Source organism: Streptomyces galbus (assembly GCF_005280195.1).
Lineage (GTDB): Bacteria > Actinomycetota > Actinomycetes > Streptomycetales > Streptomycetaceae > Streptomyces > Streptomyces galbus.
In genome coordinates, this window is sequence record NZ_SZPR01000007.1 from 141,755 (window position 1) to 197,643 (window position 55,889).

At 73.2% G+C, this 55,889-nt stretch carries 54 protein-coding genes (2 of these 54 running past the window's edge); 33 read left to right on the plus strand and 21 right to left on the minus strand.

Annotated features, from left to right (window positions below):
• From E4U92_RS04065 to E4U92_RS04085, 5 genes are all read right to left on the minus strand, one after another.
• Window positions 1-51, minus strand: partial view of a vWA domain-containing protein gene (locus E4U92_RS04065; RefSeq protein WP_137298846.1) — the start only. Its footprint begins 1,515 nt before the window's first position; 51 of the gene's 1,566 nt are visible here — the first part of the coding sequence; the start codon lies at window positions 49-51; its stop codon lies beyond the left edge, outside the window.
• Window positions 48-1,256, minus strand: coding sequence for a toxic anion resistance protein (locus E4U92_RS04070; RefSeq protein ID WP_137298847.1), 1,209 nt, complete (start codon window positions 1,254-1,256; stop codon window positions 48-50). The genes E4U92_RS04065 and E4U92_RS04070 overlap by 4 nt, the downstream gene beginning before the upstream one ends.
• A 25-nt stretch (window positions 1,257-1,281) precedes the next feature.
• Window positions 1,282-2,346 (minus strand): hypothetical protein, encoded by a 1,065-nt coding sequence (locus E4U92_RS04075; RefSeq protein WP_137298848.1) that lies wholly within the window; start codon window positions 2,344-2,346, stop codon window positions 1,282-1,284.
• 358 nt (window positions 2,347-2,704) lie between these two features.
• Window positions 2,705-3,127, minus strand: a complete 423-nt coding sequence (locus tag E4U92_RS04080) for an SCO4983 family protein (RefSeq protein WP_137298849.1) — start codon at window positions 3,125-3,127, stop codon at window positions 2,705-2,707.
• A gap of 107 nt (window positions 3,128-3,234) precedes the next feature.
• A complete protein-coding gene (locus tag E4U92_RS04085; protein ID WP_137298850.1) occupies window positions 3,235-4,446 on the minus strand; it encodes a pyridoxal phosphate-dependent aminotransferase in 1,212 nt (403 codons plus the stop codon).
• A gap of 126 nt (window positions 4,447-4,572) precedes the next feature.
• Here E4U92_RS04085 and E4U92_RS04090 point away from each other — a divergent pair, with 126 nt between their 5' ends.
• Together E4U92_RS04090 and E4U92_RS04095 are read left to right on the plus strand one after the other, a co-directional pair.
• Window positions 4,573-5,199 (plus strand): hypothetical protein, encoded by a 627-nt coding sequence (locus tag E4U92_RS04090; protein ID WP_137298851.1) that lies wholly within the window; start codon window positions 4,573-4,575, stop codon window positions 5,197-5,199.
• A 126-nt stretch (window positions 5,200-5,325) separates the two neighbouring features.
• On the plus strand, window positions 5,326-6,198 hold the full coding sequence (locus E4U92_RS04095; protein WP_137298852.1) for a trypsin-like serine peptidase: 873 nt from the start codon (window positions 5,326-5,328) through the stop codon (window positions 6,196-6,198).
• Window positions 6,199-6,209: 11 nt separating this feature from the next.
• Here the strand turns inward: E4U92_RS04095 and E4U92_RS04100 are convergent, their stop codons facing one another.
• A complete protein-coding gene (locus E4U92_RS04100; RefSeq protein WP_137298853.1) occupies window positions 6,210-7,823 on the minus strand; it encodes an N-acyl-D-amino-acid deacylase family protein in 1,614 nt (537 codons plus the stop codon).
• 12 nt (window positions 7,824-7,835) lie between these two features.
• Window positions 7,836-9,101, minus strand: a complete 1,266-nt coding sequence (locus E4U92_RS04105) for an amino acid deaminase (protein ID WP_137298854.1) — start codon at window positions 9,099-9,101, stop codon at window positions 7,836-7,838.
• Window positions 9,102-9,316: 215 nt separating this feature from the next.
• Between E4U92_RS04105 and E4U92_RS04110 the strand changes: the two genes are divergently transcribed.
• The 5 genes from E4U92_RS04110 to E4U92_RS04130 all read left to right on the plus strand — a co-directional run bounded on the left by E4U92_RS04110 (window position 9,317) and on the right by E4U92_RS04130 (window position 13,823).
• Window positions 9,317-10,324: a sugar kinase gene (locus tag E4U92_RS04110; protein WP_137298930.1), complete on the plus strand. Its 1,008-nt coding sequence runs from the start codon at window positions 9,317-9,319 to the stop codon at window positions 10,322-10,324.
• Entirely contained in the window at window positions 10,321-11,082 is a 762-nt protein-coding gene (locus E4U92_RS04115; RefSeq protein ID WP_137298855.1) for an IclR family transcriptional regulator, read from the plus strand. Before E4U92_RS04110 ends, E4U92_RS04115 begins: the two co-directional genes overlap by 4 nt.
• Window positions 11,079-11,489: a RidA family protein gene (locus E4U92_RS04120; RefSeq protein ID WP_137298856.1), complete on the plus strand. Its 411-nt coding sequence runs from the start codon at window positions 11,079-11,081 to the stop codon at window positions 11,487-11,489. Before E4U92_RS04115 ends, E4U92_RS04120 begins: the two co-directional genes overlap by 4 nt.
• Window positions 11,490-11,615: 126 nt before the next feature.
• A complete protein-coding gene (locus tag E4U92_RS04125) occupies window positions 11,616-13,094 on the plus strand; it encodes a GntP family permease (RefSeq protein WP_137298857.1) in 1,479 nt (492 codons plus the stop codon).
• A gap of 60 nt (window positions 13,095-13,154) precedes the next feature.
• Window positions 13,155-13,823 carry a hypothetical protein gene (locus E4U92_RS04130; protein WP_137298858.1) on the plus strand — a complete coding sequence of 223 codons (669 nt, stop codon included), beginning with the start codon at window positions 13,155-13,157 and terminating at the stop codon, window positions 13,821-13,823.
• Between the two features lie 16 nt (window positions 13,824-13,839).
• Here E4U92_RS04130 and E4U92_RS04135 read toward each other — a convergent pair whose 3' ends face one another.
• Window positions 13,840-15,186, minus strand: coding sequence for a M14 family metallopeptidase (locus E4U92_RS04135; RefSeq protein WP_137298859.1), 1,347 nt, complete (start codon window positions 15,184-15,186; stop codon window positions 13,840-13,842).
• A 298-nt stretch (window positions 15,187-15,484) separates the two neighbouring features.
• On the opposite strand from E4U92_RS04135, the gene E4U92_RS04140 reads away from it, so the two are divergent.
• From E4U92_RS04140 to E4U92_RS04155, 4 genes are all read left to right on the plus strand, one after another.
• A complete protein-coding gene (locus E4U92_RS04140; protein ID WP_137298860.1) occupies window positions 15,485-17,920 on the plus strand; it encodes an ATP-binding protein in 2,436 nt (811 codons plus the stop codon).
• Window positions 17,921-17,944: 24 nt separating this feature from the next.
• Complete coding sequence (locus E4U92_RS04145) at window positions 17,945-18,853, plus strand: MEDS domain-containing protein (RefSeq protein ID WP_137298861.1); 909 nt, start codon at window positions 17,945-17,947, stop codon at window positions 18,851-18,853.
• A 93-nt stretch (window positions 18,854-18,946) separates the two neighbouring features.
• Window positions 18,947-19,438 carry an ATP-binding protein gene (locus E4U92_RS04150; protein ID WP_137298862.1) on the plus strand — a complete coding sequence of 164 codons (492 nt, stop codon included), beginning with the start codon at window positions 18,947-18,949 and terminating at the stop codon, window positions 19,436-19,438.
• 89 nt (window positions 19,439-19,527) lie between these two features.
• A complete protein-coding gene (locus E4U92_RS04155) occupies window positions 19,528-20,850 on the plus strand; it encodes an Nramp family divalent metal transporter (protein WP_137298863.1) in 1,323 nt (440 codons plus the stop codon).
• Window positions 20,851-20,864: 14 nt separating this feature from the next.
• On the opposite strand, the gene E4U92_RS04160 is transcribed toward E4U92_RS04155, so the two are convergent.
• Window positions 20,865-22,121, minus strand: a complete 1,257-nt coding sequence (locus E4U92_RS04160; RefSeq protein WP_137298864.1) for a hypothetical protein — start codon at window positions 22,119-22,121, stop codon at window positions 20,865-20,867.
• Between the two features lie 59 nt (window positions 22,122-22,180).
• A complete protein-coding gene (locus tag E4U92_RS04165) occupies window positions 22,181-22,687 on the minus strand; it encodes a SigE family RNA polymerase sigma factor (protein WP_137298865.1) in 507 nt (168 codons plus the stop codon).
• 136 nt (window positions 22,688-22,823) lie between these two features.
• Here E4U92_RS04165 and E4U92_RS04170 point away from each other — a divergent pair, with 136 nt between their 5' ends.
• Entirely contained in the window at window positions 22,824-23,279 is a 456-nt protein-coding gene (locus E4U92_RS04170; RefSeq protein WP_137298866.1) for a hypothetical protein, read from the plus strand.
• A gap of 97 nt (window positions 23,280-23,376) precedes the next feature.
• Here E4U92_RS04170 and E4U92_RS04175 read toward each other — a convergent pair whose 3' ends face one another.
• Window positions 23,377-25,077: a chitinase gene (locus E4U92_RS04175; RefSeq protein WP_137298867.1), complete on the minus strand. Its 1,701-nt coding sequence runs from the start codon at window positions 25,075-25,077 to the stop codon at window positions 23,377-23,379.
• Window positions 25,078-25,366: 289 nt separating this feature from the next.
• Here E4U92_RS04175 and E4U92_RS04180 point away from each other — a divergent pair, with 289 nt between their 5' ends.
• From E4U92_RS04180 to E4U92_RS04245, 14 genes are all read left to right on the plus strand, one after another.
• Entirely contained in the window at window positions 25,367-26,278 is a 912-nt protein-coding gene (locus tag E4U92_RS04180) for a hypothetical protein (protein WP_229863070.1), read from the plus strand.
• A 56-nt stretch (window positions 26,279-26,334) separates the two neighbouring features.
• Window positions 26,335-27,042: a Flp pilus assembly protein CpaB gene (cpaB, locus tag E4U92_RS04185; RefSeq protein ID WP_137298868.1), complete on the plus strand. Its 708-nt coding sequence runs from the start codon at window positions 26,335-26,337 to the stop codon at window positions 27,040-27,042.
• Between the two features lie 9 nt (window positions 27,043-27,051).
• Complete coding sequence (locus E4U92_RS04190; protein WP_137298869.1) at window positions 27,052-28,305, plus strand: CpaE/TadZ family protein; 1,254 nt, start codon at window positions 27,052-27,054, stop codon at window positions 28,303-28,305.
• A 3-nt stretch (window positions 28,306-28,308) separates the two neighbouring features.
• A complete protein-coding gene (locus E4U92_RS04195; protein WP_137298870.1) occupies window positions 28,309-28,701 on the plus strand; it encodes a TadE family protein in 393 nt (130 codons plus the stop codon).
• Between the two features lies 1 nt (window position 28,702).
• The gene (locus tag E4U92_RS04200; protein WP_137298871.1) at window positions 28,703-29,056 is read left to right on the plus strand and encodes a TadE/TadG family type IV pilus assembly protein; all 354 of its coding nucleotides are present in this window, start codon (window positions 28,703-28,705) and stop codon (window positions 29,054-29,056) included.
• Window positions 29,057-29,146: 90 nt separating this feature from the next.
• Complete coding sequence (locus E4U92_RS04205) at window positions 29,147-30,484, plus strand: TadA family conjugal transfer-associated ATPase (RefSeq protein WP_137298872.1); 1,338 nt, start codon at window positions 29,147-29,149, stop codon at window positions 30,482-30,484.
• 27 nt (window positions 30,485-30,511) lie between these two features.
• Window positions 30,512-31,456: a type II secretion system F family protein gene (locus E4U92_RS04210; RefSeq protein ID WP_137298873.1), complete on the plus strand. Its 945-nt coding sequence runs from the start codon at window positions 30,512-30,514 to the stop codon at window positions 31,454-31,456.
• A gap of 13 nt (window positions 31,457-31,469) precedes the next feature.
• On the plus strand, window positions 31,470-32,357 hold the full coding sequence (locus E4U92_RS04215) for a DUF5936 domain-containing protein (RefSeq protein WP_137298874.1): 888 nt from the start codon (window positions 31,470-31,472) through the stop codon (window positions 32,355-32,357).
• 191 nt (window positions 32,358-32,548) lie between these two features.
• Window positions 32,549-33,766 (plus strand): sensor histidine kinase, encoded by a 1,218-nt coding sequence (locus tag E4U92_RS04220; protein WP_373311647.1) that lies wholly within the window; start codon window positions 32,549-32,551, stop codon window positions 33,764-33,766.
• A complete protein-coding gene (locus tag E4U92_RS04225; protein WP_137298875.1) occupies window positions 33,763-34,530 on the plus strand; it encodes a response regulator in 768 nt (255 codons plus the stop codon). The genes E4U92_RS04220 and E4U92_RS04225 overlap by 4 nt, the downstream gene beginning before the upstream one ends.
• Before the next feature lie 120 nt (window positions 34,531-34,650).
• Window positions 34,651-34,881, plus strand: a complete 231-nt coding sequence (locus E4U92_RS04230) for a Flp family type IVb pilin (protein WP_137298876.1) — start codon at window positions 34,651-34,653, stop codon at window positions 34,879-34,881.
• A complete protein-coding gene (locus E4U92_RS04235) occupies window positions 34,878-35,561 on the plus strand; it encodes a pilus assembly protein TadG-related protein (protein ID WP_137298932.1) in 684 nt (227 codons plus the stop codon). Before E4U92_RS04230 ends, E4U92_RS04235 begins: the two co-directional genes overlap by 4 nt.
• A 34-nt stretch (window positions 35,562-35,595) precedes the next feature.
• Window positions 35,596-36,180: a hypothetical protein gene (locus E4U92_RS04240; protein WP_137298933.1), complete on the plus strand. Its 585-nt coding sequence runs from the start codon at window positions 35,596-35,598 to the stop codon at window positions 36,178-36,180.
• A 7-nt stretch (window positions 36,181-36,187) separates the two neighbouring features.
• A complete protein-coding gene (locus tag E4U92_RS04245) occupies window positions 36,188-36,832 on the plus strand; it encodes an OmpA family protein (protein ID WP_137298877.1) in 645 nt (214 codons plus the stop codon).
• Between the two features lie 129 nt (window positions 36,833-36,961).
• Here the strand turns inward: E4U92_RS04245 and mycP are convergent, their stop codons facing one another.
• The 3 genes from mycP to E4U92_RS04260 all read right to left on the minus strand — a co-directional run bounded on the left by mycP (window position 36,962) and on the right by E4U92_RS04260 (window position 41,247).
• Window positions 36,962-38,281 carry a type VII secretion-associated serine protease mycosin gene (mycP, locus tag E4U92_RS04250; RefSeq protein WP_137298878.1) on the minus strand — a complete coding sequence of 440 codons (1,320 nt, stop codon included), beginning with the start codon at window positions 38,279-38,281 and terminating at the stop codon, window positions 36,962-36,964.
• A 1,733-nt stretch (window positions 38,282-40,014) separates the two neighbouring features.
• Complete coding sequence (locus E4U92_RS04255) at window positions 40,015-40,578, minus strand: hypothetical protein (RefSeq protein ID WP_229863072.1); 564 nt, start codon at window positions 40,576-40,578, stop codon at window positions 40,015-40,017.
• Window positions 40,579-40,782: 204 nt separating this feature from the next.
• Entirely contained in the window at window positions 40,783-41,247 is a 465-nt protein-coding gene (locus E4U92_RS04260) for a DUF192 domain-containing protein (RefSeq protein WP_137298879.1), read from the minus strand.
• 62 nt (window positions 41,248-41,309) lie between these two features.
• On the opposite strand from E4U92_RS04260, the gene E4U92_RS04265 reads away from it, so the two are divergent.
• The 6 genes from E4U92_RS04265 (at window position 41,310) to E4U92_RS04295 (ending at window position 49,036) form a co-directional block, all read left to right on the plus strand.
• A complete protein-coding gene (locus E4U92_RS04265) occupies window positions 41,310-42,188 on the plus strand; it encodes an LLM class flavin-dependent oxidoreductase (protein WP_137298880.1) in 879 nt (292 codons plus the stop codon).
• Window positions 42,185-43,048 (plus strand): methyltransferase domain-containing protein, encoded by an 864-nt coding sequence (locus tag E4U92_RS04270; protein WP_137298881.1) that lies wholly within the window; start codon window positions 42,185-42,187, stop codon window positions 43,046-43,048. The genes E4U92_RS04265 and E4U92_RS04270 overlap by 4 nt, the downstream gene beginning before the upstream one ends.
• A 717-nt stretch (window positions 43,049-43,765) precedes the next feature.
• Complete coding sequence (locus tag E4U92_RS04275) at window positions 43,766-44,539, plus strand: isoprenyl transferase (protein ID WP_137298882.1); 774 nt, start codon at window positions 43,766-43,768, stop codon at window positions 44,537-44,539.
• Between the two features lie 463 nt (window positions 44,540-45,002).
• Window positions 45,003-46,328: a PhoH family protein gene (locus E4U92_RS04285; RefSeq protein WP_137298884.1), complete on the plus strand. Its 1,326-nt coding sequence runs from the start codon at window positions 45,003-45,005 to the stop codon at window positions 46,326-46,328.
• Window positions 46,329-46,749: 421 nt separating this feature from the next.
• A complete protein-coding gene (locus E4U92_RS04290; RefSeq protein WP_137298885.1) occupies window positions 46,750-47,424 on the plus strand; it encodes an aggregation-promoting factor C-terminal-like domain-containing protein in 675 nt (224 codons plus the stop codon).
• Between the two features lie 172 nt (window positions 47,425-47,596).
• Window positions 47,597-49,036, plus strand: a complete 1,440-nt coding sequence (locus E4U92_RS04295; RefSeq protein WP_137298886.1) for an AI-2E family transporter — start codon at window positions 47,597-47,599, stop codon at window positions 49,034-49,036.
• Between the two features lie 34 nt (window positions 49,037-49,070).
• On the opposite strand, the gene E4U92_RS04300 is transcribed toward E4U92_RS04295, so the two are convergent.
• Together E4U92_RS04300 and E4U92_RS04305 are read right to left on the minus strand one after the other, a co-directional pair.
• Window positions 49,071-49,610: an alkyl hydroperoxide reductase gene (locus tag E4U92_RS04300; RefSeq protein ID WP_137298887.1), complete on the minus strand. Its 540-nt coding sequence runs from the start codon at window positions 49,608-49,610 to the stop codon at window positions 49,071-49,073.
• Window positions 49,611-49,613: 3 nt separating this feature from the next.
• A complete protein-coding gene (locus tag E4U92_RS04305; protein ID WP_137298888.1) occupies window positions 49,614-50,168 on the minus strand; it encodes a peroxiredoxin in 555 nt (184 codons plus the stop codon).
• Window positions 50,169-50,301: 133 nt separating this feature from the next.
• Between E4U92_RS04305 and E4U92_RS04310 the strand changes: the two genes are divergently transcribed.
• Window positions 50,302-51,261 carry a LysR substrate-binding domain-containing protein gene (locus E4U92_RS04310; protein WP_137298889.1) on the plus strand — a complete coding sequence of 320 codons (960 nt, stop codon included), beginning with the start codon at window positions 50,302-50,304 and terminating at the stop codon, window positions 51,259-51,261.
• A gap of 105 nt (window positions 51,262-51,366) precedes the next feature.
• On the opposite strand, the gene E4U92_RS04315 is transcribed toward E4U92_RS04310, so the two are convergent.
• The 5 genes from E4U92_RS04315 to E4U92_RS04335 form a co-directional block, all read right to left on the minus strand.
• Window positions 51,367-53,703 carry an ABC transporter permease gene (locus tag E4U92_RS04315; protein ID WP_137298890.1) on the minus strand — a complete coding sequence of 779 codons (2,337 nt, stop codon included), beginning with the start codon at window positions 53,701-53,703 and terminating at the stop codon, window positions 51,367-51,369.
• Window positions 53,700-54,386, minus strand: coding sequence for an ABC transporter ATP-binding protein (locus tag E4U92_RS04320; protein ID WP_373311651.1), 687 nt, complete (start codon window positions 54,384-54,386; stop codon window positions 53,700-53,702). Before E4U92_RS04320 ends, E4U92_RS04315 begins: the two co-directional genes overlap by 4 nt.
• Window positions 54,386-54,913 (minus strand): PadR family transcriptional regulator, encoded by a 528-nt coding sequence (locus E4U92_RS04325; RefSeq protein ID WP_067239806.1) that lies wholly within the window; start codon window positions 54,911-54,913, stop codon window positions 54,386-54,388. The genes E4U92_RS04320 and E4U92_RS04325 overlap by 1 nt, the downstream gene beginning before the upstream one ends.
• Window positions 54,914-55,104: 191 nt before the next feature.
• A complete protein-coding gene (locus E4U92_RS04330) occupies window positions 55,105-55,353 on the minus strand; it encodes a type II toxin-antitoxin system antitoxin (RefSeq protein ID WP_137298892.1) in 249 nt (82 codons plus the stop codon).
• Window positions 55,350-55,889, minus strand: the 3' portion of a protein-coding gene (locus E4U92_RS04335; RefSeq protein ID WP_137298893.1) for an SPFH domain-containing protein. 426 nt of this gene lie beyond the right edge of the window; the window shows 540 of its 966 coding nt (coding positions 427-966); its start codon lies off the right edge, out of view; it ends in the stop codon at window positions 55,350-55,352. Before E4U92_RS04335 ends, E4U92_RS04330 begins: the two co-directional genes overlap by 4 nt.

A 55,889-nucleotide genomic window follows, 5' to 3' on the forward strand; every position in this document is an offset into this window, starting at 1 on the left:
CGCGGCGGCGAGGAGGCGTCCGGGCCGGTACGGCCGGAGTCGTGTCGTCACAGCCCGCCCTCCCCTGCGCCCTGGGAGCGGCTGCGCTCCAGGCGGCCGCTCGCCGCCTGGAGTTCGGCGGTGAGGTTCTCCACGGTCGTCGCCATCGCCTCGGTCGCCCGCGCCTTGTAGGTGTCGATCGTGTCGAGCGTGCGGTAGATCTGCTGGAACGCCGTGCGCAGGGTCTCCGCGCCGACCGCCGGGTCGGCGGCGATGCGCTGGATGTCCCCGCTCTGGCCCGCCAGCATCTCGGCGTTGCCCCGGACGAGGTCCTCGGTGGTGCCGCGCAACGCGTCGACCTGCTGGATCACCTTCTTCTGGTGGTCCAGGGCGGAGGCCAGCATCACCGAGATGCGCAGGGCGGAGACGGTGGTGGTGGCCGCCCGGTCGACGCCCTTGATCAGGTCCTCGTTGTTGCGGCGCACGACGTCCATGGCGAGGTAGCCCTGGGCGCACACGGCGAGCTGGGTGAGCAGGTCCTGGTGCTTCTGCCGGACCGGGAAGAGCACATCGGCCCGCAGGCCGTCGGCCTGCTCCGGGTCGGCCGCCGCGACGCCGGCGACGTGCCGCTCGACGGCCGCGTCGAGGGCCTCGGTGAGGACGACGTACTCCTGGAGCTTGCCCATCGTCTCCCACAGGCGGGTGCGCTCGGTCTGCAACGCGGCGTTGTCCCGGCGCAGTTCGTCCTGGCCGCCGCGCAGCGCGCCGACGATGCGGTTCAACGTGCCCTGCGCGGAGGCGTACTTGGCGACGTGGTCGCGCAGCCTGTTGCCGCCGGGCAGCCGGGACAGCAGCCGGCGGCCCCGGCCCGCGGGCACGTCCCGCGGGTCCAGGTCCTCCACGACCCGGCGCAGTGCGACGAGCGAGCCGGCCACCTTGGCCTGGGCGTCGCCGCCCTGGTCGGGCAGGGAGCGCACGGCGCGCTCCAGCATGCGGTTGGACTGGGCGGCGGCGGCCCGCATCTCGCCCGCGCCGAGCGCGGTGATCTCGCCGACCCGGCCGGCGAACTCGGGGGAGCGGGCGTCGAGGGCGGCGAGGCCGTCGACGTACTCGGCGGCCTTGCGGGCCATCTCGGCGCGCACCCCGTCGGCGACCGGGACCAGCCCGCCGGCCTTCTCCCGCGGCACGGACGCCACGGGCTCGGGCGGGGTGAGCGTGAACCCGCCGTCGAGTCCGGCGCCCCCCGCTCCGCCGGACGCGCCTGTCCTGTCTGTCATCTCTGTCATATGTGCTGGTCCCCCGTCATCCGCGCGCCCGGCGGGCCATCTCGTGCAGCACCGCGGAGGTGGGCACGGGGGCCTGCTTGACGCCGGTCAGTTCCTGCTGGAGATAGGTGCCGGCCGGGGCGAACCCGGTGGCGGTGCCCTGCGGGCGGAAGCCGTGCCGCACCGCGAGCCGGCGCAACGCGGGGTCGCTGCCGAGGAGTTCGGCGAGCGCCCGGCCGTCTTCGGTGAGCGGTACGGCGGTGTGGTCGCTGTTGACCGTGGTGTCCGGGTAGAGCACGACCAGGTCGTCGGGCCGCTGTCCGCCGGCCAGCAGGGAGGCGACCTGGGACTCGTAGACCAGGACGAGCGGGTTGCCCGCGCCGCTGACGAAGTCCCGGAAGACCGCGTCGGAGCTGGTCTGCTGGGCGCCCTGGACGGTGACGAGCTTCTTCAGCAGGGGCGCGGTGCGGTCGATCCCGGCGGCGTCGGCGACGACCCGGCCGCCGTTGTCGACGTAGGAGGCGGCGGCGAGGTAGAGGGCACCCGAGTTGGAGGACTCCGGGTCGGTGGAGGAGACGAACAGCGTCCCGCTCAACTCCCCGTACTTCGCCGCTCCCTTGAGCTGCTGCCAGGTGCGGTCGTGGCGGGCCGCGTCGAGGTAGGCGGTCATCCTCAGCGTGCCGCGGTGCCCGGTGGCGAGCGTGGCGAGGCCGTTGGCGGCCAGCACCCGGGCGGCGTCGCGGTGGGCCACGACGACGAGCGGCGAGTAGAACGGCCGCGGGAGCGTCCCGCGCACCTCGTGGCGGCCGGCCAGCTCGGCGGCGGGTGCCTGGCTGGAGGGGAACGCGAGGTCGTACCCCTTCAGGTCGAGCCCCTCCATGGCCCAGGACCCGGAGGTCTCGGCCTTGACGGTGTAGCCCTTGGCGGCGAGGGCCTTCACCACGTCGGGGTCCGCGAAGTACTCGGCCTTCTCGGACCCGATCACCATGCGCACGGTCTTCGTTGCCGTGCCCGTGTCCCCATCGCTGCGGCCCGCGACGACGGCGGCCACCACGCCACCGACCAGCAGAACCGCGAGGACGATCCCTGCGATACGTCTCACACCCCGCACACTCCACGCGGAATCCGACATTCCCCACGGCGAGGAGTGAACGGAGGATGACACCCGGGTCCCGTTACGACACGGCTGGCGACGGCGACGGCCGGCGCCTCGGAACAGGGCTCCACCGCAGCCCCCTCAGGGGCGCGGGGAACGGCGCGACGAGCCACGACGAACCCGCGGCCGCCATCCCCACCGAAGCCCCCACGGCGCAGCGCCCCCACCCGCCCACGGCAGGCCACAGCCACCGGCACCACGGAGGAACCGCCCGCTCAAGCCACGCAGTGCATGGCGCCCGGCCCGCGCGACGCTGCGGGTGCACGCGGACCGGGGCCGTCAGGGGGATCCCGGGTGACCGGGATCAGCCGGCGGGACTCAGCGACCGCGCCCCGGCCAGCGCAGCGCCGTGCGCGTCCATGCGCTCCGCCGCCAGGATCGCCGCCGCCGTGTCCGCGCGGGACGCCGCGACGACCAGGGCGCGCCCCGCCAGCGCGTGGGCCCGGCGGTGCAGGGACGGCGCGTCGGCCGCGCGGCCGGAGCCCGCCGCGCGCACCGGCGGACGGCCGCCCCGCAGCCGTGCCACCTGCCCGGCGAGCCGCTCACCGGCGGCGTCCAGGTCGGCCGACGGCGCCAGGGCCCGCAGCTCGTCGGTGACGGCGAGCAGCGCGGCGAGGTGGCCCGAGAGCTGGATGTCCAGCTCCTCCTCGCGGGAGCGGTGGGGGAAGTCGGAGGGCGTGCCGGCCACCGTGCTGTGCACCGACTTGGTGCGGATCGGTTCGTACATGGATGGCCTCCCAGTGCTTCAGGAAGACATCCTAGCTTAGATTCTGTCTAAAGTTGAGCTGTCCACAAAAGCGGAACCGTCCCGCCCGCTCGGCGGGGACGGGTGCCTCAGGTCTGGCCGTAGCCGTCCAGGAAGCGCCCGATGCGTCCCACCGCGTCCCGCAGGTCCGTCACCGTCGGCAGGGTCACCACCCGGAAGTGGTCCGGCTCGGGCCAGTTGAACCCGGTGCCCTGCACGACCATGATCTTCTCGCTGCGCAGCAGGTCGAGGACCATCTGCCGGTCGTCCTTGATCTTGAACACCGTGGGGTCGAGGCGCGGGAAGAGGTACAGCGCGCCCTTGGGCCGCACACAGGTCACCCCGGGGATCCGGGTCAGCAGCTCGTACGCCGTGTCCATCTGCTCCTTCAGGCGCCCGCCGGGCAGGACCAGGTCGTTGATCGTCTGCCGTCCGCTGAGCGCGGCGACCACCCCGTGCTGTCCCGGCATGTTCGCGCACAGGCGCATGTTCGCCAGGATGGTCAGGCCCTCGATGTAGGAGTCGGCGTGCGCCCGCGGGCCGGAGATCGACATCCAGCCGACCCGGTAGCCGGCCACCCGGTACGCCTTCGACATGCCGTTGAAGGTGAGGGTGAGCAGGTCGGGGGCGACCGCGGCGGTGGGCGTGTGCCGGGCGCCGTCGTAGAGGATCTTGTCGTAGATCTCGTCGGAGCAGACCAGCAGGTTGTGGCGGCGGGCGATGTCGGTCAGGCCCTTGAGCACCGCCTCGTCGTACACCGCGCCCGTGGGGTTGTTCGGGTTGATGATGACGATGGCCTTGGTGCGGTCGGTGACCTTGCGCTCGACGTCCGCGAGGTCCGGCATCCAGTCGGACTGCTCGTCGCAGCGGTAGTGCACCGCCGTGCCGCCGGACAGGGAGACGGCCGCCGTCCACAGGGGGTAGTCCGGGGCGGGGACCAGCACCTCGTCGCCGTCGTCCAGCAGGCCCTGCATCGCCATCACGATCAGCTCGGAGACGCCGTTGCCGATGAAGACGTGCTCGACGTCCGTCTCGATGCCGAGGGTCTGGTTGTGCATGACGACCGCGCGGCGGGCCGCGAGCAGGCCCTTGGCGTCGCCGTAGCCGTGGGCGGTGGAGACGTTGCGGAGGATGTCCTCGAGGATCTCCGGCGGACAGTCGAAGCCGAAGGCGGCCGGGTTGCCGGTGTTCAGCTTGAGGATGCGGTGACCCGCCGCTTCCAGCCGCATCGCCTCCTCGAGCACCGGACCCCGGATCTCGTAACAGACGTTGGCGAGCTTCGTGGACTGGATCACCTGCATGTCTGGGAGCTTACGGCCCGCTCCCGGGTCCCGCGGCGTGTTTTCCGCCACGTGAGACGCGGCGGTTCGGGGGGATATGTCCCACCGCTGTCCCACAGGCCCCTCCCGTCCCTACAATGCGCGTTCATGCCAAACCCGTCCGACGTTCCCCCCGGCCAGAACGGTGGGAACGTCTACCTGCCGCACACCGCCGAGGCCCCCTCGTACGAGGAGTACGCCGACCCGGCGGCGGCCCACGGCTGGGCGGGCTCGGCCTACGACGACACGCGTGAACTGCCCCGTCTCGCGCCGGAACCCGGCGCGGGCGGGCGGGCGGAGCGGCGGCGGGCCCGCCGGCGGGCCACCGGGTGGCGCTCGCGCCGGGGCGTCGTGACGGCGGGCGCCGTGGGCGCGGTGTCGGTGGCCGCGCTGGTGGCGGGCGTCTCCCTCTCGGGGTCCTCGTCCGGCGGCGGCAGCGAGAGCAGGCCGACCGGCGGGACGCTGTCGGCGTCCGAGAGCGCGGCGCCGTCCGGGCCGCCGTCCGCGACCGGCACCCCGACGACCACCCGATCGAGTGAGGCGGCCCCCTCCCGCCCGAGCGACCCGCCCCCCACCCCGTCCCCGAGCACCCCAGCCCGGCACCAGGCACAGCCCACCCCGTCCCCCTCTTCTCCACCCTCACCGTCGACGTCGGCCCCGGCCACCGACTCCCCGTCCTCGTCCTGGACACCGGGCCGGGGGAACGGCCGGGGCAAGGGGTGGAAGAGGCGGTAGCGGAAGAGACCCCCCGGCCGAAAACGGCTCCTTGTCGCGGACCCTCTGGGCGCTAACAATGCGCATGACAAATCTGTGGGCGGCTCGAAGATCTCCGGTCGCCCCCGTCGCTAGAGGGGACCCCACATGAGAAAGCCTCTCGTCGCCGCGTTCTTCGCCCTGGCCATCGCCGGGGCGGGTGCGGCACCCGCGGTCGCCGCTCCCTCCGGAGCGCCCGCGGACACGGCCGGTGCCCAGCGGGCCAAGGCCGCGTCACCCACCCTGCAGGCGGTGAACTTCGCCGGGACCGTCTCGCTCAGCAACTGTTCCGGCTCGGTGATCCGCTTCCCCGCCTCCGTGGACACCGACCCCGCGCTGGTGCTGACCAACGGCCACTGCCTGGAGACCGGCTTCCCGTCGCCCGGCCAGGTCATCACCGGCCAGTCCTCCACCCGCAGCTTCGGGCTGCTGAACTCCGCCGGCACCCGGGTCGGCACGCTGCGCGCCAACCAGGTCGTCTACTCGACCATGACCGACACGGACGTGACGATCTACCGCACCACCACCACGTACGCGTCGATCCGCGGCACCTACGGCATCAACGCCCTCACCGTGCAGGACACCCACCCCGTCGCCGGCACCGCGATCACCGTGGCCTCCGGGTACTGGAAGCGGCTGTACAACTGCAACATCGACGGCTTCGTGTACCGGCTCAAGGAGGGCGACTGGACCTGGAAGGACTCGGTCCGCTACACCTCCGCCTGCAACACCATCGGCGGCACCTCCGGCTCGCCGGTGATCGACCAGTCCACCGGCAAGGTCGTCGCCGTCAACAACACCGGCAACGAGGACGGCGAGCGCTGCACGGTGAACAACCCGTGCGAGGTCGACCAGAACGGCACGGTGACGGTCCGTCAGGGCATCAACTACGCCGAGGAGACCTACCAGATCCCGGCCTGCTTCACCACGGGCAACCGGCTCAACCTGAGCGCGAGCGGCTGCACCCTGCCCAAGCCGTAGGACGCCGACGGCTAGGGGTGGGCGGTCCGCCGCACCGCCCGCCCGGCCAGGACGTCCGTGCGCCGCCCGTCCTCGATCACGAAGCGCCCGTCCACCAGGACGTGCGGGATGCCCACGGGCAGCGCCCGGGGATCGTCGTAGGTGGCGCCCGCCGCCACCGTCGCCGGGTCGAACAGGACCAGGTCGGCCCGGTACCCCTCGCGCACCAGCCCGCGGTCCGGCAGCCGCAGCCGGGCCGCCGGACGCCCGGTCAGGTGCGCCACGCACTCCTCCAGCGACAGCACCCCCAGCTCCCTCACGTAGTGGCCCAGGTAGCGCGGGAACGTGCCGTACGCCCGCGGGTGCGGCTTGGCGCCCCGCAGGATGCCGTCCGAGCCGCCGGTGTGCACCCGGTGGCGCATGATCGCGCGGACGTTCTCCTCGTGGCCCACGTGCTGCAGGATCGTCGGCGCCAGCCGGTCCTCCCGCAGCAGCCGCCGCGCCGTCACCCACGGCTCCTCGCCGCGCTCGCGCGCCGCCCCCAGGACCGTGCGGCCCACGTACGGCGCCAGGGCCGGGTCGGTCACGCCCGAGATCTCCACGGTGTCCCAGTCGACCGGCACGCCGTGGCAGCCGTCCGAGCCGACGACCTCCAGGTCGTACCGGATGCGCTCCGCCGTCGCCTCGTCGGCCAGCCGCCGCAGCACCTCCTGCGGGCCGCCCTCGCTCGCCCAGCTCGGCAGCAGCGCGGCCAGCGTGGTGCAGCCCGGGGTGTACGGGTAGGTGTCGAGGCTGATGTCGGCGCCCTCGGCGAGCGCCCGGTCGAGCAGCGCGAGCAGCTCGGGCGCCCGGCCCTCGTTCACACCGAAGTTCATCGTGGCGTGGGCCAGGTGCAGCGCGCAGCCCGCCTCCCGGGTCAGGGCCACCATCTCCTCGTACGCCTCCAGGGCGCCCGCCCCGTAGGAGCGGTGGTGCGGGCAGTAGTAGCCGCCGTAGCGCGCCACCACCCGGCACAGCTCGGTGAGTTCGGCGTCGCGGGCGTACATGCCGGGCGTGTACGTCAGTCCCGACGACAGGCCCACGGCGCCCTCCTCCAGGCCCTGGGCGACCAGCGCGCGCATCCGGTCCAGCTCCGCGGGCGTCGCCGCGCGGTCCTCCCAGCCGACGACGAGCGCGCGCACGGTGCCCTGCGGGATCAGGTACGCGGCGTTCACCGCGATCCCGCGGTCGAGCCGGTCCAGGTACTCGCCGACCGAGCGCCAGTCGAAGTCGACGTCGTCGCCGGGCCCGTTCCAGCCGGCGATCGCCCGGCGCACCGCGGTGAGCGTGCGGTCGTCCACGGGCGCGTACGACAGCCCGTCCTGGCCGAGCACCTCCAGGGTGACGCCCTGCGCGGCCTTCGCGCTGTGGTCGGGGTCGCGCAGCAGGGCCAGGTCGCTGTGCGCGTGCATGTCGATGAAGCCGGGGGACAGGACCAGGCCCTCCGCGTCCAGCTCCCGCACCGCGTCCGGGCGCTGGCAGCCGGCGGCGGCCGCCTCCTTGACGATCGCGACGATCCGGCCGCCGTCGACCACCACGTCGGCGCGGTAGGAGTCCGCGCCGGTGCCGTCGACGACGTCGGCGTCCCGGATGACCAGGTCCTCCATGGCGGGCTCCTCTCAGAAGAAGGTACGGATGTAGTCGACCACGGTGCCGTCCGCCTCGGCGAGGGGGATCAGCGGCCACTTGTCGAACGACGTGCACGGGTGGGACAGGCCGAGCCCGACCCAGTCGCCGACCTCCAGGTCCGCCTCCGGGCCGGTGCGCAGCCAGGTGTGCTGGTCGGACAGGGCGGTGACCTCGACGCCGGCGGCCGGGCGCTCGGTGCCGTCCCGCCGCACCACCTGGGCGACGGGCAGGTCCAGGTCGTACGCGGCGTCGCGCTTGCCCGCGTTGAGGAACGCCTGCTCCGGGGACGGCCGGGAGACGACCTGCGCCCACAGCCGGAACGCGGGCTCCAGCGCGCCCTCCTCGGGCACCCGGTTGAACGGGGTCAGCCGCCGGTAGTGCCCGTCGTCGTGCGAGACGTACGCGCCCGAGCGCAGCAGCCTCAGCACCGGCGCGGACAGGGCGGGGACCGAGGCGAACACGTCGGCGACCGCGTCGAACCAGGCGCTGCCGCCCGCGCTCACGACGATCTCGTCCAGGCCCGCGAACCGTCCCGCCGCGTCGAAGCCGGCGGCCAGGCCGACCAGTTGCCGCAGCCAGGCGCGCACCCGCTCCGGCGTCGCCCGCGGCACCTCACCCTCGTAGCCCGCGACGCCCACGAGCCGCAGCGCCGGTGCGGCGGCCACCGCGTCGGCGACGGCCACGCACTCGGCCTCGGTGCGCACCCCCGTGCGGGCGCCCTCGCCGGCGGCCAGCTCCACCACGACGTCCACCGGGCGGGCCGTGCCGGTCAGCGCCGCGTCCATCAGCTCGACGCCGCGCACCGAGTCGACGTAGCAGACGAACCGGAAGTCCGGGTCGGCGGCGAGCTCGGCGGCGATCCAGCGCAGGGCCGGCGCGTCCACCAGCTCGTTGGCGAGGAACACCCGCCGGACGCCGAACGCCCGCGCCACCCGCACCTGGTGGGGCACGGCCAGCGTGATGCCCCAGGCGCCGCGCTCGAGCTGCCGCCGGAAGAGCTGGGGCGCCATGGTGGTCTTGCCGTGCGGGGCGAAGGCGAGGCCGTGCCGGGCCGCGTAGGTCTCCATCAGTGCGAGGTTGTGCTCCAGGCGCTCCGCGGACAGCGCGAGCACGGGCGTGGCGAAGCCGTCGGTGAAGAGGTTGCGGCGCCGGCGGGCCAGCTCGCCCACGGTGAGCCCGTCGGCGTCCGGGGGGAGGCCCTTGAAGCGGTGGTCGACCCGTTCGTCGGCCAGGCGGGCGACAGCGTCGCTGCTCATGGGAGCCTCCCTGATCAGGTGCGTTGCAATGTATGCAACGTTCATTGCGTATATCGCTCACCGCTGTCTAACATCTCGGCCAACGCCGGGTCAACGAACCGGCCCCGCCCACCGAAGGAGCCACGACCATCGTGACCACCCCGGCCCCCCGCCACGCACCCGGCGACGACGGCGCCCGCGCCCGCGCCCTCGACGTGGTGGCGCTCGGCGAGTCCATGGTCACGTTCCTGCCCACCCGGCCCGGCCGCCTCGCCGACGTCCCCTCCTTCGACCGGGCCATCGGCGGCGCCGAGTCCAACGTCGCCTGCATGCTGGCCGCGGCCGGGCACCGCGTGCGGTGGGTCAGCCGGGTCGGCACCGACGGCTTCGGCGACCACCTGGTGGAGACGGTCGGCTCCTACGGCGTCGACGTGACCCGCGTCCAGCGGGACCCGGACCGCCCGACCGGCGTGTACTTCCGCACCGCAGGGGACCGCGGCACCGACGCCCACGAGGTGGCGTACTACCGGGCCGGCTCGGCCGCCTCCGCGATGTCCCCGGCCACGGTCGACCTCGCGGCGGCCCGCGCCGGCCGGGTGCTGCACCTGTCGGGGATCACCGCGGCGCTGTCGGACGGCTGCCGGGAACTGCTGCACGAGCTGACGGCGCCCGGCCCCGGGCGGCCGCTGGTGTCGTTCGACGTGAACCACCGGCCGGGGCTGTGGCGGTCGCCCGCGGACGCACGGGAACTGCTGGAGCTGGCCCGCCGGGCGGACATCGTGTTCGTGGGTGCCGACGAGGCCCGGGACGCGTGGGGCCTGCACGGCGCACGCGCCATCGCGGAGGCCCTCCCGGAACCGGCCCTCCTGGTCGTCAAGCTGGGCAGGGGCGGCGCGGTCGTGCTCGACAAGGAACCCCCGAAGGACGCGGAGGACGCCACCGGCACCGCCACCCTCGTGCGTCCCCCGCGGGTCGACGTGGTCGCGGCGGTCGGCGCCGGTGACGCCTTCGCCGCCGGTTTCCTCTCCGCCACCCTGCGCGGGCTCCCCCTCACCGCCCGCCTGCGCCACGGCCACCTGTGGGCCGCCGCCGCCCTCACCACCCCCGGCGACCTCGCCGCGCCGCCCGGCCGCGCCCACGCCGACCGGCTCGCCGCCGTCGACGACACGGCATGGGGGACACTTCGACTCGGCCCCGGCTGGACGCACGCCGAGCAGGCCGAGGAGGAGGGAGCCACCCCATGAGCCAGACCGTCGACCGCGCGCTGAGCATCCTGCCGCTGCTCGCCGAGGGCCCCGCCGACCTCGGGCAGGTCGCCGAGCGCCTCGGCGTCCACAAGTCCACCGCCCTGCGCCTGCTGCGCACCCTGCACGAACACGGCTTCGTCTACCGCCAGTCCGACCAGCGCTACCGCCTCGGCGCCCGCCTCTTCGCCCTCGCCCAGGAGGCGATGGAGAACCTCGACATCCGCGAGATCGCCCATCCGCACCTGGTCCGCCTCAACGAGACCTGCGGGCACACCGTCCACCTCGCCGTGCACGAGGAGGGCGAGGTGCTCTACATCGACAAGGTCGACAGCCGCTACCCGGTGCGCATGTACTCCCGGATCGGCAAGCCCGTCGCCATCACGGTCGCCGCCGTCGCCAAGCTGCTCCTCGCCGACCTGCCCGAACCCGAGCGGCGCGCCGTCGCCGAGAAGCTCGACTACCCCCTCTACACGGCCCGTTCGACGCCGAACGCCGACGCGTTCCTCCGGGAGCTCGCCAAGGTGCGCGAACAGGGCTGGGCCACCGACCTCGGCGGCCACGAGGAGTCCATCAACTGCGTCGCCGCCCCCGTCCGCGGCGCGGACGGCCGGGTGGTCGCCGCGATGTCGGTGTCCGCGCCGAACGTCGTCGTCACCTCCGACGAACTCCTCGCCCTGCTGCCGCTGGTCCGCCGCACCGCGGACGCCATCAGCGGCGAGTACTCCGGAAGAACGCCAGTAAAGGACCCCGCATGACCGACAAGACCGCGCTGACCCCCGCCACCCACACCACCCCGCCGGCGAAGTTCTCGCACGGGGTGCGCAAGGGCAACATCCTCCAGGTCGCCGGCCAGGTCGGCTTCCTGCCCGCCGAGGAGGGCAAGGCCCCGACCCCGGCCGGCCCCACCCTGCGCGAGCAGACCCTCCAGACCCTCGCCAACGTCAAGGCGATCCTCGAGGAGGGCGGCGCGAGCTGGGACGACGTGATGATGATCCGCGTCTACCTCACCGACGTGGACCACTTCGCCGAGATGAACGAGATCTACAACGCCTACTTCGAGGAGCAGGGCCTCACCCAGCCGCCCGCCGCCCGCACGACCGTCTACGTCGGTCTGCCCGCCGGCCTCCTCATCGAGATCGACGCGCTCGCCGTCCTCGGCTGAGCCACCGCTCCCCCTCCCTCCCCCCCGCTGTACGACGGCGCGGCGCCCCCGCCCGGGGCGCCGCGCCGCGATGCCCCCTGCCCGAAAGCTCCATGCACTTACCCCAGTCACGCAGAGGACCCCCGTATGTCCCTCCCGCTCGCCGCGCCCGCCCCCGCCGCGACCCCACCGCACACCGGTGGCCTGCTCCTGCTCCTCGACGGCACCCCCGGACTGCTCACCGTCGCCGCCGTCGGCATCGCGCTGCTGCTGTTCCTGATCATCAAGGTCAGGCTCCAGCCGTTCGTCGCGCTGCTCGCCGTCTCCATAGCCGTCGGCCTGCTGGCCGGCCTGTCGGTGACCGAGCTCTTCGGCACCGTGCAGCGCTCCGACGCCGTCTCCACCATCGAGTCCGGCATGGGCGGCATCCTCGGCCACGTCGCCGTCATCATCGGCCTGGGCACGATGCTCGGCGCGGTCCTCGAAGTCAGCGGCGGCGCCGAGGTGCTGGCCTCCCGGCTGCTCGCCCTCTTCGGCGAACGGCGCGCCCCGCTCGCCATGGGCCTGACCGGCCTGATCTTCGGCATCCCGGTCTTCTTCGACGTCGGCATCTTCGTCCTCGCGCCGATCGTCTACGCGGCCGCCAAGCGGGGCGGCAAGTCGATCCTGCTGTACTGCCTGCCGCTGCTCGCGGGCCTGTCGATGACCCACGCCTTCCTGCCCCCGCACCCCGGCCCGGTGGCCGCCGCCGGACTGCTGCACGTCGACCTCGGCTGGGTCATCCTGATGGGCGTCGTCTGCGGCATCCCCGCCGTGCTGGCCGCCTGGGCCTGGTCCGCCTGGATCGGGCGCCGCATCTTCGTCGCCGTGCCGCAGGACATGGTGGAGGCCGCGGCCGACGCCAGGCAGGCCGTCCTGGACGAGCAGCGGGCCTCGGGTGTGGAGCCCCGTGAGGCGCCGGTGCCGCTCGGCACGGTCCTCGCCATCATCGGTACGCCGCTGGTGCTCATCCTCGCCGCGACGTTCTCCTCGATCGCCCTCGACCCCTCCACGGGCCGCTCGGTCATCGAGTTCTTCGGGCACCCCTTCGTCGCCCTGACCATCGCCCTGCTGCTGGCCTACTACCTGCTGGGCATCCGGCGCGGCTGGTCCCGCAAGTCCCTGGAGACGGTGTCCACGGCCTCGCTGAAGCCGATCGGCAACATCCTGCTGGTCGTCGGCGCGGGCGGCGTCTTCGGCGCCGTGCTGAAGGCGAGCGGGGTGGCGCAGGCCCTGTCCGACACCTTCCACGACGTCGGCCTGCCGGTGATCGTCCTGGCGTACCTGATCTCCCTGGTGCTGCGGGTCGCCCAGGGGTCGGCGACGGTCGCGATCGTCACCACGGCCGGCATCGTGGCGCCGCTGCTGGCGGAGAGCCACCACTCGCAGGCCTTCACGGCCCTGGTGATCATGGCCATCTCGGCGGGGTCCATCTTCGCCTCGCACGTCAACGACGGCGGCTTCTGGATGGTGGCCAAGTACTTCGGCATCAGCGAGCGGGACACCCTGAAGACCTGGACGGTGCTGGAGAGCGTGCTGTCGGTCGCCGGGTTCGTGGTGGCCGCGACCGTCAGCCTCGTGGTGTGACCGGGTGGTTCGTGTAGGAGTCTGATAACGAAGTCGGGGCTGGCTGTGTACGGCACAGGAATGTCGACCATACTGCCCGCTGTGGAGCAGCGCAGAGGTTCGAGCAGCCAGCCCCTGAAGGCCGTGCCCGTGAAGGGCGCCGGTTTCGACCCGGCCTTCATCCCCGGGCTCACCGCCCCGGCCGGTGAACTGCCGGAGGACGCACGGCCGCAGGAGGCCGGCCCCGACGGGAAGGCCGAGGCGGCAGCCGCGGCCCCGGCCCCGGCCGCCGCCGCCGAGGCGAGCGACAAGGCCCCGGGAGCCGCGGGGACGCCGGAGCCCGAGGACACCGACGCGGCGGTCGAGGCCGACGGTCCTGACGGGACGGACGAGCCCGCCGCGACCGCCGTGGCCGACGACGGCGGAAGAGCCGACGCCGAGGCCGACGCCGACGGTGAACCCGCCGGCGACGGCCCGGTGTTCGAGGCCGCCGACCGGCGTGCCCGGATCGTCGCCGACCGCCGGGGCGTCCGCCTGGCCCTCGACGACCAGGGCTGCGAGTTCCGCTGGGACGAGATCGGCGCGGTGGAGACGGAGACCGCCCGCTTCGGCAAGCGGTTCACCGTCACGGTCCACACGCCCGACAGCCGCTGGTACCCGATCGAGATCGAGGCGAAGGCCAGGTCCGACTTCAAGCAGTGGGAGGAGCAGTTGGACGCGGTCCTCGACGCCTACTTCGAGGCCGAGTGACCGACGGCCGGGAGCCTCACTGGCCGCAGTACTGCTGGGCCTTGCCGATGGACCGGTACATGCAGTCGGCGTTCTCCAGCAGTTGCAGCACCGCGTCCCGGTTGCGTGCCGTCTCCCGCTCGATCACCTCGTCGGGCGGGTAGAAGCCGCCGCCGGAACTGGACGTCGGGTACATCTCGAAGGTGTACGAGAAGATCTTCTGCGTGCCCCAGAGGTAGTCGTCGATGGACCCGTCGGTGATGTACAGGTCGCTGGACTGCTCCGGGGTGTAGCCGTTGCTCGCGGCCATCTTCTGCCCGACGGCCTTGAACGCCGCGTTGTCGTCGGCCGTCATGCCGGTCGTGGTGTCGGAGTACGTGTACCCGAAGGGCCACAGCACCAGTTCGCTGTAGGTGTGGAAGTCGATCCCGGCCGTGATCTGCTGCTTGCCCCCGACGACCCGGCTGCGCACGAAGTCGGCGACCACCTTCACCTCGGGCGCCGACTCGGCGGACGCCCCGCGGTAGGTCTCGGACGAGGTGGAGCCGGAGGAGCCGCCGCAGCAGCCCCAGCGGTAGTTCCAGTTGCGGTTGAGGTCCGTGCCGACGTACGAGGAGCCCGAGTTGGGCTGCCGGTTCTTGCGCCAGGAGCGGTAGGAGCCGGTCGCGATGTCGTACTCGCCGCCGTCCGGGTTGAGGTCGGGGACGATCCAGATCTCACGGCCGTCGACCATGGCGGTGATCCGCGGGTCCGTGCCGTACCCGTTGCCGAACTCGCGGATCAGGTACAGCGCCATCTCCACGGTCAGGTGCTCACGGGCGTGCTGGTGGTGGGTGAACAGCACCTCGGGCTCGGCCTCGTCGGTGGCCACGTTGTCGCTGATCTTGACGGCGACGATGTCACGGCCCTGGTAGGACCGGCCGATCACGCGCTTGCTCATGATGCCGGGGTGGGCGGCGACGGCCTGGTCGATCTGCGCGGTCGTCTCGGCGTAGTTGTGGTACCGGGAGTCGGCCGATGGGAAGTCGTACAGCCGCGTCTCACCGGCGGCCGACCGGTCGGGCGCGGAGGCCGCGGGTGTCACGGGGGTCACGTCGTAGCCGAGCCGGCGCAGCGCGCGGGCCTGGTCGGCGCGTCCGGAGACCACCACGGTCTCCTCGTCGGCCTCGTCGACGCTCACCCCGGCCGCGGCGATCGCGGTCCGGGTGACGGGGGTGTTGTGGCCGACGTGGATCTCGTACTGCCGTACGTCGTCGGCGGTGGGCGCGGGTGCGCGTCCCGAGGCCGCCGTCGCCGACACGGTCGCCGAGACCGGGGCCGCGAGGGCGAGGGACATGAGCGCCGCGAGGGCGGCAGTGCGTCTGCCGCGGAGCCGGAGTCGCATGAAGTCTCCTTGTGGGAGGTGGGGTTGCTCGTGCGACGTGCAGGGGTGTGCGGGGTCCTCGTGCGGGGTCCGCTCATCGTCCGGCCATGTCATGGTCAGGTCAAGCAGGGCGGATGGTATCGGCCGGAAGGGGCCGCACCGGGCGGGGCAGTGTACGGGGGCCCGGGTGCGCCGGACGGTTCCCGGGCGAAGAGCACCCGGGGGTGTGAGCCGGGCGTGCATCCGGGTGCCGCCCGGGAGAGGGTGAAGCCCCCCACACCGCACCCACCCCCACCCCACCCCCGAGGACGGGCTGATCATGGGCGGATCGGCGCCACGCCGCGACGCGCACCTGCCGGTGGAGACCACCAGCTTCGTCGACCGGCGGGCCGAACTCGCCGAGGCGCGCGAGCTGCTGGCCCGGGCCCGGCTGGTCACCCTCACCGGGCCCGGCGGGGTCGGCAAGACCCGCCTGGCCGGCCGGATCGCCGCCCGCGTCGCCCGCGCCTTCCCCGACGGCGTGCGCTTCGTGCACCTCTCCGGCCTGCACGACCCCGCCCTCGTCCCGCTCGCCGCCGCCGACGCCCTCGGCCTGCACGACCGCTCCGGACGGCCCGTGCTGGACGCCCTCGTGGAGCGCGTACGGGACCGGCGGCTGCTCCTCGTCGTCGACAACTGCGAGCACCTGCCGGCCGCCTGCGCCGACCTCGCCGGCGCCCTGCTGCGCGGCACCACCGGCGTCCGCGTCCTCGCCACCAGCCGGCACCGGCTCGGGCTGACCGAGGAACACCTGCTGGACGTACGCCCGTTGGCCGTGCCCGACCCCGACGGTGACCTCGGCGACGCAGCGGGACACCCGGCGCTCGCCCTGTTCGCCGACCGCGCGGCCGCCGTCGTCCCCGGCTTCCGGCTGACGCCCGCCAACCGGGCGTCCGTCGCCCGGCTGTGCCGGCGCCTGGACGGGCTGCCCCTCGCCATCGAACTGGCCGCCGTCCGCCTGCGCGTCCTCGGCGTCGACCAGCTCCTGGACCGCCTCGACGACCGCTACCGGCTGCTGTCCGCCGGCAGCCCCGCCGTCCTGCCCCGGCACCGGACCCTGCGGGCCGCCGTCGACTGGAGCCACGACCTGTGCACCGCCCAGGAGCAGACGGTGTGGGCCCGGCTGTCCGTGCTGGCCGGGTCCTTCGACCTGGAGACCGCCGAAGCGGTGGGCGGCGACGGCGAACGGCTGCCCCCCGGGGACGTCCTGGAGGCCGTCGCCGGGCTCGTCGACAAGTCCGTGCTGTGCCGCGAGAGCGGACCCGACGGGGTGCGCTACCGGCTCCTGGACACCCTGCGCGACTACGGCCTGGAACGGCTGCGCGCCCGCCCCGGCGAGGAGCGCGCCGCCCGCGACCGCCAGCGGGACTGGATGCAGCGGCGCGCCGACGCCTGCGAGCGCGCCTGGTTCGGACCCGGCCAGAGCGCGGTCGCCGCCCGGCTGCGCGCCGACCGCGACAACCTGCGCGCCGCCCTCGACCACAGCCTCACCACCCCCGGCGAGGAGCGGGCCGCGCTGCGCCTCGCGGGCACCCTGTGGTTCCACTGGCACGCCTGCGGCGCCCCCCGCGAGGGCCGCTACTGGCTCGACCGGGCGCTGGACGCCGACCCCGCTCCCAGCCCCGAGCGCGCCCGCGCCCTGTGGGCCGCCGGACTCCTCGCCGGCTGCCCCGAGGACGTCACCCGGGGCCGCCGCCGCGCCGAGGAGGCCCGCGACCTGGCCCGCGCCCTCGGCGACGAGGCCGAGGCCGCGCACGCCGAGTACGTCGTCGGCGTCACCCGGCTGTTCGCCGGGGACGTCCGGGGCGCCCTGGACCACTTCCGCACCGGTGTGGCCCGCGGCCGCGTCCCCGGCCAGCACCCGAGCATGGCCGGCCTCGACCGCGTCGAACTCGCCTGCGCGCACGCCTTCCTCGGCGAGGCCGACCAGGCCATCGCGGTCTGCGAGGAGACCCGCCGCACGTGCGCCGCGCACGGCGAGCAGTGGGTGCTGTCCTACGTCGAGCGGATGCTGGCCCTCGCCCACACCGTCCGCGAGGACTGGGCACGGGCCGAACGGCACGGGCGCGAGGCGCTGCGCCTGAAGCACGCCGTGCACGACGTGGTCGGCATCGGCCTCACCCTGGACCTCCTCGCCCGCGTCGCCGCCGGACGCGCCGAGCCCGAGCGCGCCGCCGTCCTGCTGGGCGTCGCCGACCGGGTGTGGGCGGACGTCGACCCCGACCGGTGGGGCTCGGCCGACCTGACCGGCCCGCGCCGGGACAGCGAGCGGTACGCGGCCGGCGCGCTGGGCCGGGCCGCATACCGGCGGGCGTACGCGCGCGGGGCCGCGCTGCCCCTCGCGGACGCGGTCGAGCAGACGCTGCGGGACGCCGGTCCCGCCGGGGCGGACCCACCCGGCCGGCCTCCGGCCGCCCTCACCGGGGCCCCCGTCCCCGCGCGGGCCGTCCCCGCGCACCCCGCCCCGGCGCCCCGCCCGTCCGGCGCGCGTCCGTCCGGTGGCCGTCCGGCCGCGCGCCCCGCCGAGGGCGTCCGGCTCACCCGCCGCGAGGCGCAGGTCGCCGAACTCGTCGCCCAGGGGCTCGCCAACCAGCAGATCGCCGACCGCCTGGTGATCGCCCGCCGTACCGCCGAGGGCCACGTGGAACGCATCCTCGGCAAGCTCGGCTTCAGCAACCGCAGCCAGATCGCGGCCTGGGTCGCCGGCCGAAGGTGACCCCACGGCCCGGAGAGGAAGCCCATGACCACCCGACCGGTGGGACGCCCGGACGTCTTCGACCACCGCATGGCCGAGTGCGCCACCGACCCGGCCTTCCTGGCCGCGGCCCTGCCCTTCCTGGAGGAGGGGCTCGCCGCCCCCGGCGAGCCCCCGCCCGTCGCCATCGCCGCCCCCGACAAGCTGGACCTGCTGCGCGACGCGCTCGGCGGCACGGCCGCCCGGGTCGGCCTGGTCCCGCACACCGACTGGTACACCGGCTCCGCGTCCAACGCCGTGGCCCGTGCCGCCGGTCACCTCGCCGCCCACGCCGGTCCCGGCGGCCGGCTCCACCTGCTGATGGAACCCGTCTGGCAGGGCCGGGCCGGCCGCTCACCGCGCGAGAGCGCCGAGTGGATCCGCTACGAGGCCCTGGCCAACCTGCTGTTCGCCCCCCTGTCCACGACCGCGCTGTGCGTCTACGACACCCGCACCGCCGGCCGCGCCGTCGTCGAGGCGGCCCGCCGCGCCCACCCCGGTTCCGGCGTCTACACCGAGCCGGCCCGCCTCGCCGCCGAGCTGGACGCCGTACCCCTGCCGCCGCCCCCGCCCGGGGCCGAGCGGCTCGCCCGGCCGGACGTGCCCGCCGTCCGCGCCTGGGCCGAGCGGCAGGGGATGCCGGAGGCCGACGCCGAGCTGTTCGGCACGGCCGTCGGGGAGGCGGCCGCGCTGGGCCGGGTCACCGGCGCCCTGCTGTGGGGCGAGGCACCGGGCTGCGTGTGCGAACTGGCCCTCGCCCGGCGCGTCGACGACCCGCTGGCCGGCTTCGTCCCGCCCGCGGGCACCGACCTGGCACCCGGTCAGGGGCTCTGGTACGCCCGCCAGGTGTGCGCCTACGTCGACCTGCGCCCCGCCGACGACGGGGGAACGGCCGTACGCCTCCAGTACGCGTAGCCGTACCCGCGTACCCCGTGCGGCGCGCCCCGGGCAGCGAATCGGGTAGTCCTCCCCGTGTGCGCGATCCCGCGGGGAGGCCATCCTGGGCGCATGCCGGAACTCTCCGGGGGACGCCGCCCGGACCCCGACCCCCGCTACGGCGCCTACCCCCAGCCGCCCCTGGGCGCGGGCCACGCGAGCGTCGCGTACGAGCCCCGGCCCACCGCCGTCCGCGAGGCCCGCCGCGAGGTCCGCCGGCACCTGGAGGAATGGGGCCTCGGGGTGGGCGGCGACCTGGTCGAGACGGCCGAACTCCTCGTGAGCGAGCTGGCCACCAACGCGCTGCTGCACTCCGCGACCCCGTTCCGGCTGACCGTGTCCGCGGCGCACGGCGTGCTGCGCTGCGAGGTCACCGACGGCGGGCCGCGCGCCCCCCGGGCCCTCGGTGCCGGGCGCCCGCCGACCGCGGAGAGCGGGCGGGGCGTGTTCCTGGTGGAGGCGCTCGCCCGGCGCTGGGGCTGCCACCGGGAGGGGCCGGGCAAGACCGTGTGGTTCGAGCTCGGCACCTGCGGGTGCGGCGGCTGCGGCCGGCCGCGGGCTTAGGGGATGTCTCGGGGGCGCGCGGGGCGCGTCCCGGCGGGTCGGTGTACGCCCTCTTGCCGGTCCCCCTGCTTTGCGATTTCTTGGTGCACATGGCGGACACCACGGGACACCCCACGGACACCCAGGCCTCCTCCGACCCCCACCCCCCACAGCGCAGGCCCAGTTGGCGGCACATCGGACCCGGCGTCGTCGTCGCGGCCACCGGTGTCGGCGCCGGCGACCTGGTCGCCACCCTCATCGCCGGCAGCAACTTCGGGTACACGCTGCTGTGGGCCGCGGTCGTCGGCTGCCTGGTGAAGATCTCCCTGGCGGAGGCCGCCGGGCGGTGGCACCTGGCCACCGGGCGCACCCTGTTCGACGGCTGGGCGAGCCTCGGCCGGTGGACGGGCTGGTTCTTCGGCGTCTACGCGGTCGTCTGGGGCTTCGTGTACGGCGCGGCGGCGATGTCGTCGAGCGCGCTGCCCCTGCAGGCGATGTTCCCGGACGTGATGGACCTCGAGTGGTGGGGCGTCGCCTGCGGTCTGGTCGGCCTGGTGTTCGTGTGGTTCAACCGGTACGCGGTCTTCGAGAAGGTCATGACCGTCCTGGTCGGCGTCATGTTCGCGGTCACCGTCTACCTGGCGGTCCGGGTGACGCCGAACCTGCCGGACGCCCTCGCCGGCCTGCTCCCGGTCCTGCCCGACGAGAAGGACTCCGTCCTGAACACCCTCGGCCTGATCGGCGGCGTCGGCGGCACGATCACGCTCGCCGCCTACGGCTACTGGGTCAACGCCAAGGGCTGGACCGACACCGGCTGGATGCGGGTCATGCGGCTGGACAACCGCGTCGCCTACGCCACGACCGGCGTGTTCGTCGTCGCGATGCTGTTCGTCGGCGCCGAGCTGCTGCACTCCGCGAACGTCGCGATCGCGAGCGGCGACCGGGGCCTCGTGCAGCTCGGCGACATCCTGGAGGCCGAGTACGGGAGCGCCACGTCGACGTTCTTCCTCATCGGCTTCTTCGCCACGTCCTTCACCTCGCTGATCGGCGTCTGGCACGGGGTGAGCCTGATGTTCGCCGACTTCGTCGCCCGGCGGCGCGCCGCGTCGGGCGCGACCGGCGAGGAGGTCGCCTCCGGCGAGCGGGAGCGGTCGTGGCCGTTCCGCGCCTACCTGCTGTGGCTGACCTTCCCGCCGATCGTGCTGCTCTTCCAGGGCCAGCCCTTCCGCCTGGTCATCCTCTACGGCGTGCTGGGCGCGGCCTTCCTGCCGTTCCTGGCGCTGACCCTGGTCTGGCTGCTCAACTCCTCCCGCACGCCCCGCCCGTGGCGCAACGGCCCGCTGAGCAACGGCATGCTCGCCCTCGCCGCCCTGCTGTTCCTGGCTTTGTGCGTCAAGCAGGTCTGGGACCAGCCGTGGTCGGAGTTCTTCTAGGCCGTGTCTTCGGATCAGCCGAGCGCGAGCCACCGGGACGACAGGGCGATCGCCCGCAGCTGCCCCATCGTGAGCGCGGGCGTCGCCCGGGTCGCGGCGGTGGTCTGCGAGGCCGCGTTGAAGGCGCTCACGACGATCCGGCGGCCGTCGGGGCGCAGGGTGTCGACCGTCCACATGACCAGGTCGCCGCGGTCGCCGGGCCCCTGGTGCTCGGCGACCAGCGTGCCGTCGGGGAGGGTCTCGGCGCCCGAGCCGAAGAGCTCGCCCGCCACGTCGGACATGCCGGGCTGCACGTTGACCTGGACGTAGCTCGCGCCCTTGCCGTCGTCGGCCACGACGTAGGCGAACTCGCTGTCCTGGCTGCCCCGGGCGGCCACCTTCACGCCGTCGGGCATCAGCGCGGCGAGCACGCCGGCGATGCGCCAGCCGCCGGGCGCGGCCGGCGCGGCCGTCACCTCCTCGGCGGCGGGCAGCGACCCGACGGCGTCCCGCCAGGCCGGAGCGGTCGCGAGGTCCCGCAGCTCGGCAGCCGTGAGCGGTGGTTCGGGGCGGGTGACGGGCGCGTCCTTCTCCGCGGCGGCGTTCCACTCGCTGACGCTCACGTGGGCGCCGTCCGCGCTCACCAGGTCGGCCGTCCACAGTCTGGTGTCCACGCGCCGGTCGGGGTACTCGTAGCCCTTCAGCACGCGCACCACGGACCCGTCGGGCTGCCTCTCGCTGGTGCACGCGTCGTAGGCGGCGAGCACCTTGTCGGGGCACTCGGTGAGCTGCCGGGCGTCGTCCCCGCCAGGGGCGACCCGGCCGAGGCCGACGGAGAGGGCCGCCGCTCCCTTGCCGTCGTCGAAGACGAGCTGCGCGAACGGCGCGGCCGTCCGCCCTCCGGAGCCGCCTCCCCGGGCGTCGCTCACCGTGCCCTCGGGGAGCAGGCCCTTGAGCGTGGCGATCATCCGGTCGGCGGTGACCGGTGCGGCCGTGGAGGAGGCGGTGGCGGTGCGGCTTCCCGCGACCGGCGCGGGGCGCGGGGTGTCGTCCCGGTCGCCCGGCGCCAGCAGGAGCGTCCCGCCCAGGCACACGGCGGCCACCGCGGCCGTCCCGCCCGCCAGGGCCGTCCGCCGCAGCAGCCGCTTGCGCCGCCCGCGGGCCGCGCCGCCGGCCGCGAGTGCGCGGCGGTCGGCGTCGAACGCGCCGCCGGTGCGGTGCAGGGCGCGCGAGAGCCGGTCCGCGAAGGGGTCGGGGGGCGTGTCCAGGTGCGGTCCGTGGTCGACGGGCATGGGGCATCACCGTTTCGGTGGAGGAGGGGTGAGGGGGAGGGCCGGGGGCGTGCGCCCGGTCAGGGGCGGGCGTACTCGCCGACGTCCTCCCCGAGGAGGTCGCGCAGGCGGGCGAGCGCCCGCACGCACCGCGTGCGCACCGCCGCCGGGCTGGTGTTCATCGCGTCGGCCGTCTCCTGGATCGAGCGGTCCTCCCAGTAGCGCAGGACGACCACGGCCCGGTCCTTGGCGGGCAGCCGCCCGAGCGCGTCCAGGAGGGTGACGCGCAGGGTGGCGTCGCCGCTCGCGGCGGCCACGTCGGGCAGCGTGGCGGTGACCCGCTCGGTGCTGCTGCGGCGCCGGTGGTGGGCGAGGAACGCCCGGGCGAGCACGGTCTGCGCGTACCCGGCGGGGTTCCCGACGCGGGCGACGCGCCGCCAGCTGACGTAGATGCGGCCCAGGGTCTCCTGCACGAGGTCCTCGGCGAGATGGGTGTCCCCGGCGGTGAGCAGGCAGGCCGAGCGGTACAGGTGTCCGGCCCTCGCGGCCGCGAACTCGGCGTACTCGTCCGCGCGGGCCTGTCTCATGTACGTCCCCCTGCTCACTGTGCGCCGGCTGTCGGTCGACGTCCTCACTCCACTGATGCGGTGGGCCGGGGAGAATGTTTCACGCCCCGGGGCATCACGTCCCGCGGCGACGACGGACGAGCCCCGAGGACGCCGGATGACGCAGCAGCCACCACCCCCACCGCCTGTCTCCGGCACCCCTCCGGCGGGCTTCGGCCCGCCCCCGCCGTCGTACGGGCCGCCCCCGCCCGGGCCGTTCCCCGCCGCGCCCCCGTACGGCGCCGCCCCGCCGCCCCCGGCGTACGCCCCCGGCCCGCCGCAACCGGCGTACGGACCGCCCGAGTTCGTCGCCGTGGACCGGAACAACGCGGTCGTGGTCGACGCCGACGGGGTGACCCTGGACCTGTCCGGCGTCCAGGCCGACTTCCCCTGGCCGGAGATCCGCAGCGTCCACTACCGGGCGAGCCCGAACGGCAAGGCGCTGATGTTCGGCGTGGTCCACCTGGACGGCCACTTCTACGAGAGCGTGGTGCAGGCCCGCCCCAGGGCCCGGCTGGGCGAGTGGTTCGCCCGGCTCGGCTGGGTGCTCTCCCACTACCGGCCGGCGGGCTGAGCCCGGCCCCCCTCCGCCGCGGACGACGCACGGCCGCGGTGCCACCCCCGGGACGGGGCGGCACCGCGGCCGGCTTCGGGAAGCGGGAGGTCCGCCGTTACGGCAGTGCGTGCACGTGCGGGCCCACCGCGTTGGACCAGGCGTTGCCCGCCGCCGCGTCCCAGTTGGTCGACCAGGTCATCGCGCCGCGCAGGTCGGGGTACGTCCGGGACGGCTTGAAGGAGCCGCAGTTGGTGAGCTTGGTCAGGCAGTCCAGGGCGTTGTTGACGACCGTGGGGGAGACGTAGCCGCTGCCCGCGCCGCGGGTCGAGGCGGGCAGGCCGAGGCCGACCTGCGACGGGGCGAGGCCGCCCTCGAGCTGGATGCAGGCGAGCGCGGTGAGGAAGTCCACCGTGCCCTGGCTGTAGACCTTCCCGTCACAGCCGAGCATCGAACCGCTGTTGTAGTACTGCATGTTGACGACCGTGAGGATGTCCTTGATGTTCAGGGCCGTCTGGAAGTAGCCGGCCGACGTCGACTGCATGTCGATCGTCTGCGGCGCCATGGTGATGATCAGCGAGGGGCCCGCCTTCGCCGCCAGGGAGCGCAGCGCCTGCGTCATGTAGGTCGGGTTGATGCCGTTCTCCAGGTCGATGTCGACGCCGTCGAAGCCGTACGTCTGCATCACGGAGTAGACCGAGTTGGCGAAGTTCGCCGCGGACGTCGGGTCGCTGACGGACACCGTGCCGTTCTGCCCGCCGACCGAGACGATCACCTTCTTGCCGGCCGCCTGCTTGGCCTTGATGTCCGCCTTGAACTGGTCGGCGGTATAGCCGCCCAGCCCGGCCGAGTCGAGCGTGAAGCTCACCGCGCCCGGCGTGGTCGTCGCGTCGGCGAAGGCCACCGCGATGATGTCGTACTGGGCGGGCACGTCCGAGATCTTCTGGACCGTGGCCCCGTTGTTGAAGTTCTGCCAGTAGCCGGTCACCGCGTGCTTGGGGAGCGTGCCGCCGCCCCCGGGGTTCCCGGACGACGTCGTCGTGCCGGTGACGGCCGCCGACTTGGCCGACTCACCGGCCGCGTTGGTCGCCGTGACCTGGAAGGAGTAGGCCGTGGACGCGGCGAGCCCGGTCACCGTGGCCGACGTGCCGCTCACCGCGGTCACCTTGGTGCCGTTGCGGTACACGTTGTAGCCGGTCGCGCCCGACACCGCGTTCCACGCCAGCGACACCGACGAGGACGTCGTCCCCGAGACCGCCAGCCCGCCCGGCGCGGCCGGCACCGTCGGGGCCGGGTCGCCGCCCCCGCCGCCGTCGGGGCCGTAGACCGAGACGTCGTCGGCCAGGTAGGCGGCCTGCCCGTACCAGCCGTGCAGGTAGACGCTGACCGAGCTGGTGCTCGCGCCCGTGGTGAAGGTGGTCGTGAGCTGCTTCCAGGACGAGGAGTCGGGGGTCCAGGTCGACACGTCCGTGGTGCCGGTGCCGGTCGCGCCCAGGTAGGCGTAGCCGCCCTGGACCCAGGCGCTCAGCGTGTACGTCGAGTTGGGCGTGACCGCGACCGTCTGGGAGCAGCGGGCGTTGTCCTGCCCGCCCGGGGTGGCCTTGAGCGCGGCGGTGCCGGCGTGCACCGGGGAGGAGACGGTCGTCCCGCTGTTCGCGGAACACGTCCAGCCGGACAGGCCGGACTCGAAGCCGGCGTTCTTGGCGTTGTTGACGTCGGCGGCGGAGGCCTGGCCGACGGCCGTGAGGGACAGGGCGAGCGCGGCCGTGACCGCTCCCGACCACAAGCGCGTGCGTCGGCGTCTGCGTACGGGGTCCACTGGGGCCTCCGGGAGGGGGAGTGGGGAGCGCGAGGGGCGGTGGCCACCGCTGGACGTACAAGTTGGTCCAGACCAATTCCCTTGTCAAGGGGTCGCGTTGCGGAACGCCGGTGCGCACCTTGCGCTGTTTTGCAGCGAGTTGTGCGCGAAGAGATGCTGTTCAGTCACCGAAAGTTGTTCTCCGGCCACAGGGGCGTGGTTACAGTGCTGAGGTAGTCACGCAATGAAGTCACCCCGGTGCACCGGAGTCCCCCCGGTGGACCGGACCGCGGGAATCGGGGAGCTGCGCGTGCCAACTGCCATTGCCGTGACCGGAGCCGACCTCGCGCTGCCGCCGCAGGACGAGCGCACCCTGCCCGCGACGGTCCTCGCCGACCTCGACCGCCGGCCGCTCGAGGAGTCCGTGGCCGCCTTCCAGGCCCTCCTCGACACCCACGGACACGTCGTCGTGGTCCACTCCTCCGCCGTGCCGCCCGCCGTCGAACAGCGCCTGCACACCGTGCGCTCCCTCCTGGAGAGCGACCGCATCGCCCTGTTCCGCCCCGACCTGCCGCCGCTCGCCGTGGCCGTCCTCGCCCGCCAGTTACGCCAGCTCGCCTCCTGCGACCTAGGCCCCGGCGTCCTCGCCTCCGCCGCCCGGCTGCTCACCCACTACCTGCACGCCGGCGCACTGCTCGGCTCCGTCGCCCGCCTCGACCGGGTCCCGGTCACCCTCACCTCGCACGCCCGCTCCTGGGTCCCCGGCAGCCAGTTCGCCGTCCTCGCCCACCCGCAGCCCCAGCTCGTCCGGGCCGCCCCCGGAGTCACCCTGCCCGGCCCGGAGTTCGGCACCTGGATGCTCGTCGGCCGCGGCCAGCTGCCCGCCGACTGGGTCACCGGCACCCTCGTCCCCTCTTGGCGCGCCCAGGGTCTGCGCGAGACCGAGGCGCCCGCCGAGTCCGCCCGCTGGTGGGGCACGCCCCGGCTCGTCGAGTTCTGCGCCTACCTGGCCGACCTGTCCGTGCTGTACCAACTGGTCACCTCGGTGCGGCAGATCACCTGCCACTGGTGCGGGATGGACGTCATCGGCGACCGCTGCGTCTTCTGCTCCGCCACCCCGCCGCCCCCCGACGGGACCGCCCCGCCCGCACACCCCGCGGGCCCCGCCCGAGCCGTCCCACCCGCACGACCCGTCCGCGAACTGACCGCGGGCGGCGGCTGAACCCCGCGAGACGTCCCCCGGCCACGCTCCCACCCCCCAACGAGGTTGCACGGTCCATGAACTCCCGTCAGCGCCGCGGCGTGATCCTCCTGCTCCTGTCGGTGTTGTGCGCCCTGGGCGCGTTCGCCGGCGTCCTGTCCGTCGTGGACGACGCGCAGTCCAAGGTCGGACCCGAGGTCACGGCGTACCGGGTCAAGTCCGACGTGGCGCCCTACACCGCGCTGCGCGCGGGCCAGTTCGAGAAGATAGCGATGCCCGAGCGCTGGCTCTCGCGCAACGCCGTCACCGACCTCGACCGCATCCGCGGCAAGATCGCCGTGACCACCCTGCGCAGGGGCTCCCTGCTGCAGAGCGACATGATCGTGGACCAGCCGGCCCTGCGGCCCGGGCAGCAGGAGGTCGCCATCATGATCGACGCCGCGACCGGGGTGGCCGGCAAGATCACCCCCGGCTCGACCGTCAACGTCTACGCCACCTTCGAGGGCGCCAAGGACACCGACCCCGACGTCTCCAAGATCATCGTCACCGGCGCCCGGGTCCTGGACGTCGGCGAGATCAAGGCGCTCGAACCCGACGCGGGCGACCGCGACCGCGAGCCCACCGACGCCGTGCCCATCACCTTCGCGCTGTCCACCCTCGACGCCCAGCGCATCACGTACGCCGAGTCCTTCGCCAAGCGGGTGCGCCTCGCGCTGGTCGCCCCGGGCACCGGCACCACGGTCCCCGAGCAGGACCGCACGTACCAGCTCGCCAAGGACAAGTGAGAGGCCGCCATGCCCACGAGGATCCTCCCGGCCGTCGGCGACGCGGACGCGGTCCGTTCCCTCATCACCCTGCTCAGCCAGCTCCCCGACGCCGAACCGCTGCCCCCGGTCGGCGACTCCACCCAGCTCGTCGACACCCTCGCCCGGCTGGCCGCCGAGTCCGTCGACGAACTCCCCGAGGTCGTGATCGTCCACGAGCGCATCGGCCCGGTCCCCGCCCTGGAGCTGGTCCGCGAGGTCGCCCTGCGCTTCCCGGCCGTCGGCGTCATCCTCGTCACCACCGACGCGAGCCCCGGCCTGTTCTCCGCCGCCATGGACTCCGGCGCCCGCGGCCTGGTCACCCTCCCCCTCGGCTACGAGGAACTCGCCCACCGGGTCCAGGCGGTGGCGCAGTGGTCGGTCGGCGTACGGCGCCACCTGGGCCACGGGGGCGACGTGTTCACCGGCGCGGGCGGCACGGTGGTCACCGTGTGCGGCGCCAAGGGGGGCGTCGGCACCACCCTGACCGCCGTCCAGCTCGCCCTGGCCGCCCAGGCGTCGGGCCGGCCCACCGCGCTCGTCGACATGGACCTGCAGACCGGCGACGTCGCCTCCTACCTCGACGTCCAGTTCCGCCGCTCGGTCGTCGACCTCGCCGCCATCAGCGACATCTCCCCGCGCGTCCTCGCCGACGCCGTCTTCCGCCACGACACCGGCGTCGCCCTGCTCCTCGCCCCCGGTGAGGGCGAGCGCGGCGAGGAGGTCACCGACCGCGCCGCCCGCCACATCATCGGCGCCCTGCGCTCCCGATACGAGGTCGTCGTCGTCGACTGCGGCGCCCAGCTCGGCGGGGCCGGCGCCGCCGCCGTCGAGATGGCCGACACCGCGCTGCTGGTCACCACCCCCGACGTGGTCGCCGTGCGCGGCGCCAAGCGCGCCGTCCGCATGTGGGACCGCCTGCAGATCCGCAAGGCCGAGGAGACGACCCTCGTCGTCAACCGGCACAGCCGCGGCACCGAGATCCAGCCCGCGCTCATCCAGAAGATCACCGGCACCGCGCTCGCCGCGACCACGGTCCCCGCCCACTTCAAGGAACTCCAGGCCGCCGTCGACGCCGGCCGGGTCCACGCCCTCGACCCCAAGGGCACCGTACGGCAGGCCCTGTGGGCCCTCGCCGGCGAACTGGGCCTGGTCAAGGCGCCGGAGACGGCCGTGGTGCGCCGGGGGACGCGGGCCCGGGGCGGCGACCGGGGCGCGGTGGGCTTCCGACGGCGGAGGGAGTGAGCCATGCGACCCGACCGCGCCCGTGGGCGCACCGACCGGGGCCAGGTCACCGTCGAGTTCCTCGGCATGACCCCGCTGATCATCGTCACGCTGGTGGTGCTGTGGCAGTGCGTGCTCGTGGGGTACACCTTCACCCTCGCGGGGAATGCTGCCGACGAGGCCGTACGGCACGGGACGGCCGCGCACCGGGGGGAGCGGCAGGCCGTGTGCGAACGGTTCGGCAAGGACAAGCTCTCCGGGGCGTGGGCGTCCGGCGCGGAGGTCTCCTGCGCGACGTCCGCGGACTACGTCACGGCGGACGTCTCCCTGAAGGTCCCCGTCCTCTTCCCCGGCGCGGTGGACTTCCCCTTCACGGTGCACGGCCACGCGGGGGCCGTGGAGGAGGAGGACCACTGACATGCCGTACCGCCGCCGACGCGACGACCGTGGCCAGGTGGCCCTGGAGTACCTCGGGTTCCTGCCGATCCTGCTCCTGGTGGCCCTGGCCGCCGTCCAGCTCGGCCTCATCGCCTACGCCGCCCAGCAGGCCGGCACCGCGGCGCGGGCCGGCGCGCGCGGGGCGGCCCTGGACCGGGACGCGGGCGCGGCCTGCCGGGGCGCGGTGAGCAGCCGGTGGACGGTCGGCTGCAGCACCGCCGACCTGGGCGACGAGGTGCGCGTGACCTCGTCCGTGACCATCCCGTCCGTGATCCCCGGCATCGGGGACTTCGGACAGGCCCACAAGACGGCGACCATGCCGGTCGACCACTGAGGCGGGACGTGCCCCTGTGACGGTGACCCCGACGGTGACAGAGACGGCGACGGCGACGGCGACGGCGACGACGAGGAAGGCGGTGAACCGATGAGCCTGCGGGCACGCATCACCTCCCCGGAGGAGAACACCGGCCGGAGGGAGGACGGCCACCTGGTCGCCACGTACCGGGCCAAGCTGCTGGAGGAGATCGACCTCGCCGAGATGAGCGCGCTGACCGCGGCCGACCGCCGGGCCCGCCTCGAACGCGTCCTCGGCCACATCATCAGCCGCGAGGGCCCGGTCCTGTCGACGGTGGAGCGCTCCCAGCTCATCCGCCGGGTCGTCGACGAGGCCCTCGGCCTCGGCATCCTCGAACCGCTCCTGGAGGACGCGTCGATCACCGAGATCATGGTGAACGGACCCGACGCGATCTTCGTCGAACGCGCGGGCCGCGTCGAGCAGTTGCCGCTGCGGTTCGCCTCCGTGGACCAGCTCATGCAGACCATCGAGCGGATCGTCTCCACGGTCAACCGCCGCGTCGACGAGTCCAACCCGATGGTGGACGCCCGCCTCCCCTCCGGCGAGCGCGTCAACGTCATCATCCCGCCGCTGTCCCTGACCGGCCCCACCCTCACCATCCGCCGCTTCCCGCGCTCCTACACCCTCAACGAACTCATCGGCTTCGGCTCCCTCGACGAACACATGCTGTTCCTGCTGGCCGGCCTGGTGCAGGCGAAGTTCAACGTGATCGTCTCGGGTGCCACCGGCACCGGCAAGACCACCCTGCTCAACGCCCTGTCCGGGCTGATCCCCGAGGGCGAGCGCATCATCACCATCGAGGACTCCGCCGAACTCCAGCTCCAGCAGCCGCACGTCATCCGCCTGGAGTCCCGCCCCCCGAACGTGGAGGGCAAGGGCCGCATCACCATCCGCGACCTGGTCCGCAACTCGCTGCGGATGCGCCCCGACCGCATCGTCGTCGGCGAGGTCCGCGGCGGCGAGTCCCTCGACATGCTCCAGGCGATGTCGACCGGCCACGACGGCTCGCTGGCCACCGTCCACGCCAACAGCGCGGAGGACGCCCTGACCCGGCTGCAGACCCTCGCCTCGATGTCCGACGTGGAGATCCCGTTCGTCGCGCTGCACGACCAGATCAACAGCGCGGTCGACGTCATCATCCAGCTCACCCGCTTCGCGGACGGCGCCCGCCGGGTCACCGAGATCGCCCTCCTCGACAGCCACGGCGGCGAGCCGTACCGGCTGGCCACCATCGCCCGCTTCGAGGCCCGGCCCATGACCCCGGACGGCCGCGTCCACGGCGCCTTCCGCCACTTCCCCCTCCCGCGCCGCACGGCCGACCGCCTCTACATGGCGAGCCAGCCGATCCCGCAGGCGTTCGGGGTGGCGCCGACGGAGAACGCCCTCGCCACCCGAGTGGCCCGGTAGCACGGAGACAGGACGGACACACCACCCATGGACCTCCAGACCCGGATCACCCTCACCATCGGAGTGACCCTCCTGGCCTGCACCCTGGCCGTCGTCGGCGTCCACTCCTACGCCGCCGGCCGGGCCCGGCGCGCCGCCCTGGTGGAGCGCCTGTCGTACACCGGCAGCCTCCCCGACGCGGGCCGCGGGCGCCGCTTCCGCTCCCTCGACCGACGGCTGCGCCCCACGCGCCTGGGCCGCACCCTGGAACGCAGGCTGGCGGCGACCGGCCTGGACGTGACGCCGGGCGAGTTCTTCGCCTACGTGCTGGCCGCGGTGGTGGGCCTGTGGCTGGTGGGCCAGGCCACGCTGGCCCCCTTCTTCGGCCCCATCGCCGGGCTGCTCGGCATCTGGGCGGCCTGGCAGTTCCTCGGCTGGCAGCGCCAGAAGCGCATCGAACGCTTCATCAACCAGCTCCCCGAACTCGCCCGCATCCTGGCCAACGCCACCAGCGCCGGCCTCGCGCTGCGCACCGCGATCGGCATGGCGGCGGAGGAGCTGGAAGCCCCCGCGGGCGAGGAACTGGGCAAGGTGGCGGACCAGTTGTCCGTCGGCCACTCCATGGACGACGCCCTCGGCGAACTGGCCGACCGGCTCCCCTCACGCGAACTCGTCGTCCTCGTCACCACGTTGGTCCTGTCCAACCGGGCGGGCGGCCAGGTCGTCGGGGCGCTGCGCAACCTCACCGAGACCCTGGAGGAGCGCAAGGAGACCCGCCGCGAGGTCCGCACCCAGCTCTCCCAGGTCAACATGACGTCGTACGCCGTGCCCGTCCTCGGCGTCGGCTCGTTGTTCCTGATCAACAGCGTCAACGACGGCGCCCTGGACCGCATGACCGGCTCCCCCCTCGGCCAGGCGGCCGTGATCGTCGCCTTCGGCCTGTACGCGGTGGGCTTCCTGCTCATCCGCCGTCTGTCCCGCATCGACGTCTGAGCAGGAGGTGACCGTGGGACTGCTGCTCGCCCTCGTGGCGGCCCTCAGCGTGGGGGGCGTCTTCGCCGGCCTGCGCCTGTACCGGGCGGAGACCGTCCTGCCCCCCGACCTCGCCCTGGCCCTGGAGGTCGGCTCCACCCGCACGACCGCGGTGGGCTCCCTCGTCGACCGCCTCGGCATGCGCTACGCGCCCACGGTGCTGCGCCTGATGGGCCCCAAGCAGGTCGCCCGCTACCGCCGCCGCATCGACCTCGCCGGCAACCCCGGCGGCCTCACCCTCGACCGCTACGCGGCCCGCCGCGCGGTCTACGGCGCCGTGGGCGCCCTGGGCGGCCTGGTCGCCCTCCTGCAGGGCAGCTTCTTCCTCGCCCTGCTCCTGTTCGCCTTCGGCGTGTTCTGGTCCGAGGTCGGCATCTGGTCCGCGATCCGGGTCCGCAAGGACGCCATCGAACGCACCCTGCCCGACTTCCTGGACGTCCTCGCGGTCGTAGTGAGCGCGGGCCTCGGCTTCCGCCAGGCCCTGGACCGGGTCTCCACGCGCTACCAGGGCCCCTGGGCGGACGAGATCCGCATCACCCTGCGCCAGATGGACCTCGGGGTCAGCCGCCGCGAGGCGTTCGAGGAACTGCGCCGCCGCAACGACTCCGAGCAGGTCGCCATGTTCGTCACCGCCCTCCAGCAGGGCGAGGAACTCGGCGCGCCGATCGTCGACACGCTGGTGGCGATCGCCAAGGACATGCGCCGCACGGACGCGCAGAACGCCCGTCGCAAGGCGGCCCGCGCGGTCCCCAAGGCCACGCTGATGATCACCACGTTCATGGTCCCGGCCACCATGCTGCTGCTCGGCGCGGGAATGCTGCTCGGCTCCGGCACCGACTTCAGCACGATCACGGGGAAGTAGGGGGCGGGGAGATGGCGACGACGGGTCTGGCGGGGGTGGGACGTACCGGCGTGAGGCGTGCAGGGCGTGCGGGGCATGCGGGGCGGGGGTGGCGCGGGGGGCGCTTACGGGACCCGGGACGGCCGCGGCGGCGCGGGCACCTGTCGGCGGCCGATGCCCCGGCGACGCTGCCGGCCCCGATCGCCCTGGAGGTGAACGCGCTCCAGGCGATGTGCCGCCAGGTGTTCGGCTTCCGCCTGGCGATGATCGCCGTGGCCGCGCCGGCCGCCCTGCTCAACGCCACCCCCGGCCTCGGCGTACGCCTGGTGGGAGCGGCCGTGGTGGTCACCTTCATGGGCTCCTACGTCCTCTTCCGCGACTGGGAGCGCTTCGGGCCGCTCCTCCTGCGCCACCCGTCGCTGCTGGCCGTGGACACCCTGTTCGGCACCCTCCTGCTGATCTCGGCCGGCCCGGACACCACGCTCGCCTACGTCAGCGTCTGCACGCCGCTGCTCGCGGGCATCGTCTACGGCTGGCGCGGCGCCGCCTGCTTCGCCTCGCTGCAGTCGCTGATCCTGCTCCTGGTCTACGCGACCCTGACGGAGCACCCCGGCACCGGCCCGGCCGAACGGCTGCTGCTCCCCGGCTTCTGCGTCATCACCGGCGCGGTCGGCTCGGCCCTGCGCGGCCTGATGCTGCGCTTCGGAGAGGCCACCCAGGCCCTCACCACGACCCAGGCCCGCCTGGCGGCCGCGGAGGCGACGGACGCCGAACGGGCCCGCCTCGCGCGGGAGATGCACGACTCGGTGGCCAAGACCCTGCACGGCGTCGCCCTGGCGGCCGAGGCGCTGGCCCACACGGCCGGCACCCCGACCGCCGACCCGGACCGCATCCGCCGGCAGGCCGACCTGGTGGCCCGGGCCGCGCGCCGGGCGGCGACGGAGTCCCGGGAACTGCTGACGGACCTGCGCGCGGAGGCCCCGTACGCGGAGCACAGGAACGTCCTGGAGGAACTGAGAACGCTCGCGGCCGACTTCAGCCGCCGCACGGGCCTCACGACGACGTACCGCGCGACGGGCGGCCGTACGCAGGTCCGGGTCCCCGCCCCCGTGGCACGCCACCTCCTCACGATCACCGGCGAGGCGATGGAGAACGCGCATCGCCACGCGTCGGCGACCCGGGTGGACGTACGGGCCGACGTGGTGGACGACGACCACCTGCACGTCACCGTACGGGACGACGGACGGGGCCTGCCGCCCGACGCCACGCTCGAAGAGCTGCGCCGGGCGGGCCACTTCGGCCTGCTCGGCATGGCGGAACGGGCGGCGGCGGTGGGCGCCCGCCTGCACGTGGGCCGGGCGGAGGACCCCGGCGGCACGGAGGTACGCCTGGACCTGCCGCTGCCGGCGGAGGGGAAGGCGGGCCGATGATGCGCCGACAGACCGATCGGCCCGTGCTGCGGGTGGTGGTGGCCGACGACAACCCGGTGGTGAGGGCGGGCCTGACCGCGCTGCTGGACGGACGCGAGGAGGTCAGGGTGGTCGCCGAGGCGTCCGACGGCCGCGAGGCACAGGACATGACCCGGCGCCACCGCCCCGACCTGGTCCTGCTGGACGTCCGCATGCCGGGCGTGGACGGCCTGACGGCCCTGCCGGACCTGGTGCCGCTCGCCCCGGTGCTGATGCTGACGTACAGCGGCGAGTCGGAGGTCGTGCGCGAGGCGCTGCGGCGGGGGGCGGGCGGCTACCTGGTGCACGGCGAGTTCACGGCGGACCAGTTGGTGACGGCGGTACGCGACGTGGTGGCGGGCCGGGCGCACCTGACGCCGACGGCGGCGACAGCGGTGGTGGGGGAGTTGCGGGGGCAACCGCGAGGAAGTGCAGAAGCACACGCCAAAAGATCGACCGACCCGAACACTCCCGGCAATTTCCCCGAACGGCTTTCGCAAGTGCAATCCCCTGTGGGACAGTTGAGGTCCCCACTCAGCGCGAGGGAGGCGGAGATCATGGACCTCATCGCAACGGGCCTGAACAACCACCAGATCGCCGCCGCGTGCTTCATCAGCGAGAAGACGGTCAAGAACCACATCAACCGCATCTTCGCCAAGCTGCACTGCGCGACCCGCACCGAGGCGACGGCCAAGTGGCTGGGCACGGCCCCGCATCCGACGCCGCCGAGCCGAGAGGTGGGCTGAGGGGGATGCGACGCTCAAGGACGGCCCTTTGGGCCCGGAAGTGGGCCCAGGGACCCTCGGCGGACCCGACACGACGGCCGTACGGTCCCCCTGCCCACGCCACTCACGGAGGGGACCCCCATGAGCGATCTGCTGCTGAAGACGGCCGTTGCGGCCAAGGTACGGGTGAACGGCTGGAAGAACACGACGGCAAGGACCACCCGCCGCCGCGGCGACAAGGGGCAGACGGCGGTGGAGTACCTGGGCATCATCGCGGTGGTGGTGGCGATCGTGGTGCTGATCGCGAACACGAACCTGGGCGCGACCATCGTGAACAAGCTGACCGCTCAGATCGCCAAGGTGGCTCCCTGACGCGACGGCGTCGGCACGGTGACGCGGGGCAGGCCTTCCCCATCTACCTGACGGTGGTGGGGGGCCTGCTCTTTCTCGCGTTCGCGTACTTCGCGGTCGGCCAGGCGGCGGTCAATCGCAACGGCGCCCAGACGGCCGCGGACGCGGCGGCACTGGCGGCGGCGCAGGAGACCAGGGACCAGTTGGCGGACCAGTGGGTGCTGGACGTCCTCGACCCGGGCAAGTGGGACGCGATCTTCCAGGGTGCCGGGGCGACGGACTCGTGCTGGCGCGCGAGCCAACTCGCGGCGATGAACGACGCAGGAGAGGTCCAGTGTTCCCCTGATGGCCCCCTGGGCTACACGGTCACCGTCCGGGCGAACAAGTCGGCGGGGGACTCGGTCATCCCGGCGACGAGCACCAGGAGAGCGCATGCCTCGGCTCGAGCGGTGATCGAGCCGCTGTGCACCTTCGAACGTCCGACCCCGACGCCGACGCCGGAGCCCTCCGGGGAACCGACGGGGCAGCCGACCGGGGAGCCGACGGACCCCGGCGGTACGGACGATCCAGGGGACGCCGAACACCCCACGCTGCCGACGCTCACTTGCGACGACGACATCCACTGGAAACTGGACCCGGACCACCTCACCGACCTACCGGGGCCCGAGGACCTCTTCGATGTCCACCTGGCAGACCACTGACGCGCGAATGACGAGTGGAGAAGGAAGCGGAGCGATGAGTGTGCGGTTCACGGGCAGAACAACCCGTAGGGCGTTGGTCGTACTGACAGTCGTGGTCGGCCTGGGGCTCAGTGCCACGGCCTGCGGTGGTGGCGGCGGCGACGACAAGAAGCCCGAGAGTTCGTCCTCCGCCTCCCGGACCAGTGGTTCGCAGCCCGGTCCGCAAGAGGGCACGTCCGAGGAGCCGTTGGCCGAGATGAAGGGACCGAACGGCCTCCTCCTCCAGATCACCTCCGCCCAGCGGGATTCCGGCGGCTTCGTGACGGTGAACGGCGTGCTGAAGAACGACAGCGGACAGGTGGCGGTCATTCCCCTGGAGCTGAGCGGCAACGAGACCGAGATCATGAACAACGGCCGGTCCCTCGGCGGAGCCACCCTCGTCGACTCCCAGAGCAAGAAGCGTTACTACGTCCTGCGCGACACGGAGGGCCGGCCGCTCACGACGACGGGGTTCTCGACGCTGAAGGCGGGGGAATCGATCGACGTGTTCCTGCAGTTCCCGTCGCCGCCCACCACCAGCTCGGACGTCACCTTCCAACTGCCGCTGTTCCCCAGCGCGGTCATCAAGATTTCTGGGTGAGGCCAGGATGACGCGCACCCGGACGACGACACCGACCCGCCTGACCCTGGCCACGTCGGCGGCCCTGATCCTGGCGGCAGCCAACCTCCTGGGCGGTACGCCGGCGCACGCCGACGACTCCCCGAGCGTCCCGCCGGGCACGGAGCCGACGGCCACGGCGCCCGTCCAGGTGGACCCCAACGACCCGGATCTGAAGCTCCCGGAGGGTGCGACCCTGGCGGAGCCGAAGGTGCTGGACATCAAGCAGGTGGTGGAGGACGAGTCGGGAGACGAACGCCGCGAGGACACCAACGCGGACGTGACGTTCGCACTGCAGGCGGAGGTCCTGTTCGGCAAGGACAGCGCGAAGCTGGGCGCGGAGGCGCAGGCCCGTATCGCGCGCATAGCGGAGGAGATCAAGAAGCAGAACGCGACCCGGATCCGCGTCTTCGGCTTCACCGACAACCTGGGCTCGTCGGCCCACGGTGACGTCCTCTCCAAACAGCGCGCGAACGCGGTCCAGACGGCCCTGGCCGGCGACCTCAACAACCCGAACGTGGTGTTCGAGGTCCGCGGCTACGGCGAGCAGTACCCGATCGCCGACAACAGCACGGAAGAGGGCCGCAAGAAGAACCGCCGAGTGGAGGTGACGTTCCCCAGGGAGACGGGCTGACGGGGGCGATGGAGGCCCGCCGCGTAGCAATCGCCTACTTGGCCAGCTCGGTCGGCACCTCCCCGTTCGCCGTAGGTCTGGTCGTCAGGCGGGTTCCGGACCGAGCGCGGCAGCGCGCTCGGTCCGCGGTCAGCGGCTTCTGCTGCCCTGTTCCGGCGGCGGACCGAAGCCCGTCGGGGCGGACGGAATGTGGCCGGATAGTGCCGCTTGGTCCCGCGATGCGGCTGCCTTGCGACGGCGTGCCAGGACGAGGAGGACGGTGGCGGCGCCGAACAGCAGTCCGGCGGCGCCGATACCCAGCACTGCGGGCCAGGGCAGGGTGGTGTCGCTGCCCTCAGCCGTGCCGACTGCCGCGGTGGCGTCCGCGTCCCTGGCGGGAGCGGAGTCCCCCGCGCTGGGGGAGGGAGACACGGACGCCGCGGCCTTGAGGTCGGGCAGCGGGTACACGTCCGCCGGGCCGGGGTCGCCCGGGTCGGTCAGGGCGATGCGGGGGCGGACGATGCCGTACCCGATGGAGTCGTTGCGCTTGGCGCCGTCCGTCGGGGCGCCGAGGGTGTTGAGCATGACGCGCAGGACCTGGTTGTTGGTCCAGTCGGGGTGGGCGGACCAGATGAGGGCGGCGCTGGCGGAGGCCAGGGCGGTGGCACCGCTCGTACCGTGGCCCTCGCAGAGCCCTGTCTTGCCCCCGCAGGCATAGACGAGGTCGTCACCCGGTGCTGCCATGTCGACCTGGGGGCCGTACTCGGACTCAGCTGTTCGGCGAAGGTCCTTGCCCACAGCGGCGACGCCGACGACGCCGGGCGTCGCAGCCGGGTACTCGACTTGATTCGTCGTGTTGCCGCTGTTGCCTACGGCTGCGAAGACGAGCGCCCCGTTCTCCAATGCGTACTTCACCGCGGCCGTCAGCCGAGAGGAGCCCTCAACATGTCCGAGCGAGATGTTGATGACCCGTGCGCCTGCGTCGACTGCGTAGCGGATCGCCTGGGGAGCGATGTTGTTGAAGCGCTCATCACCTGCTGCCTGATTGGCGGCAGTTTCGGCCTTTGGCATGCGGACCGGGAGAATCCTGGCACCAGGCGCCAATCCATAGGCACCTTTGCCTCTCCCGTAAGCACCGGTCGCGGCGATCAAGCCTGCCATGCCCGTGCCGTGACCGTTGTAGTCGGCGTGCTCATCTCCGGGCTGGTCGTCGGCGAAATCCTTGCCAGGAAGGACGCGGCCTGCCAGGTCAGGGTTGGCCGGGTTGACCCCGCTGTCGATGACAGCGACGGTGACGCCCTTCCCCGTGCTGGTCTTCCACATCTCCTCGGCGTGCATGGCGTCGAGAAACCACTGTTCTTGACGGGTCGACGCAGCGGTGGCCGGTGCTGCGGCCGTGCCAGCCAGTATGAGAAGGAGGGCTGTCGCTGCTGACTGCCGGCCCCCGAGCCGAATGAGCCTGTTGCGCATGTAGTCCGCTCTCGTCTTCGCTGTACGTCAACCGGTGGCCGGTGGCGCCGTACGGCGGTTGTCCGGTTGCCGGGGGTCCTCGTTCTCAGGTGTCCGACGTGAGCGCTCGCTCCTGTCCTTGATAGCTGGAGGAGAGACGGGACGAGGGGTACGAGGGACCTGCGGTCCCGCGCCGCTCCCACTGTTTCGCACCGCGCCGGTCACCTGGTCGCCAGTGCTTCCGCCACCGCGCCGAGCGCCCGAAGCGCCAGAGGTGTGCGCGGCGCCAGTGGTTTCTGCGTCGCCGGACCCTGGCAGGGCTCTTCCTGCGGGTCCAGATCGTTGGGCGCTCGTCCCTGTCGCAGCACTGTTGGGGCGCTGTCGTCCGCCGACGATGCCGCGGGGCGCGGGTGGCGCAGCGCGACCAGGCGCGGGGCGTGATTGGCTTGTCCTGCCTGCCGGCGGAGCGAACTGCCCCGCCGGTGTGACCGATGAAGGGCTGCCACTACGGCCGCCCACGACGGTGCCTCGTGGAATCGCCCCAGGAAGCTTCCCGCCGGGAGGCGTGACGGGATGACCGCCCACGATGCCGCGGGGTGCACTGCCCGCAGCTCGTTCCGGTACGCCGGCCTGGGGGCCTCGACCAGGCGACCTCGGCGGTCGCCCGGTGACTGATGCCTGCCCGTGGGCCAGCGGGCCTGCGGTGGGTGTACCTGGCCGCGTGGAACCCGCGGAGCTCCTGACCCGCCCTGACGTACCGGTCGCAGACCGCTCCGGCATCTGACCTGGAACAAGGCGCCTCCCACCTGCGAAATCCGGCGGGGGTGGGATGTTCGGCTGCACCGGGGTGCCGGTCCGCGCGCCAGGGGCGAGACCTTGCGAACCGTCGGAGACGGAACCGTTGGCGGAAGGCGGTGTCTGAGGAGGCGCCAACACAGAGTCGATGCCCATGTGCGGGGTAGGAACGGGATGGGGCACCCGCGAATGAGCGGCGGACGCATCCGGCACACGTGACACCCCCCGGATATCCGCTTCGGTGAGCAGACCACTTACGTGGTGTGGCGTCTTCGAGGAAGGCGCACCCGTGAACGTGGAGGATGCGGGGGCCGCGGTGGTAGGTCTGGCCTTGTCCTCGCCTTCGAGGCGCTGCTCACCTCCTACAGGCACCAGCGCCGTCGGCGGAGGCGGCAGCTTCGGCCTCTCCAACGCGTTCAACTGCATCGCCGACCACGCATACGTCTGCGTCAGCTTCCGCATCTGGGCCGCCGCCTCCTGGCGGACCTGTTCCTTGTGCGCGGCCAGCGCCGCCCGTTCGGCCGCGGAGTCCGTCGCGGCACCGACCCCATCCGGACCCGCCCCATCGGGACCCGCCCCCGCCGGACCCGGACCCGGCCCCGGCCCCGCCCCCGCACCCCCCGCCTCCCGCGGCACCGAGGCCTGCGCCCGGGCGATCGCCCCCGACGCCTCCGTCAGCCACTTCGCCGCGTCCTCGCTGAAGTCACCCAGCCGCAGCGTCGAGTTGGCCAGGTCCGCGCTCCACGTGCGGAACGCGTTCGCGCCCTCGCCCTTCCACGCCACCCACTGCGGGCGGACCTTCAGTTCCTCGGCGATCTCCCGGATCGCCTTCGCCGCGGCCGTCAGGCGCCCCGCCGCCGCCTGCACCTGCCCCGGGTCCGCCCGGTCCAGCCAGGCCATCATCTGCTCGTGGCTCATGTCCTCGAAGGACGTACCGCCACCGGGTCCCCGCACCGGCATCAGATCGTGCCTCCCGCATCCCCGCCGGACACATCCGCATCCCCGCCGGCCGGCGTCCCGCCCGACTCGGTCCCGCCCGGCCGCCCGGTCACGCCCGGTGGCGAGACCCGCGGCTCGTACCCCCCGCCGTACTGCCGCGTCGCCTCCGCGCTGATCGCCGCCATCCGGTCCCGTACGTCCAGGTCGATGTTCTCGTAGCCCTTGTGCGAGGCCAGTACGGCGATGCTCATGCCCTCCATCGAGTCGGACAGCAGCTTCGACAGGCTCTCCAGTTCGGTGATCACCGTCTCGTACGCCGTGAAGAGGCCCGACGCCTCCGCCCACGCCCCGTCCCCGCCGCCGAACTCGTGCCGGGCCAACTGCTGCCGGCCCACCTCGTCCGGGCCCGCCGCCGAGCCCTTGAGGTCCCGGATCAGGTCGTCCACGCGCTTGCGGAACGCCGTGAACGACGAGTACTCCGCGGCGACATCGGCCTGCGCGGCGAGCGCGTCCCGGCCCATGTCGAACACGGCCGACGCCCACGACGACCCCTCGGAACCCCCACCGTCTTCACTGGGCGACACAGCAATCCTCCCCGTTCGGCCGGACCAGTCAACCGGACACGTGCAGCCGCAGCAGGCACTCTATCCACAGCCGGTGACAATCCCCTTCGCTCCGTCACGGCCGTGAACGGGATCAGGTCAACCCCCGGTCGCTCCAATCGCCCCGGTCGCCCCCGGTCGCCCCCGGTCGCCCCCGGCCTCCCGGCCTCCCGGCCTCCCGGCCTCTCAAGGCTCCTCCACCGCCGGCCGTACCTCCACCCGGGCCCCCGCCTCCAGTCCCCACCCCCTCATCGCCCCCGCCTCCGCCTCCAGCACGTGCCGGGCCCTGACGCGGGGCAGGCCCAGGCGGCCGGGGGGCATCGTGCGGACGGCGAGGACCCTCAAGTGGCGGTCCAGGTACGCCACGTCGATCGCGAGACGCATGCCGAACGTATGGATGCTGTTCGCCGGCGACAGCAACAGCGCCCCCGTCACCCCGTCCCGCCCCAGCAGCCCCCGGGTACGGGCCCGGTACGACGTCGCGATCTCCAATGCCACCCTCACCGGGTCCCCAGCAGGGCTGCCACCGGCCGCACCGGTCGTACCGCCGCTTCCCTCGCCCGTCCCCCCGTGCACCACCAGCCACCCCCGGCCGTCCCGCCATCGCACCCGCTTCCCCCGCCCCCGCCGACGTCCTCGTGCCACGCCCATCCCGTCCCTCCCGCGACCCAAATGAGTTGTTGCTTCCCCAACTCCCGGATAGGAAGGGGACCATGACCCGTATCGGCGCCATTCTCCGTCCGCAGCTCCCTCCCGAGCGGTTCCGGGCCGCCGCGCGTACCGCCGACGAGAGCGGGCTCGACGAGTTGTGGCTGTGGGAGGACTGCTTCCGGGAGGGCGGGATCTCCTCCGCCGCCGCCGTGCTCGCCTGGACCGAACGGGTGCGGGTCGGGGTCGGGCTGCTGCCCGCGCCGTTGCGCAACGTCGCCCTCGCCGCGATGGAGGCGGCCACCCTGCACCGCATGTTCCCGGGCCGGGTCGTCGTCGGCGTCGGCCACGGGGTCCAGGACTGGATGGGGCAGGCCGGCGCCCGGGCCGGGTCGCCGCTCACCCTCCTGCGCGAACACACCGTCGCCCTGCGCGCCCTGCTGAACGGCGAACGGCTCACCGCCGAAGGCCGCTACGTCCGCCTCGACGACGTCGCCCTCGACTGGCCGCCCACCGGGCCGGTCGAGGTGCTCGTCGGCGCCGTCGGACCCCGTACCGTACGGCTCTCCGGCGAGGTCGGCGACGGCACCGTCCTCAACGAGGCCGCCTCGCCCGACGGGGTCCGCGAGGCCCGCCGGCTCATCGACGAGGGACGTGCGGCCGCCGGGCGCAGCGGCGCGCACCAGGTCGTCGTCTACCTCATGACCGCCACCGGGGCCGGTGCCGAGGCCCGTGTCCGGGCCGAACTCGCCTCCCTCGGGCTCGGTTCCGTCCCCGGTCTGGGCGCAGCCGGCGACGCGGCCGCGGTCGCCGAAACCGTCCAGCGGTACGCCGACGCCGGCGCCGACACCGTCGTCCTCCTGCCCACCTCCGACGAACCCGACCCCGAGGGCTTCCTCCGGTTCGCCGGGAACGACGTCCGCTCCCTGGTGAAGACCTCATGACCCACAACCCCCACCCGGCCCCTGAGGGCCCCCACGCAACCCCCGCCCCCGACGGCCCCCACGGCGACCCCAGCCCCGGCCCTTCCCACCCCACCTACGCCTCCCTCCTCGCCGAAGGCGCCTCCGTACCCACCGAAGGCTGGGACTTCTCCTGGTTCGAGGGGCGGGCCACCGAGGCGCGGCCCTCCTGGGGGTACGCCGTCTCCCTGGCCGGCCGGCTCGCCCGTGCCCGGGCCGCCCTGGACCTCGACACCGGGGGAGGGGAGGTCCTGGACTTCGCCCTCGCACGGGCCGTACGGCGCCCCGTGCTCACCGTGGCGGCCGAGGGCTGGCCCCCGAACGTGGCGAAGGCCACCGCCCTGCTGCGCCCGCGCGGTGTCGCCGTGGTAGCCGTCGCCGAGGACCGGCCGCTGCCGTTCGCGGACGGCGCGTTCGACCTCGTCTCCAGCCGGCACCCCGTACGGCCCCGCTGGACGGAGATCGCCCGCGTCCTCGGACCCGGCGGCACCTACTTCGCCCAGCACGTCGGGCCGCGCAGTGTGTTCGAGCTGGTCGAGTACTTCCTCGGCCCCCAGCCGGAGGCGGTGCGCGGTGTCCGGCACCCCGACCGGGAGCGCGCCGACGCGGAGGCGGCCGGGCTGGAGGTCGTCGACCTGCGCGCGGAGCGCCTGCGCATGGAGTTCCACGACATCGCCGCGGTCGTGCACTTCCTGCGCAAGGTCGTGTGGATGGTGCCCGGCTTCACCGTGGAGGCGTACGAGCCGCGGCTGCGCGCGCTGCACGAACACCTCGTGTCCGAGGGGCCCTTCGTGGCGCACAGCACCCGCCACCTCGTCGAGGCCCGGAAGCCCGCGCCGTAGGCCGGCCGGAACGCACCTGCGGAATACGGCAAGTCGGCGCAAGACGGGTCATAGTCCTCCACGATCTCCACACGGTTTCCACATCGTTATCAGTAACCCCTCGCGTCACATGTCAGGCTCACGTAAGTTCGGACCAAGGCAATTCGCGTACGCAAAGCTGCGCGTGCGTCACCGCGCAGTGGAGGGGGCTGCGCGGTGGCGCGCCCGTCACAGCTCCCGTCGCATCGCCTGTCGCAACCTCCCGCCGCCTCCTGCCGCGTCTTCCGTCAAGCGGGCGTTCGCGGCCGGGGTCGCCCGTCGGGGGGACGGCCAGGAGGCGGCCGGCGTGTCCGTCGAAAATCGCCCTCTTGCACCCGATTGCCCTGGGATTCCGCCCTTTTTCGGCCACCGAAACCCCCTGAATGCCCCCTTCCGCGGGCCTCTCCGCGTCGCCGTTCGACTGCGGAGAGTAGTTGTGGGGCGCCGATGCACGCAGCATCACTTACGAAGGGTTATGGTGGAAACCCCCCCTCGGGCCGGTCCGTCTCCCCCCCACGGACCGGCCCGTTTTTTTGTCCGCCCAGGCGGTACCCGTGTGTCCGGGGGCAGCGGCTCCCGTTCCCGCACCACCGGCTTTCCGCTGGCCAGGCCCTTCGGCCCGGTCCCCGCCCCCGCCGCCCGGCAGAGGTAGGCTGCGGCCCGCGGGGAACCACTTCCGCACGGAGGGGCAGACAACACGTGAACCTGCGCGACAAGCTGCGCGGCCTGCTGGTCAGGCTCTACGCACGCCGGGTGGAAGGCCACCTGGACCACGCTCAGGTGCCCCAGCACATCGGCGTCATCATGGACGGCAACCGCCGCTGGGCGAAGGCCTCCGGGTCCAGCACGATGCACGGCCACCGGGCCGGGGCCGAGAAGATCGAGGAGTTCCTCGGCTGGTGCTCCGAGACGGACGTCGAGGTCGTCACCCTCTGGCTGCTCTCCACGGACAACTTCGACCGGCCCCGGGACGAGCTCGTCCCCCTCCTCGGCATCATCGAGGACGTCGTGCGCACCCTCGCCGCCGACGGGCGCTGGCGCGTGCACCACGTCGGCACGCCGGACCTGCTGCCCGCCGGCATGCAGCGCACGCTGAAGGAGGCCGAGGAGGCCACCGCGGACGTCGACGGGATACTGGTCAACGTCGCCATCGGCTACGGCGGCCGCCAGGAGATCGCCGACGCGGTGCGCTCGATGCTGCTGGACGCGGCCGAGCGGGGGACGCCGATCGAGAAGCTCGCCGAGTCCGTCGACATCGACATGATCGGCCGCCACCTCTACACCGGCGACCAGCCCGACCCCGACCTGGTGATCCGCACCAGCGGCGAGCAGCGGCTGTCCGGCTTCATGCTGTGGCAGACCGCGCACTCCGAGTACTACTTCTGCGAGGTCTACTGGCCGGCCTTCCGCAAGGTCGACTTCCTGCGCGCCCTGCGTGACTACGCGGCCCGCCACCGCCGCTTCGGCGGCTGACGGCCCCCGGGGGGCGCGGGCGGCGCGGAGCCGCCCCCGGCAGGCCCCCGCGGTCCCCGAGCCCTTCGCAGCCCCGTTCGCACGCGCCATCCCACCCCTCACCGCCCCGGCGCCTGCCCGGTTCCCGGGAGCCCCGTCCGCCCCTCGCACCGGACCCGTAACGAGGAGTTCACCGGTGCGCCGCCCGGGGCCGTTGCATGGCGGCGCTCGTTCGAGGGAATAAGCCAGACAGGTCGACACCCGAACCACGGGTGTCGGATCTCAGCGGACGGCTCCGAGCTGTCCGCCCGGGAGGCCCTTTGCACCAGCCCCACCGTGCGGTCACGGCACGGAAGCAGCCGCGGAGGGCCGGTTCTCGGCCCGCCGTGTGCGAGGGCCGCCGACCGGCCTGGATGCCCCCACCCTCCCGGCCCGGCTTCCACTTCGTCGCTCCCCGACCTCATCCGAGGGGGTACGTCCTTCCGTGGTGACCAGCACAAAGCGCCACAAGCCAGACCGGCGCACCTACGTTCTCGACACCAGCGTCCTGCTGGCCGACCCGCACGCCCTCACCCGCTTCGACGAGCACGAGGTCGTGCTGCCCATCGTCGTGGTGACGGAGCTGGAGGCCAAGCGGCACCATCCCGAACTCGGTTACTTCGCCCGGCAGGCCCTGCGCCTGCTCGACGACTACCGGGTCAAGTACGGCCGTCTCGACGCCCCCATCCCCATCGGGGAGCTGGGCGGGACCGTGCGTGTCGAGCTCAACCACTCGGACCCCAGCGTGCTGCCCAGTGGCTACCGCCTGGGGGACAACGACTCCCGCATCCTCGCGGTCGCCCGCAACCTGCAGGCGGAGGGGTTCGACGTCACCGTCGTGTCGAAGGACCTGCCGCTCAGGATCAAGGCGTCCTCCGTCGGCCTGCTGGCCGAGGAGTACCGCGCCGAGCTCGCCATCACGGAGAACTCCGGCTGGACCGGCATGTCCGAGCTGACGCTGCCCGGCGAGCAGGTGGACGTCCTGTTCGAGGAGGGGCACGTCTACGTCCCGGAGGCCGCCGAACTCCCCGTGCACACCGGTCTGACCATCCAGTCGGAGCGGGGCAAGGCGCTCGGCCGCGTGACTCCCGAGGGCAACGTCCGGCTGGTGCGCGGCGACCGCGAGGCGTTCGGCATCAAGGGCCGCAGCGCCGAGCAGCGCATCGCGCTCGACCTGCTGCTGGACCCGGACGTGGGGATCGTGTCGATGGGCGGCCGGGCCGGCACCGGCAAGTCGGCTCTCGCGCTGTGCGCCGGTCTGGAGGCGGTGCTGGAGCGCCGTCAGCACCAGAAGGTGATGGTCTTCCGTCCGCTGTACGCGGTGGGCGGGCAGGAGCTCGGCTACCTGCCCGGCACCGAGGCGGAGAAGATGAGCCCCTGGGCGCAGGCGGTCTTCGACACGCTGTCCGCGGTCACCAACCGCGAGGTCATCGAGGAGGTCACCGCCCGCGGCATGCTGGAGGTGCTGCCGCTGACCCACATCCGCGGCCGTTCCCTGCACGACGCCTTCGTGATCGTCGACGAGGCGCAGTCGCTCGAACGGAACGTGCTGCTGACCGTTCTGTCCCGGATCGGCGCCAATTCGCGGGTCGTTCTGACCCATGACGTGGCGCAACGGGACAACCTGCGGGTGGGCCGTTACGACGGCGTGGTCGCCGTGGTGGAGAAGCTGAAGGGACATCCGCTCTTCGCCCACGTCACCCTGAACCGGTCCGAGAGGTCCCAGATCGCCGCGCTCGTGACAGAGATGCTCGAAGACGTGAACATCTGAGGTATTCGGGAGGAACCCGGCAACTGCCGGTCCCCGACGGTGTGTTGGCGCCGTCCCGCAAAGGTCGAGAGCCTAGCGGGGCGGCGCCTTCGCATGCGGGCGTTCGGTGAAATCCCCGGAGTCAAACGGGATGTGAGCTTTCACACGCAACTCGGAATTGCCTTGCGGCGTCGGGGTACGGCAGAGTCTCACTCCTGTCAGGCCCCGCATACGACACAGCTGTACCCCCAGCGGCGCAGCGCCCCGTAAGCACCTCCAATTGCATAGCGACGTCGTATGCCGCCCGCGCACCACACGGCGCTCCCCCGGGGAGCTGCCCACCGGGCCCGTGCCTCCGTGACCCGCAGTTGGGAGGCCAGTGTCAGGGGCACGATTGCGTCCGCGAGGGTCACCGAAGCGGGCGATGCTGGAAGGAAACCGTGTGAGCCGGATCTCGGTCCGGGGATTCGCAGTGGCCTCGGCCACGGCGGTCACCGCTGTCGGTAGCGTCGTCGGCGTTGCCTCGGGCAGCACCGCGCAGCCCAACGACGCGGAGGCGACGGCGAGCGACGTCACGCTGCTCGCGGACATCCCCGCGGGCCAGCAGGCCCAGGTGCAGACCGCGTCCCTGACGCAGCAGGCCACCTTCCAGGCCATCGCTGCCGACGAGACCGCCAAGAAGGACGCCGAGGAAGCGGCCCGCAAGGCCGCGGCCGAGACCGCCGTCGCGAAGAAGGAAGCCGCCGAGAAGGCCGCCAAGGAGCGCGCGGAGGCGAAGGTCAAGGCCAGCCGCAGCGCGGGTGACTTCCCGGTCTTGAGCTCCTACTCGGTCTCCCAGATCCAGGCCATGGCGCGCCAGATGGTCCCCAGCGGCCAGTTCCAGTGCTTCAGCAACATCGTCGACCACGAGTCGAGCTGGAACTACCGCGCGGTCAACGCCTCCTCCGGCGCGTACGGCCTCTTCCAGGCCCTGCCCGGCTCCAAGATGTCCTCGGTCGGCGCCGACTGGCAGACCAACCCGGCCACCCAGATCAAGTGGGGCCTGAACTACATGGACAGCCGCTACGGCAGCCCGTGCGACGCCTGGAACTTCTGGCAGGCCAACCACTGGTACTAGGCCCGCCGGCCCCGGCCCGCCGATCGTCCGATCCGGTGGTCCGCCTCCCGACCTCCGACAGCCCCTCCCCGTCCTAGGGGGAGGGGCTGTCGCCCTGTACGGTCGTACACCGGAACGACTCCTGGGGGGAGTGGTGGACTGGACCCGGGGACTCGGGGGAAGAGGACGGATCATGTCACGAGTACCAGGGTGGCTCGGCCGCCTGGGAGCGGGTCTGAGCGAAATGGGTGAGCGGCTCGACGAGCGCCGCGCCGAGGTCCGCCGCGAGAGCGGGGACGGGCCCGAGCCCGACGCGGCGCCCCCGGCGGCCGCCCGCAGGTCCGCCGCGCCCGCGCCGCCCGCGATGCGCCCCGACCCGGCGCAGGCCGTGCCGTGGGGCGTACGGGTCGCCGCCGAGGCCGGCTGGCGGCTGCTGGTGCTCGCCGGCACCGTCTGGATCCTCATGCGCGTCATCAGCGCCGTCCAACTGGTCGTGCTGGCCTTCGTGGTGGCACTGCTGCTGACCGCGCTCCTGGAGCCGACCGTGGCCCGGCTGCGGCGCAAGGGCGTGCCCCGGGGCCTGGCGACCGCGCTCACCGCGATCCTCGGCTTCGTGGTCATCGGGCTGATGGGCTGGTTCGTGACCTGGCAGGTCATGGAGAACATCGACAACCTCTCCGACCAGGTCCAGGACGGCATCGACGACCTGCGCCGCTGGCTGCTCAACAGCCCGTTCCACGTCACCGACAAGCAGATCAACGGCATCGCCAAGAACCTGCGCGACGCGATCGGCGCCAACACCGACGAGATAACGTCGGCCGGCCTGGAGGGCGTCACCGTCGTCGTCGAGGCCCTGACCGGCATACTGCTGGCCTTCTTCTCGACGCTCTTCCTGCTCTACGACGGCAAGCGCATCTGGGAGTGGACGCTCAAGCTCGTCCCGGCCGCGGCCCGTCCGGGCGTCGCCGGCGCCGGCCCGCGGGCCTGGACCACCCTCACCGCCTATGTGCGGGGCACGGTCCTGGTCGCCCTGATCGACGCCGTCTTCATCGGGATCGGCATCTACTTCCTCGACGTGCCGATGGCCGTGCCGCTCGCGGTGTTCATCTTCCTGTTCTCCTTCATACCGCTCGTCGGCGCGGTCGCCTCCGGCGCGCTCGCGGTGGTCGTGGCGCTGGTGACGCAGGGCGTGTTCACCGCGGTGATGACCCTGGTGGTCGTGCTGGCGGTCCAGCAGATCGAGGGGCACATCCTGCAGCCGTTCATCCTCGGCCGCGCGGTGCGCGTCCATCCGCTGGCGGTGGTGCTCACGGTGGCCGCGGGCGGCATGATCGCGGGCATCGGCGGCGCCGTGGTGGCCGTACCGCTGGTGGCGGTGACCAACACGGTCGTCAGCTACCTGCACGCCTACGCGCGCGGCGAGGTGGACGAGGCGCAGGCCGAGGTCCCCGTGGCGGCCGGCGGGCAGGGCGCGCTGCCCGGCGCCGGGCAGGAGCCCCCGGTGCCGCACCAGCCCGCCGAGCCGGTCGTCCCGGTCGACGAGGTGCCCGGCAGCACCGCGGCCGGGGACGGCGGCGGGGCAGTGGACGTGAAGGACCTCCCGGACGCGAAGGACCCCGCCCACGAGGCGTGAGCGGGGTCCCGGGGGGGCCTCGGCGGACCGGCGTCTACTCGACGTCGGCCAGGACGGCCTCCGCCTCCAGCGTGACGGCGACGGCCTGCACCACGGAGGCGATCTTGAACGCTTCCTGGATCACCTCGCGCTCCAGGCCGGCCTTGCGCAGCACCTGCTCGTGCGAGTCGAGGCACATCCCGCAGCCGTTGATCGCGGACACGGCGAACGACCACAGCTCGAAGTCGACCTTGTCGACGCCCGGGTTGCCGATGACGTTCATCCGCAGGCCGGCCCGCAGGGTGCCGTACTCGTGGTCCGACAGCAGGTGCCGGGTGCGGTAGAAGACGTTGTTCATCGACATGACGGCGGCGGCGGCCTTGGCGGCCGTGTACGCCTCCGGCGAGAGGGCGGCCTTCGCCTCCGGCGCCAGCTCACGCAGGACGACGGCGGAGCGCGCGGCGATCGCGGTCGCCAGCACCGTGCCCCACAACTGCTGCGCGGGCAGGTCGGAGTTGCCGATGACCGAGCCCAGGTTGAGCTTGAGGTCCTTGGCGTGGTCCGGGACCCGGGCCTTCAGGGAGTCGAGGGACATGCCTCACTCACCCGCCAGCAGCGCGACCGGGTCGAGGGTCTCGTCGCCCTTGCTCCAGTTGCAGGGGCACAGCTCGTCGGTCTGCAGGGCGTCGAGGACCCGCAGGACCTCCTTGGGGTTGCGGCCGACGGAGCCCGCGGTGACCATCGTGAACTGGATCTCGCGGTTCGGGTCGACGACGAAGACGGCGCGCTGGGCGAAGCCGTCCTCACCCTCGATGCCGAGGTCGCGCATCAGCTCGTGCTTGGAGTCCGCCATCATCGGGAACGGCAGGTCCGTCAGGTCCGGGTGGTCCTTGCGCCAGGCGTGGTGGACGAACTCGGAGTCACCGGAGAAGCCGAGGATCTGGGCGTCGCGGTCGGCGAACTCGTCGTTCAGCTTCCCGAACGCGGCGATCTCGGTCGGGCACACGAAGGTGAAGTCCTTCGGCCACGCGAAGACCACCAGCCACTTGCCCTCGTAGGACTTGTGGTGGATCTGCTCGAACTCCTTGCCCTTCTCCAGCGAGACGCAGGCGGTCAGTTCGAACTCGGGGAACTTGTCACCGACAGTGAGCACTAACTCTCCTTGCAGCGGGGAGACACCCGGATCGCGGGTGTGTCCCAGGGGTTGGACGAGGGCGATCGTGGCACACGGTGCATTGATTCGGGAAATAGCTACACTAGGTCGAGTTGATCGGAGGTAGCTATCAGTGACCGTGGGTCATGCGGGAGCCAGGAGACGTCAGCCCAGTCTCGCCCAGTTGCGGGCGTTCGCGGCCGTCGCCGAGCACCTCCACTTCCGGGACGCCGCCGCGGCCATCGGCATGAGCCAGCCCGCGCTGTCCGGGTCCGTCTCCGCGCTGGAGGACGCCCTCGGGGTCACCCTCCTGGAGCGTACGACGCGCAAGGTGCTGCTCTCGCCGGCCGGCGAGCGGCTGGCCGTGCGGGCCAAGGCGGTCCTCGACGAGGTCGGGGCGCTGCTGGAGGAGGCGGAGGCGGTGCGGGCGCCGTTCACCGGGGCGCTGCGCCTCGGGGTCATCCCGACCGTGGCACCGTACCTGCTGCCGACCGTGCTCCACCTCGTCCACGACCGGTATCCGCACCTCGACCTGCAGGTGCACGAGGAGCAGACGGCCACGCTCCTCGACGGCCTGCACAGCGGCCGGCTCGACCTGCTGCTGCTCGCCGTCCCGCTCGGCGACCCGGGTGTCGCCGAACTCCCGCTGTACGACGAGGACTTCGTGCTCGTCACCCCGCCCGGTCACCCGCTCGGCGGCCGGGAGGGCATCCCGCGCGAGGCGTTGAAGGAGCTCACCCTGCTGCTCCTGGACGAGGGGCACTGCCTGCGCGACCAGGCCCTGGACATCTGCCGCGAGGCCGGGCGCGAGGACGCCCCGGTCACCACGACCGCCGCCGGGCTGTCCACCCTGGTCCAGCTCGTCGCCGGCGGTCTCGGCTGCACCCTGCTGCCGCGCACCGCCCTCACCCTGGAGGCCGGCCGGTCCAGCCGGCTGCTCACCGCGTCCTTCGCCGACCCCGCCCCCAGCCGCCGGGTCGCCCTCGCCATGCGGACCGGCGCGGCCCGCGCCGCCGAGTACGCGGAACTGGCCACCGCCCTGCGGGAGGCGCTGCGCCCGCTGCCGGTGCGGGTGCTGGACGAGGCGGCCTGACCACGGGGGCGTGCGGCCCGCCCCCTGAAGCGCAGTCGGCCCTCCGCACCGCCTCACGCGTCGGGCCCCGCTCCCCGGTGCGGGGGCGGGGCCCGGTGCGGGCGGTCACTCCGTGCGCAGTCCGTCCGGACGCATCAGCCGCAGCAGCGGCGGCAGGCTCAGCAGGGTGACCGCCAGGACCACCCCGGCGCCCGCCCCGGACATCGACAGCACGCTCGTCCAGTCCACCGTGACGGCGGTGCCCGTCATCCGCAGCAGCACCGCGCCCAGCGCCAGCCCCACGGCCATCGCCAGCAGCAGCCCCAGCGTGATCGGGATCGCCGTCTGCCACAGCACCGACAGGCTCAGCGTGCGCCGCCGGGTGCCGAAGGCGACCAGGGACGACAGCAGCTTGCGCCGCTCGCGCAACTGCTCGAGCTGGGACACCAGCAGGCTGGCCCCGATCAGCGCCAGCACGCAGACCGCGCCGACGAGCAGCCCGGTGCGGATCGAGTCGTAGCCGCGGGAGCGCTCGGTCGCCGACCACACCGACGGGTTCTGCAGCGGGTCCATCGACACCGCGACGTTGCGCACGTACTCGGCCGCGTCCGGCACCGCCGGGTCCAGCGACAGGTAGAGCTGTCCCCCGACCTGTGCGGCGGCCTTGGCGGGCAGCGCGGACGGGGTCAGCAGGAAGCCGCCGCGCCGCATGCCCGTCGGGTCGACGACGGAGTCTGCCCGCCGCACGCCCGCCGGGACCGTCCAGGTGACGTCCGTGCCCTCGTCGGAGCGGGGCGAGAAGTGCAGGACGCGGCCGGGCGTGGCCAGCGCCGTGGCGTCCTGGTCGTACTCGGAGCCGCTCAGGGCGAACACGTCGCCGTCCCGGCACGTCGGCAGGGCCGCCACCTCGCGCAGAGCCGCGCACGTGCCCACGGTGACCTGGGTGGACTTCTCCGGTCCGCTCTCCGCCCCCCAGGCGGCGTCCCCGAGGGAGCCCTCGGACAGCGCGATCACGCGCCGTACGCCCTTGGTGGCGGTGAACCGCGCGCTCTCCGCGGTCACGGACCGGCCGTCCGGCACGGAGAGCTGCATCTGCGCCCGCTGGACGTCCTTGCCGGTGTCCTTGGTGTAGTCGGCGTCGACGCCCGCGAACAGCATCTGCAGGGCGATCGCGCCGGCCACCGCCACCGCGATGCCGTTGACCATCCGGGCCGCCGTGCCGCTGCTCAGCTGAAGCCGCCGGACGGCCAGTTGCCAGGCCACTCCGCCGGAGCCCAGCCGGGCGACGACCGTCTCCACCAGCCACGGCAGCAGCGCGGTCACGCCGACCAGGAGCAGCAGCACGCCGCCGGTCACCAGGTACTGGTTGAAGTCCCCGTTGCCGCGGCCCTTGCCGATCATGGGCGCGAGCAGCGCGAGACCGGCCACCGGCATGAGCAGCCGCCACCACAGCCGGCGCCGCGCGGGCTTCGCCGTACGGACCACGCCGAGCGGCTCGATGACCACGCCGCGCAGCGCGAGCAGCGTGACGAGCACGGCGGCCGCCGGGACGGCGACCGCGACCAGCGCGGCCAGCAGCGGCGAGGGGTTGAGGTAGCTGGGGAACACGCTCACCCCCATGACCTCCACCGAGCCCGCCACCTCCCGGCCGACCCAGAAGAACCCGGCGCCCAGCACCAGCCCGAGCAGCGCCCCGGCGAGGGCCTCGCCCGCCGCGATGCGCCGGGTCATCGCGCTGTCGGAGCCGACCAGCCGCAGCGCCGCGAGCCGCCGGTCGCGCCGCTCGCCGCCGACGCGCACCGCCGCCGCGATGAACACCGCGACCGGCATCAACAGCACCACGATCACGACCAGGTTGAGCAGCATCAGCACCGGATCGGCCCGCTCGGCCACCGGGTTGGGGCTGCCGTACTCCTTCAGCCGCGCCACCTGCGAGCCGTCGATCCGGTCGGCCAGCCCCGACGCCCCCGCGTAGTAGGCGAGTTCGTGCGAGCCGATCAGCCCGCTCTCGTGGATCGTGCCGACCACCTTGTACGGCAGCCGCTGGCGCAGCAGGGCCGCGTCGTCGGAGCGGAGCAGCCTTTCCAGTGCCGGGGAGACCACCATCTCGCCGCGCGCCGGGTACCGGTCCACACCGGGGGGCAGCGGCGCCTTCGGGCCCTCCGGCTCCACGAGCCGTCCCCGCACGTCCTTGTCGTGGAACGTGGTGTTGGTGTCCGCGATCACGAGTGTGTCGTCGCCCCGCGGCGGGGGCGTGGGGGCGTACGTGTAGTCGGAGCGGGCCTTCTCGCGGTGGTCGCGCACCGAGAGGGCGTTCGGCAGGGCGGTCGACAGCAGCAGCAGCGCCACCCCGAGGCCCACGCCGACGGCCGTCAGGGTGACCCGCAGCCACCCCTCGCGCCCTCCGGAGAAGGCGAACCGCAGGCCCATCCTCAGGTCCCGGGCCCACCCGCCGGGGCTCATACGGCCCGCTCCATGTCCCGCGACCTGCCGTCGCGTACGACGATCTCGCGGTCCGAGTAGGCGGCGACCCGCGCCTCGTGCGTGACCAGCACCACGGCCGCGTTCGTGGAGCGGGCGGCGTCGGTGAGCAGCTCCATCACCCGCTCGCCGTTGAGCGAGTCGAGCGCGCCGGTCGGCTCGTCGGCGAACAGCACCCGGGGGCCGGTGACCAGCGCCCGCGCGACCGCGACCCGCTGCCCCTGGCCGCCGGAGACCTCGCCGGGCCGCTTGCCGCGCAGGTCGTCGACCTCCAGCCGCTGCATCCAGCCGAGCGCGGCCCGCTCGGCCTCCTTGCGGGAGGTGCCGTTCAGCCGCAGCGGCAGCGCCACGTTCTCCACGCAGGTCAGCTCGGGCACCAACTGGCCGAACTGGAAGACGAACCCGAACTCGCTGCGCCGCAGCGCGCTGCGCTGGGCGTCGGTCATCGTCGCCATCTCCCGTCCGTCGTAGGTGATGGAGCCGGAGTCGGGCGGCACGATGCCGGCGAGGCAGTGCAGCAGCGTCGACTTGCCGGAGCCGGAGGGCCCCATGATGGCGACGACCTCGCCGGGGTGGATGGAGAACTCGGCGCCGTCCAGCGCGACGGTCGGCCCGTAGGCCTTGCGCAGGTCGTGGGCGGCCAGCAGGGAACCGGCGGGGGCGATCACGGGGCCACCACCGCCTCGCGCAGCTTCTCCAGCCGTGCGGCGGTCAGCTCCAGCCAGCGCAGGTCGGCCTCCAGGTGGAACAGGGCGTGGTCGCAGATCAGCTGGTCGGCGAGGTCGCCCTTGCGCTTGCGGTCGGTGAGGATCCGCATGCTGCGCAGGTGCTCGGCGCGCTGGGTGTCGAGGACGTCGGCCGCGTCGCGGTGGGTGAGGAGCGCCAGGACGACCTTGGTGTAGAGCGTCGACTGGAGGTAGGGCTCGGGCTTCTCGGGCGTCGCGAGCCACTGCTCGACGTCGGTGATCCCGGCGTCGGTGATGGCGTACCGCTTGCGCTCGGGCCCGCCGCCCGCCTCGATGCCGTCGACCTCGACGAAGCCGTGCTTCAGCAGGCGGGACATCGTCGAGTAGACCTGGCCGTAGTGCAGCGGCCGGTCGTGACCGAACTTCTCGTCGAAGGCCCGCTTGAGGTCGTAGCCGTGGCGGGGCCCGGACTCCAGGAGCCCTAGGAGGGTGTGACCGATGGACATGCCGACGACTGTACACGGGGTGTATACCTGGTGTGTATACGCGGAGTGCAGAGGTGATGGCGGGGGGTGCCGCCCCGCAGGTGGGGGGCGATTGTCACGGTTCTGCTACGCGGACAAGGGCTGCGCGGACAAGGGAGCCGCCGGGGCCGGGCGCGGGGCGGGCGGGGGCGGCGGGGCGGCCGCGGCCCGGGTCACTCGGGGGGCGTCGCGTCCCGCGGCGGCCGGCCGCGGCGCGGGAGCGGGCCGGCGCCGCCGGGGAGGCGGCCCGCCTCCGCCAGGGCCCGGCGCAGCAGGAACTCGATCTGCGCGTTCGCCGACCGCAGCTCGTCCGACGCCCACCGGGCCAGCGCGTCGTACACCGACGGGTCCAGCCGCAGCAGCACCTGCTTGCGCTGCTGCGGCTGCCGCTTGGGGGCGGGCCCCCCGACGGAGTCGGTCACTGGTACAGCGTCCCGGTGTTCAGCACGGGCTGCGGCGCCCGGTCCCCGCACAGCACCACCATCAGGTTGGACACCATCGACGCCTTCCGCTCCTCGTCCAGTTCCACGATGTCCCGCTCGGAGATCCGGGCGAGCGCCGCCTCGACCATGCCCACCGCGCCGTCGACGATCTCCCGCCGGGCGGCGACCACGGCCCCGGCCTGCTGCCGCTGGAGCATCGCCGAGGCGATCTCCGGAGCGTACGCGAGGTGCGTGAAGCGGGACTCGATGATCTGCACACCGGCCGCCTCCACGCGCGCGTGCAGCTCGACGGCGAGCTTCTCGGTGATCTCCTCGGCGTTGCCGCGCAGCGAGAGCCCGTCCTCGTCGTGGGAGTCGTAGGGGTACTCGATGGCGATGTGCCGGACGGCGGCCTCGGTCTGGGTGGAGACGAACTCCAGGAAGTCGTCCACCTCGAAGGTGGCCTGCGCGGTGTCGCGGACCTTCCACACCACGACCGCGGCCAGCTCGATCGGGTTGCCGTAGGCGTCGTTGAC

Coding starts and splice junctions, on each gene's coding strand:
- E4U92_RS04070 (WP_137298847.1), bottom strand. CDS start 1,256: ATGACAGACAGGACAGGCGCGTCCGGCGGAGCGGGGGGCGCCGGACTC.
- E4U92_RS04080 (WP_137298849.1), bottom strand. CDS start 3,127: ATGTACGAACCGATCCGCACCAAGTCGGTGCACAGCACGGTGGCCGGC.
- E4U92_RS04085 (WP_137298850.1), bottom strand. CDS start 4,446: ATGCAGGTGATCCAGTCCACGAAGCTCGCCAACGTCTGTTACGAGATC.
- E4U92_RS04090 (WP_137298851.1), top strand. CDS start 4,573: ATGCCAAACCCGTCCGACGTTCCCCCCGGCCAGAACGGTGGGAACGTC.
- E4U92_RS04095 (WP_137298852.1), top strand. CDS start 5,326: ATGAGAAAGCCTCTCGTCGCCGCGTTCTTCGCCCTGGCCATCGCCGGG.
- E4U92_RS04100 (WP_137298853.1), bottom strand. CDS start 7,823: ATGGAGGACCTGGTCATCCGGGACGCCGACGTCGTCGACGGCACCGGC.
- E4U92_RS04105 (WP_137298854.1), bottom strand. CDS start 9,101: ATGAGCAGCGACGCTGTCGCCCGCCTGGCCGACGAACGGGTCGACCAC.
- E4U92_RS04110 (WP_137298930.1), top strand. CDS start 9,317: ATGGTCACGTTCCTGCCCACCCGGCCCGGCCGCCTCGCCGACGTCCCC.
- E4U92_RS04115 (WP_137298855.1), top strand. CDS start 10,321: ATGAGCCAGACCGTCGACCGCGCGCTGAGCATCCTGCCGCTGCTCGCC.
- E4U92_RS04120 (WP_137298856.1), top strand. CDS start 11,079: ATGACCGACAAGACCGCGCTGACCCCCGCCACCCACACCACCCCGCCG.
- E4U92_RS04125 (WP_137298857.1), top strand. CDS start 11,616: ATGTCCCTCCCGCTCGCCGCGCCCGCCCCCGCCGCGACCCCACCGCAC.
- E4U92_RS04130 (WP_137298858.1), top strand. CDS start 13,155: ATGTCGACCATACTGCCCGCTGTGGAGCAGCGCAGAGGTTCGAGCAGC.
- E4U92_RS04135 (WP_137298859.1), bottom strand. CDS start 15,186: ATGCGACTCCGGCTCCGCGGCAGACGCACTGCCGCCCTCGCGGCGCTC.
- E4U92_RS04140 (WP_137298860.1), top strand. CDS start 15,485: ATGGGCGGATCGGCGCCACGCCGCGACGCGCACCTGCCGGTGGAGACC.
- E4U92_RS04145 (WP_137298861.1), top strand. CDS start 17,945: ATGACCACCCGACCGGTGGGACGCCCGGACGTCTTCGACCACCGCATG.
- E4U92_RS04150 (WP_137298862.1), top strand. CDS start 18,947: ATGCCGGAACTCTCCGGGGGACGCCGCCCGGACCCCGACCCCCGCTAC.
- E4U92_RS04155 (WP_137298863.1), top strand. CDS start 19,528: ATGGCGGACACCACGGGACACCCCACGGACACCCAGGCCTCCTCCGAC.
- E4U92_RS04160 (WP_137298864.1), bottom strand. CDS start 22,121: ATGCCCGTCGACCACGGACCGCACCTGGACACGCCCCCCGACCCCTTC.
- E4U92_RS04165 (WP_137298865.1), bottom strand. CDS start 22,687: ATGAGACAGGCCCGCGCGGACGAGTACGCCGAGTTCGCGGCCGCGAGG.
- E4U92_RS04170 (WP_137298866.1), top strand. CDS start 22,824: ATGACGCAGCAGCCACCACCCCCACCGCCTGTCTCCGGCACCCCTCCG.
- cpaB (WP_137298868.1), top strand. CDS start 26,335: ATGAACTCCCGTCAGCGCCGCGGCGTGATCCTCCTGCTCCTGTCGGTG.
- E4U92_RS04190 (WP_137298869.1), top strand. CDS start 27,052: ATGCCCACGAGGATCCTCCCGGCCGTCGGCGACGCGGACGCGGTCCGT.
- E4U92_RS04195 (WP_137298870.1), top strand. CDS start 28,309: ATGCGACCCGACCGCGCCCGTGGGCGCACCGACCGGGGCCAGGTCACC.
- E4U92_RS04200 (WP_137298871.1), top strand. CDS start 28,703: ATGCCGTACCGCCGCCGACGCGACGACCGTGGCCAGGTGGCCCTGGAG.
- E4U92_RS04205 (WP_137298872.1), top strand. CDS start 29,147: ATGAGCCTGCGGGCACGCATCACCTCCCCGGAGGAGAACACCGGCCGG.
- E4U92_RS04210 (WP_137298873.1), top strand. CDS start 30,512: ATGGACCTCCAGACCCGGATCACCCTCACCATCGGAGTGACCCTCCTG.
- E4U92_RS04225 (WP_137298875.1), top strand. CDS start 33,763: ATGATGCGCCGACAGACCGATCGGCCCGTGCTGCGGGTGGTGGTGGCC.
- E4U92_RS04230 (WP_137298876.1), top strand. CDS start 34,651: ATGAGCGATCTGCTGCTGAAGACGGCCGTTGCGGCCAAGGTACGGGTG.
- E4U92_RS04240 (WP_137298933.1), top strand. CDS start 35,596: ATGAGTGTGCGGTTCACGGGCAGAACAACCCGTAGGGCGTTGGTCGTA.
- E4U92_RS04245 (WP_137298877.1), top strand. CDS start 36,188: ATGACGCGCACCCGGACGACGACACCGACCCGCCTGACCCTGGCCACG.
- mycP (WP_137298878.1), bottom strand. CDS start 38,281: ATGCGCAACAGGCTCATTCGGCTCGGGGGCCGGCAGTCAGCAGCGACA.
- E4U92_RS04260 (WP_137298879.1), bottom strand. CDS start 41,247: ATGGGCGTGGCACGAGGACGTCGGCGGGGGCGGGGGAAGCGGGTGCGA.
- E4U92_RS04265 (WP_137298880.1), top strand. CDS start 41,310: ATGACCCGTATCGGCGCCATTCTCCGTCCGCAGCTCCCTCCCGAGCGG.
- E4U92_RS04270 (WP_137298881.1), top strand. CDS start 42,185: ATGACCCACAACCCCCACCCGGCCCCTGAGGGCCCCCACGCAACCCCC.
- E4U92_RS04295 (WP_137298886.1), top strand. CDS start 47,597: ATGTCACGAGTACCAGGGTGGCTCGGCCGCCTGGGAGCGGGTCTGAGC.
- E4U92_RS04300 (WP_137298887.1), bottom strand. CDS start 49,610: ATGTCCCTCGACTCCCTGAAGGCCCGGGTCCCGGACCACGCCAAGGAC.
- E4U92_RS04315 (WP_137298890.1), bottom strand. CDS start 53,703: ATGAGCCCCGGCGGGTGGGCCCGGGACCTGAGGATGGGCCTGCGGTTC.
- E4U92_RS04325 (WP_067239806.1), bottom strand. CDS start 54,913: ATGTCCATCGGTCACACCCTCCTAGGGCTCCTGGAGTCCGGGCCCCGC.